60 protein-coding genes (1 of these 60 running past the window's edge) are annotated in these 57,671 nt (G+C 39.7%); 27 read left to right on the top strand and 33 right to left on the bottom strand.

From position 1 onward, the window contains the following. Positions 1-159 carry the 3' portion of a hypothetical protein gene (locus tag C9J48_RS09765; protein WP_006230013.1) on the top strand. 120 nt of this gene lie to the left of the window's left edge, so 159 of the gene's 279 nt are visible here — the last part of the coding sequence; its start codon lies beyond the left edge, outside the window; it ends in the stop codon at positions 157-159. A 2-nt stretch (positions 160-161) separates the two neighbouring features. On the opposite strand, the gene C9J48_RS09760 is transcribed toward C9J48_RS09765, so the two are convergent. After that, positions 162-1,052 (bottom strand): LysR family transcriptional regulator, encoded by an 891-nt coding sequence (locus tag C9J48_RS09760; RefSeq protein WP_006230014.1) that lies wholly within the window; start codon positions 1,050-1,052, stop codon positions 162-164. A gap of 268 nt (positions 1,053-1,320) precedes the next feature. Here C9J48_RS09760 and C9J48_RS09755 point away from each other — a divergent pair, with 268 nt between their 5' ends. Together C9J48_RS09755 and C9J48_RS09750 are read left to right on the top strand one after the other, a co-directional pair. Beyond that, on the top strand, positions 1,321-1,563 hold the full coding sequence (locus tag C9J48_RS09755; protein ID WP_006230015.1) for a hypothetical protein: 243 nt from the start codon (positions 1,321-1,323) through the stop codon (positions 1,561-1,563). Between the two features lie 94 nt (positions 1,564-1,657). Further along, positions 1,658-1,897, top strand: a complete 240-nt coding sequence (locus tag C9J48_RS09750; protein ID WP_006230016.1) for a hypothetical protein — start codon at positions 1,658-1,660, stop codon at positions 1,895-1,897. 78 nt (positions 1,898-1,975) lie between these two features. Here C9J48_RS09750 and ppiC read toward each other — a convergent pair whose 3' ends face one another. The 7 genes from ppiC to nosR all read right to left on the bottom strand — a co-directional run bounded on the left by ppiC (position 1,976) and on the right by nosR (position 10,515). Next, positions 1,976-2,254: a peptidylprolyl isomerase PpiC gene (gene ppiC / locus C9J48_RS09745; RefSeq protein ID WP_006230017.1), complete on the bottom strand. Its 279-nt coding sequence runs from the start codon at positions 2,252-2,254 to the stop codon at positions 1,976-1,978. A 189-nt stretch (positions 2,255-2,443) separates the two neighbouring features. Continuing rightward, positions 2,444-2,944 carry a nitrous oxide reductase accessory protein NosL gene (locus C9J48_RS09740; protein ID WP_006230019.1) on the bottom strand — a complete coding sequence of 167 codons (501 nt, stop codon included), beginning with the start codon at positions 2,942-2,944 and terminating at the stop codon, positions 2,444-2,446. An 89-nt stretch (positions 2,945-3,033) separates the two neighbouring features. Continuing rightward, positions 3,034-3,852 (bottom strand): ABC transporter permease subunit, encoded by an 819-nt coding sequence (locus tag C9J48_RS09735; protein ID WP_006230020.1) that lies wholly within the window; start codon positions 3,850-3,852, stop codon positions 3,034-3,036. Continuing rightward, a complete protein-coding gene (locus C9J48_RS09730) occupies positions 3,849-4,841 on the bottom strand; it encodes an ABC transporter ATP-binding protein (RefSeq protein ID WP_006230021.1) in 993 nt (330 codons plus the stop codon). The genes C9J48_RS09735 and C9J48_RS09730 overlap by 4 nt, the downstream gene beginning before the upstream one ends. Before the next feature lie 10 nt (positions 4,842-4,851). After that, complete coding sequence (locus tag C9J48_RS09725) at positions 4,852-6,171, bottom strand: nitrous oxide reductase family maturation protein NosD (RefSeq protein ID WP_006230022.1); 1,320 nt, start codon at positions 6,169-6,171, stop codon at positions 4,852-4,854. A gap of 185 nt (positions 6,172-6,356) precedes the next feature. Beyond that, positions 6,357-8,261, bottom strand: coding sequence for a TAT-dependent nitrous-oxide reductase (gene nosZ / locus C9J48_RS09720; protein WP_006230023.1), 1,905 nt, complete (start codon positions 8,259-8,261; stop codon positions 6,357-6,359). A 121-nt stretch (positions 8,262-8,382) separates the two neighbouring features. Next, positions 8,383-10,515, bottom strand: a complete 2,133-nt coding sequence (nosR, locus tag C9J48_RS09715) for a transcriptional regulator NosR (RefSeq protein WP_006230024.1) — start codon at positions 10,513-10,515, stop codon at positions 8,383-8,385. Positions 10,516-10,813: 298 nt separating this feature from the next. Between nosR and C9J48_RS09710 the strand changes: the two genes are divergently transcribed. Genes C9J48_RS09710 through C9J48_RS09700 form a run of 3 tightly spaced genes read left to right on the top strand, consistent with a single transcriptional unit; the run spans position 10,814 to position 13,147 of the window. Next, positions 10,814-11,164, top strand: a complete 351-nt coding sequence (locus C9J48_RS09710; protein WP_011220923.1) for a PepSY domain-containing protein — start codon at positions 10,814-10,816, stop codon at positions 11,162-11,164. Beyond that, on the top strand, positions 11,161-11,820 hold the full coding sequence (locus C9J48_RS09705; RefSeq protein ID WP_006230026.1) for a response regulator transcription factor: 660 nt from the start codon (positions 11,161-11,163) through the stop codon (positions 11,818-11,820). Before C9J48_RS09710 ends, C9J48_RS09705 begins: the two co-directional genes overlap by 4 nt. After that, positions 11,810-13,147 (top strand): ATP-binding protein, encoded by a 1,338-nt coding sequence (locus C9J48_RS09700; protein ID WP_006230027.1) that lies wholly within the window; start codon positions 11,810-11,812, stop codon positions 13,145-13,147. The genes C9J48_RS09705 and C9J48_RS09700 overlap by 11 nt, the downstream gene beginning before the upstream one ends. 116 nt (positions 13,148-13,263) lie before the next feature. Here the strand turns inward: C9J48_RS09700 and C9J48_RS09695 are convergent, their stop codons facing one another. Together C9J48_RS09695 and C9J48_RS09690 are read right to left on the bottom strand one after the other, a co-directional pair. Then, entirely contained in the window at positions 13,264-13,506 is a 243-nt protein-coding gene (locus tag C9J48_RS09695) for a hypothetical protein (RefSeq protein ID WP_006230028.1), read from the bottom strand. 147 nt (positions 13,507-13,653) lie between these two features. After that, positions 13,654-14,148 (bottom strand): YdiL family protein, encoded by a 495-nt coding sequence (locus tag C9J48_RS09690; RefSeq protein WP_006230029.1) that lies wholly within the window; start codon positions 14,146-14,148, stop codon positions 13,654-13,656. A gap of 607 nt (positions 14,149-14,755) precedes the next feature. Here C9J48_RS09690 and C9J48_RS09685 point away from each other — a divergent pair. Beyond that, complete coding sequence (locus tag C9J48_RS09685) at positions 14,756-16,402, top strand: ABC-ATPase domain-containing protein (protein WP_006230030.1); 1,647 nt, start codon at positions 14,756-14,758, stop codon at positions 16,400-16,402. 178 nt (positions 16,403-16,580) lie between these two features. Further along, positions 16,581-17,492, top strand: coding sequence for a bestrophin-like domain (locus tag C9J48_RS09680; protein WP_006230031.1), 912 nt, complete (start codon positions 16,581-16,583; stop codon positions 17,490-17,492). A gap of 72 nt (positions 17,493-17,564) precedes the next feature. Here the strand turns inward: C9J48_RS09680 and C9J48_RS09675 are convergent, their stop codons facing one another. The 4 genes from C9J48_RS09675 to C9J48_RS09660 form a co-directional block, all read right to left on the bottom strand. Then, a complete protein-coding gene (locus C9J48_RS09675; RefSeq protein WP_006230032.1) occupies positions 17,565-17,864 on the bottom strand; it encodes a GNAT family N-acetyltransferase in 300 nt (99 codons plus the stop codon). A gap of 180 nt (positions 17,865-18,044) precedes the next feature. Further along, positions 18,045-18,851, bottom strand: a complete 807-nt coding sequence (locus C9J48_RS09670) for a DsbA family protein (RefSeq protein WP_006230033.1) — start codon at positions 18,849-18,851, stop codon at positions 18,045-18,047. A 47-nt stretch (positions 18,852-18,898) separates the two neighbouring features. Then, on the bottom strand, positions 18,899-19,867 hold the full coding sequence (locus C9J48_RS09665; protein WP_006230034.1) for a DMT family transporter: 969 nt from the start codon (positions 19,865-19,867) through the stop codon (positions 18,899-18,901). A 451-nt stretch (positions 19,868-20,318) separates the two neighbouring features. Further along, on the bottom strand, positions 20,319-21,515 hold the full coding sequence (locus tag C9J48_RS09660; protein ID WP_006230035.1) for a patatin-like phospholipase family protein: 1,197 nt from the start codon (positions 21,513-21,515) through the stop codon (positions 20,319-20,321). Positions 21,516-22,170: 655 nt separating this feature from the next. On the opposite strand from C9J48_RS09660, the gene C9J48_RS09655 reads away from it, so the two are divergent. Continuing rightward, positions 22,171-23,295: a M14 family metallopeptidase gene (locus C9J48_RS09655; protein WP_006230036.1), complete on the top strand. Its 1,125-nt coding sequence runs from the start codon at positions 22,171-22,173 to the stop codon at positions 23,293-23,295. A gap of 176 nt (positions 23,296-23,471) precedes the next feature. On the opposite strand, the gene C9J48_RS09650 is transcribed toward C9J48_RS09655, so the two are convergent. Beyond that, complete coding sequence (locus C9J48_RS09650) at positions 23,472-23,783, bottom strand: hypothetical protein (RefSeq protein WP_006230037.1); 312 nt, start codon at positions 23,781-23,783, stop codon at positions 23,472-23,474. A gap of 377 nt (positions 23,784-24,160) precedes the next feature. On the opposite strand from C9J48_RS09650, the gene C9J48_RS09645 reads away from it, so the two are divergent. Further along, positions 24,161-24,583 carry a DUF3859 domain-containing protein gene (locus tag C9J48_RS09645; protein WP_006230038.1) on the top strand — a complete coding sequence of 141 codons (423 nt, stop codon included), beginning with the start codon at positions 24,161-24,163 and terminating at the stop codon, positions 24,581-24,583. Between the two features lie 87 nt (positions 24,584-24,670). On the opposite strand, the gene C9J48_RS09640 is transcribed toward C9J48_RS09645, so the two are convergent. Next, positions 24,671-24,973, bottom strand: coding sequence for a hypothetical protein (locus C9J48_RS09640; RefSeq protein ID WP_006230039.1), 303 nt, complete (start codon positions 24,971-24,973; stop codon positions 24,671-24,673). 179 nt (positions 24,974-25,152) lie between these two features. Between C9J48_RS09640 and C9J48_RS09635 the strand changes: the two genes are divergently transcribed. Continuing rightward, the gene (locus C9J48_RS09635; RefSeq protein ID WP_006230040.1) at positions 25,153-25,533 is read left to right on the top strand and encodes a PH domain-containing protein; all 381 of its coding nucleotides are present in this window, start codon (positions 25,153-25,155) and stop codon (positions 25,531-25,533) included. 60 nt (positions 25,534-25,593) lie between these two features. Here the strand turns inward: C9J48_RS09635 and C9J48_RS09630 are convergent, their stop codons facing one another. From C9J48_RS09630 to C9J48_RS09620, 3 genes are all read right to left on the bottom strand, one after another. Then, a complete protein-coding gene (locus C9J48_RS09630; RefSeq protein ID WP_036803085.1) occupies positions 25,594-26,166 on the bottom strand; it encodes a hypothetical protein in 573 nt (190 codons plus the stop codon). A 22-nt stretch (positions 26,167-26,188) separates the two neighbouring features. Further along, on the bottom strand, positions 26,189-26,734 hold the full coding sequence (locus C9J48_RS09625; protein WP_006230042.1) for a methyltransferase domain-containing protein: 546 nt from the start codon (positions 26,732-26,734) through the stop codon (positions 26,189-26,191). Between the two features lie 214 nt (positions 26,735-26,948). Further along, entirely contained in the window at positions 26,949-27,203 is a 255-nt protein-coding gene (locus tag C9J48_RS09620; RefSeq protein WP_006230043.1) for a hypothetical protein, read from the bottom strand. Between the two features lie 634 nt (positions 27,204-27,837). On the opposite strand from C9J48_RS09620, the gene C9J48_RS09610 reads away from it, so the two are divergent. After that, entirely contained in the window at positions 27,838-28,482 is a 645-nt protein-coding gene (locus tag C9J48_RS09610) for a 3'-5' exonuclease (RefSeq protein WP_006230045.1), read from the top strand. A 59-nt stretch (positions 28,483-28,541) separates the two neighbouring features. On the opposite strand, the gene C9J48_RS09605 is transcribed toward C9J48_RS09610, so the two are convergent. After that, complete coding sequence (locus tag C9J48_RS09605; protein WP_036803089.1) at positions 28,542-28,925, bottom strand: DoxX family membrane protein; 384 nt, start codon at positions 28,923-28,925, stop codon at positions 28,542-28,544. 243 nt (positions 28,926-29,168) lie between these two features. Between C9J48_RS09605 and C9J48_RS09600 the strand changes: the two genes are divergently transcribed. Further along, positions 29,169-30,242 carry an endonuclease/exonuclease/phosphatase family protein gene (locus C9J48_RS09600; protein WP_006230047.1) on the top strand — a complete coding sequence of 358 codons (1,074 nt, stop codon included), beginning with the start codon at positions 29,169-29,171 and terminating at the stop codon, positions 30,240-30,242. Positions 30,243-30,373: 131 nt separating this feature from the next. Here the strand turns inward: C9J48_RS09600 and C9J48_RS09595 are convergent, their stop codons facing one another. The 3 genes from C9J48_RS09595 to C9J48_RS28225 all read right to left on the bottom strand — a co-directional run bounded on the left by C9J48_RS09595 (position 30,374) and on the right by C9J48_RS28225 (position 33,305). Next, a complete protein-coding gene (locus C9J48_RS09595; RefSeq protein WP_006230048.1) occupies positions 30,374-31,276 on the bottom strand; it encodes an AraC family transcriptional regulator in 903 nt (300 codons plus the stop codon). Between the two features lie 181 nt (positions 31,277-31,457). Continuing rightward, entirely contained in the window at positions 31,458-32,852 is a 1,395-nt protein-coding gene (locus tag C9J48_RS09590; protein WP_006230049.1) for a DEAD/DEAH box helicase, read from the bottom strand. A 231-nt stretch (positions 32,853-33,083) separates the two neighbouring features. Next, entirely contained in the window at positions 33,084-33,305 is a 222-nt protein-coding gene (locus C9J48_RS28225) for a DUF2986 domain-containing protein (protein WP_242610810.1), read from the bottom strand. 439 nt (positions 33,306-33,744) lie between these two features. Between C9J48_RS28225 and C9J48_RS09580 the strand changes: the two genes are divergently transcribed. The 6 genes from C9J48_RS09580 to C9J48_RS09555 all read left to right on the top strand — a co-directional run bounded on the left by C9J48_RS09580 (position 33,745) and on the right by C9J48_RS09555 (position 40,547). Continuing rightward, positions 33,745-35,655, top strand: a complete 1,911-nt coding sequence (locus tag C9J48_RS09580; protein WP_006230051.1) for a bifunctional metallophosphatase/5'-nucleotidase — start codon at positions 33,745-33,747, stop codon at positions 35,653-35,655. A gap of 163 nt (positions 35,656-35,818) precedes the next feature. After that, entirely contained in the window at positions 35,819-36,757 is a 939-nt protein-coding gene (locus C9J48_RS09575) for a LysR family transcriptional regulator (RefSeq protein WP_006230052.1), read from the top strand. Positions 36,758-36,946: 189 nt separating this feature from the next. Next, positions 36,947-37,492 carry a porin family protein gene (locus tag C9J48_RS09570; protein WP_006230053.1) on the top strand — a complete coding sequence of 182 codons (546 nt, stop codon included), beginning with the start codon at positions 36,947-36,949 and terminating at the stop codon, positions 37,490-37,492. 66 nt (positions 37,493-37,558) lie between these two features. Then, positions 37,559-38,080 (top strand): hypothetical protein, encoded by a 522-nt coding sequence (locus tag C9J48_RS09565; RefSeq protein ID WP_006230054.1) that lies wholly within the window; start codon positions 37,559-37,561, stop codon positions 38,078-38,080. Positions 38,081-38,411: 331 nt separating this feature from the next. Beyond that, positions 38,412-39,641, top strand: a complete 1,230-nt coding sequence (gene gltS, locus C9J48_RS09560; RefSeq protein WP_373456043.1) for a sodium/glutamate symporter — start codon at positions 38,412-38,414, stop codon at positions 39,639-39,641. 288 nt (positions 39,642-39,929) lie between these two features. Next, the gene (locus C9J48_RS09555) at positions 39,930-40,547 is read left to right on the top strand and encodes a DJ-1/PfpI family protein (protein ID WP_006230057.1); all 618 of its coding nucleotides are present in this window, start codon (positions 39,930-39,932) and stop codon (positions 40,545-40,547) included. 26 nt (positions 40,548-40,573) lie between these two features. On the opposite strand, the gene C9J48_RS09550 is transcribed toward C9J48_RS09555, so the two are convergent. Further along, entirely contained in the window at positions 40,574-40,912 is a 339-nt protein-coding gene (locus C9J48_RS09550; protein WP_006230058.1) for a DUF1840 domain-containing protein, read from the bottom strand. A 37-nt stretch (positions 40,913-40,949) separates the two neighbouring features. After that, positions 40,950-41,531 (bottom strand): rhomboid family intramembrane serine protease, encoded by a 582-nt coding sequence (locus tag C9J48_RS09545; protein WP_006230059.1) that lies wholly within the window; start codon positions 41,529-41,531, stop codon positions 40,950-40,952. 280 nt (positions 41,532-41,811) lie between these two features. On the opposite strand from C9J48_RS09545, the gene C9J48_RS09540 reads away from it, so the two are divergent. Beyond that, entirely contained in the window at positions 41,812-42,216 is a 405-nt protein-coding gene (locus tag C9J48_RS09540; protein WP_308811171.1) for a DoxX family protein, read from the top strand. A 147-nt stretch (positions 42,217-42,363) separates the two neighbouring features. Here the strand turns inward: C9J48_RS09540 and C9J48_RS09535 are convergent, their stop codons facing one another. Further along, positions 42,364-42,852, bottom strand: a complete 489-nt coding sequence (locus C9J48_RS09535; protein ID WP_006230061.1) for a hypothetical protein — start codon at positions 42,850-42,852, stop codon at positions 42,364-42,366. 562 nt (positions 42,853-43,414) lie between these two features. Continuing rightward, positions 43,415-44,221 (bottom strand): crotonase/enoyl-CoA hydratase family protein, encoded by an 807-nt coding sequence (locus tag C9J48_RS09530; protein ID WP_006230062.1) that lies wholly within the window; start codon positions 44,219-44,221, stop codon positions 43,415-43,417. A 208-nt stretch (positions 44,222-44,429) separates the two neighbouring features. Between C9J48_RS09530 and C9J48_RS09525 the strand changes: the two genes are divergently transcribed. Next, entirely contained in the window at positions 44,430-45,908 is a 1,479-nt protein-coding gene (locus C9J48_RS09525; RefSeq protein ID WP_107281104.1) for a hypothetical protein, read from the top strand. Positions 45,909-45,914: 6 nt separating this feature from the next. Here C9J48_RS09525 and C9J48_RS09520 read toward each other — a convergent pair whose 3' ends face one another. After that, entirely contained in the window at positions 45,915-46,400 is a 486-nt protein-coding gene (locus tag C9J48_RS09520; protein WP_006230064.1) for a hypothetical protein, read from the bottom strand. Between the two features lie 704 nt (positions 46,401-47,104). Beyond that, positions 47,105-47,464, bottom strand: coding sequence for an ArsR/SmtB family transcription factor (locus tag C9J48_RS09510; RefSeq protein ID WP_006230066.1), 360 nt, complete (start codon positions 47,462-47,464; stop codon positions 47,105-47,107). A 152-nt stretch (positions 47,465-47,616) separates the two neighbouring features. Between C9J48_RS09510 and C9J48_RS09505 the strand changes: the two genes are divergently transcribed. Then, positions 47,617-48,150 (top strand): DUF4136 domain-containing protein, encoded by a 534-nt coding sequence (locus tag C9J48_RS09505; protein ID WP_006230068.1) that lies wholly within the window; start codon positions 47,617-47,619, stop codon positions 48,148-48,150. A 463-nt stretch (positions 48,151-48,613) separates the two neighbouring features. After that, entirely contained in the window at positions 48,614-48,787 is a 174-nt protein-coding gene (locus C9J48_RS27875; RefSeq protein WP_006230070.1) for a hypothetical protein, read from the top strand. A 144-nt stretch (positions 48,788-48,931) separates the two neighbouring features. Here C9J48_RS27875 and aroG read toward each other — a convergent pair whose 3' ends face one another. Then, entirely contained in the window at positions 48,932-49,984 is a 1,053-nt protein-coding gene (gene aroG, locus C9J48_RS09495; RefSeq protein WP_006230071.1) for a 3-deoxy-7-phosphoheptulonate synthase AroG, read from the bottom strand. Between the two features lie 444 nt (positions 49,985-50,428). Here aroG and C9J48_RS09490 point away from each other — a divergent pair, with 444 nt between their 5' ends. From C9J48_RS09490 to C9J48_RS09475, 4 genes are read left to right on the top strand one after another with little or no spacing between them, the layout of a single operon-like run. Next, entirely contained in the window at positions 50,429-51,190 is a 762-nt protein-coding gene (locus C9J48_RS09490; protein ID WP_006230072.1) for an amino acid ABC transporter ATP-binding protein, read from the top strand. Positions 51,191-51,229: 39 nt separating this feature from the next. Next, the gene (locus tag C9J48_RS09485) at positions 51,230-52,057 is read left to right on the top strand and encodes an amino acid ABC transporter permease (RefSeq protein WP_006230073.1); all 828 of its coding nucleotides are present in this window, start codon (positions 51,230-51,232) and stop codon (positions 52,055-52,057) included. A gap of 51 nt (positions 52,058-52,108) precedes the next feature. Continuing rightward, positions 52,109-52,918 (top strand): transporter substrate-binding domain-containing protein, encoded by an 810-nt coding sequence (locus C9J48_RS09480; RefSeq protein WP_006230074.1) that lies wholly within the window; start codon positions 52,109-52,111, stop codon positions 52,916-52,918. A gap of 2 nt (positions 52,919-52,920) precedes the next feature. Beyond that, complete coding sequence (locus tag C9J48_RS09475) at positions 52,921-53,868, top strand: amino acid ABC transporter permease (RefSeq protein WP_006230075.1); 948 nt, start codon at positions 52,921-52,923, stop codon at positions 53,866-53,868. Between the two features lie 102 nt (positions 53,869-53,970). Here the strand turns inward: C9J48_RS09475 and C9J48_RS09470 are convergent, their stop codons facing one another. The 3 genes from C9J48_RS09470 to C9J48_RS09460 form a co-directional block, all read right to left on the bottom strand. After that, positions 53,971-54,480 carry a hypothetical protein gene (locus tag C9J48_RS09470; protein WP_006230076.1) on the bottom strand — a complete coding sequence of 170 codons (510 nt, stop codon included), beginning with the start codon at positions 54,478-54,480 and terminating at the stop codon, positions 53,971-53,973. After that, the gene (locus C9J48_RS09465; RefSeq protein WP_006230077.1) at positions 54,477-55,634 is read right to left on the bottom strand and encodes a cytochrome-c peroxidase; all 1,158 of its coding nucleotides are present in this window, start codon (positions 55,632-55,634) and stop codon (positions 54,477-54,479) included. Before C9J48_RS09465 ends, C9J48_RS09470 begins: the two co-directional genes overlap by 4 nt. Before the next feature lie 76 nt (positions 55,635-55,710). Then, positions 55,711-57,339 (bottom strand): lytic polysaccharide monooxygenase, encoded by a 1,629-nt coding sequence (locus tag C9J48_RS09460; RefSeq protein ID WP_006230078.1) that lies wholly within the window; start codon positions 57,337-57,339, stop codon positions 55,711-55,713. Positions 57,340-57,671 lie beyond the last annotated feature (332 nt).

Here is a 57,671-nt window from a genome sequence, read left to right as displayed (position 1 = left end):
ACTATATCGCCATCACTTGCCCAAAATTACAGCGAAGAAATAATGGTTTTGTTCTGTACTCTTTCTTTGTACCTTTTTGTACTTAAGCATTACTATACTCACGTAATTGCATGGGCAGATCAGCGTACTAATAATGTTATTACTGTGAGCTTTAAATAACATTACAACATTGAGCTGAGTTTACTTCTTAACCATTTATTTGCAGGGTTATGATCATTACGTTTATGCCACACCATAAAGTGCTTTAACGGTTTTGAGATAAAAGGCAAAGATATAATCTGTAAGTTAAAATGCTTTGCATATTTTTTCGCAAGTAAACCACTCGTAATACCTACAGAGTCGCTATCTGATACCAATGCCATCATTGATATCATCGATGCACATTCACAACTTAGCTCCCTCGGAATAAGGCTTTCTTCCGTAAAATAATTAGCTTCAAGCAAGTCTGTTCGTCGCCTTTGAATCAGAACTTGTTTCTCTGCATAAAACTGTTCTCGAGTAACTGTTTTTTGAATATTCGGATGATCCTTACGGCACACCATTACTGCAACGTCATCATAAAATGCATTATATGAATAGGATGGATTTGATAAATGCCCCAAATCAATGGCTAATTCAGCTTTATGCAAACTAAGTTGATGCAATAATTCCTCTTCATTATTTGGCGTCAAATGTAATTGAATCGAGCAATTTCCCATAGTTTCATCCGCTTCTATTTTCGGTCTGACTATGTGCATCATGGCTTCATTAACATAAACAGTAAAAATGCGATGAGCTTGAATATCAAAACCAGTCACATTACCTAACGCGCTTTCTACCTTTGTAAAGGCAGGTTCAATCTCGCTTGCTAATTGAATTGCTGCATATGTCGGAGATATTCCCCGCCCTTCTCGCACAAACAGTGCCGTGCCAAGCTGAGCTTGCAACCTTTTAAGTACACCACTTACCCCCGGCTGAGTTAAACCTAATGATTCTGACGCTAAAGTGATGGAACGGAGTCGATACACTTCTAAGAATACAATCAATAAATTCAAATCTAATTTTGACTTCATTCGCAACTCAATACATAAGAAATTGTGATGTGTTAAGTAAATAATACTTTATATATCGCGAGGTGTCATTGACATAAACTACACCCATCAACATTAACAAGCCCTAAACATTCTTAATCTGTTTTCGATATTGTTAACAAACTTCAACAGGATGGATTATCTAACGTTGGAGACTCTTGCAAGGAAGTACCTTTAGCACCGCGATGGCAGAAACAACTCGTCAATCGCAGGACAAACAGTCCACGCATGAAATTGAGGTTACTACATTATGAAAAATTCAATCAAAACAACTATTGCTGCTCTTGTTTTAGCAACATCTTACAACGTTGCTGCTGCTGATGGCGACTTCACGGGTAATGTGTCGTTTGAACAACCACAGACCCATGCCACTCAAGCTAAACATTTTATTAATGATGGTACCCCTGAAAACTATAATTCGGGCATTGTTATTACCGAGAAAACATCACAGCCAACATTCGCAGAAAAGTTAGACTCTGCTCGTGATAAATAAACGCAAAAATAACCACCAATAAATGCCCTAGAAAATATAACTATAAAAGCAATAAAGAAAGTCAGTCCAATTAAGAAATCGAGGTTACTGCATTATGAAAAATTTAATTAAAACCACACTTGCTGCTATTGTTTTAGCGACATCTTATAATGTTGCAGCAGCTGACGGGGATTTCACGGGGAATGTCTCGTTTGATCAACAAGTGAATACAATTCAAACTCAACGTTTCGAAAATGATGGAACCCCTGAAAACTACAACTCAGGCATAGTTCTCCAAGAGAATAGCGCACAATTTACATTCGCAGAACAACTCAACTCTGCTCGCGATAAATAGCCTTAACGAAAGCACTATAAATGCTCTATAGCGCAATTAATCTAGACATAAAAAAAGAGCCTCAAGGGCTCTTTTTTATTAAGTGCGGTATAGCACTTTTACTATATGCCAGCCAAATTTAGTTTTTACCAAATGTGGGGTTAGCAATTCACCGGTAAAGCACACTTTATCGAACTGAGGAACCATCTGACCTTTACGGAATTCACCCAAGTCACCACCGCTTTTACCTGATGGACAGTTTGAGTACTTCTTGGCGAGCGTCTGGAACTTCGCGCCTTTCTTCAATTGCTCGATGATATCTTCTGCTTTTTCTTGGTGCTTCACTAAAATATGAAGTGCTGCTGCTGTTGAAGCCATGATTGATAACCTAATGTTACGAGTAAATAAGGGGATTAGCTATGGTATGAAGTGTGCGATAAATCACATTAAGTATCAAGTAATAGTACGCACTCTCCCCTTTTCTTATGGCAAAAGAAAACCGCTTAATCGTGAGATTAAACGGCTTTCGTATCAAACAGTGTCATCACTTCAAAAATTAATTTGCCTTTACAACACATCAATACTGATATCTTCAAAGCTATATAGCTTTCCGCCGAACTCATCAATAAAGACTTCTGCATCGGCTTTTTTTCCAAAACTGCCCAATGTTTGCCCCATTGCACCTTTTTTCTCAGAGCCGATAACATACCAGGCCTCTCGAGCATCGATAAAATACTCGTCTTCCGGACGCTGCCAAGGCGTTTTACTCATATCATGAACATAGATTTCTTTAACCTGACGTTTGTTTTCCGGTTGCAGAATAAAACTGAACAAATCACGGGTTGAGCAGAACTTACTGACCCTGTCGGATGATTTATTATAAGACTCACCTTTTGGTCCTGGGAAATTACTGATGATCATACCGCACAGGTGACATTCATCAGCCTGTGCTATGGCGACGGCCTGACGCACCATGGCTTGCTCTGCTGATTCCTGATCGGTGCAGGCAACACCCAATATAAGCAACAGGGCAATACTGATAGTCTTTAGTGGATGTAAACTACGCATTATAGTTTCCTTATTTATTCGAATTATTAAATGCTTTATTAAATTGAGTTATTTGCTCTTAAACCAGCTTGTTTATTGATTTTTTATTCTTAAAGCTTTTTCTTACTAAATACCAAGGAAGCAACCGCCAAAGGTGCCACCACCCAGCCACTCATCATCAGAAGCAAGGTTTCTTGTGAGCGGCTTTGGTCGATGGCAACAGCCAGCACGCCATTAACATCACCAGTATTCAATGCTGAAAGGTTTATTAATCGGAACAAATCTGCTGGATTGAACATCATCAGCTGTACTAGCTGTTGCTGTGATAATCCATCTTCAACGCCGACTAGAATAGCCAGCAATGCCAAATCAAAGACCAGCACAAAGAAGAACCAGATCATCAATGCAATACCTGCCGCTTTAGATTTTTCCGATACAGACAGGCTGATCACATAGGCAATTGCAATAAAGCAGAGCCCCAATAGGGTGGCGGTGAAAATAAACAGGCTAAATGCAGGTACTACATCAACAAAATCGGACTGTATCGCCAGCAAGAAAGCAGCACTGCCAAAACCAAGACAGGTGGCTAGAGTTATGATAGCTCCCTGACCTAAAAACTTACCGAATAACAGCTGACTATGGCTAATAGGATAAGTTAACAACAGCAGCAAAGTGCCAGATTCCTGTTCACCGACAAAACTGTCATAACTTAATAACAGCGCAATCAACGGGATCAGAAATACCGCGAGGCTAGACAAGCTAGCAATCGTCGATGACAAAGAGGCTACACCTAGCTGTCCAGATGCGACCGAGCCGTAATAGCTCAAGCCCAAAGACAGCACGGCAAAAATAAGCGTGATGGAAATCAGCCAACGGTTTCTGATTCCGTCTTGAAACTCTTTTATCGCGACAGCAAAAACTGGATTCATGAACTTACGGCCTCCGACCTATTAAGAGCTTCAGGTTGGTTTGATACATTTGGTATATTTGACACTTTGGATTTAGGGGTGCAGTCATCATTCAGATAATACTGGTAGAGCTGAGCCAAATTGACCGGCTCAATGTGGAGATCACTGATATGGTCATAACTGAGCAGCTTACGGATTACAGCCAGTTTATCGTTTTCCGGAACCAATAACTGATTGTCATTAACCCGCAATTCATTGAGAGCTGGATCATCCCGAAGTATGCCGTTGAGTCCCTTAATATGAATAGTTACAGGTAAGCAAGCCTGCTCGCGTAACTGTATCAAAGTCCCCATTGCTCGCGACTCGCCGCCCGACAAAATCATAGCTCTGTCTATATGCTGTTCCACGCCCGGCAAGATATGGGAGCAGAGGATAATGCTGGCACCGTTACTCTTAAGGTTGTCTACCGTTTGATAGAACTCTTTCGTAGCAATAGGATCAAGACCCACAGTGGGTTCATCAAGCAATAGTAATTTAGGCTCACCCAAAAAAGCCTGGGCCAACCCCAGTCGCTGCCGCATGCCTTTAGAGTAGGTTTTAACCTTGCGGTTCATGGCAGCGGTTAAGCCGACTTGCTCCAGTAAGGCAATGACCTGTTTTTTATTCACCGATTTTAGTCGAGAGAAATAAATCAGTACTTCCAATCCGGTAAGGTGATCGTAAAAACTGACATTTTCAGGTAAATAGCCGATATTCCGACGGCTGTGCCAGGCTTGCTTTGACAATGGATCCACGCCGAAGATCTTTACATCCCCGTGGCTAGCTTTAGTAACGCCGAGGATCAGTTTCATCATCGTCGTTTTGCCTGCCCCATTGTGACCAAACAAACCAAGCACTTCACCGGCAGTCAGTTGCAAGTTGATATTTTTTAACGCCTCAACCTGCTGATAGTGTTTGCACGTATTATGTAATGAAACAATTGGAGAGGTCGATTTTATTGAAGAAGTCATGGTTATACTGTTACCCCGCAGCCTGGTTGTTTTTAGGCATGATTTTGTCAAGAGCATGATTTTCCGGTGCAGACGGTACTGTCATTAATGGAAAGCTATCTTTTACCCCAGCAGGTTTAAGTACCGGAAATTGTTTTTGTATCCAGCGCAGCATTAGGATTGCTGGGCTATCAAGTAATACCTTAGCTTCCGGATATAGCCACACTACTTTATCGATCCCATCATTGGGTTCAAACGGAGTATCCCCTTTGCCATCGTTGTTCAGATCCCAGCCAAGGTAGTTACTCCAGAAATTTCCGATACCGTCCTGACTCCACTCCTGCTCTCGATTAGAAACATACTTCACCTGCACAGGGTTATTAATAAAGCTATTTCCAAAGATTTTGACATTTTCCGATCCCGCCGTGAGATGAATACCAATTTCAGCGGTGTCGATACTGTTGTAGCTGATGGTGTTGTAACCCGAGTTATAGATAAACAGCCCCTTTCCATCACGCCCCATGACTTTATTTTCAGGCTTAGTCCAAACATTCTTGATTCGATTATGGCTGATATTAGAATAGGTAATAAAATTCATCAAAAAACCGTAATCTTCACTATCACGGCTTTCATTACCAGATACTATCAGCTTGCGAGAACTCATTAATGCATACCCCGCCCGCGTGTTATAGGCCAGGTTGTCTAGCACTTGGTTGCTATGGGAATACATATAATGGATCCCATAACGGAGATCATGCATAGTATTGTTTTTTAAAATATTATTTTGACTAGCAATGATGTACAAACCATCACGGGTCTTGCTGACCGTATTGCCAGTGACCTCAACATATTCAACTTTTGATAGCTGAATACCATTTCCTCTGTCGGCCGAACGTAGCTTGGGGTTACCCTCAATCTCGTTACCTTCAACCTTGATATGTTTCCCGTCCTGTAACCAAATACCGAAACCGTCACCCTGCAGTTTGTTATTGCGAATGATCAGGTTGTTGGCTTGCTTGTCCGAATAGATACCGGCGTTTTGCTCTGTTAAATCACTGCCCCAATTAATGATGGTTAGACCCTCAATCAGGATATCGGAGTTTTTGATCTGCAGAGCGTGCCCCTGTCCGCCGGCATTGATGGTAGCTGTGCTATTTCCGATTAGAGTAATGGCATGACTAAGAACAAAGTTACCCAAATATTCACCCGAAGCCAATGACACAACATCGCCATCCGACACCGAATCCAGCACCACTTGCAAGTTGTCGTCAGCCATTACCTGATAGGTTTTGGCAAACGCTACAGGCTGGAGACAAAACAGCACTATTAGTGTAATTATTGGTTTAATCATCGACTGTTTTTAACTTCCCTACTACGACTCAAAAGATAAAAGCACAAAGGTGATGATGCAAAAGACCAGTACATAATAAATAAGCTACATACTGACTAAGCTATATGAAGAAAGGTAACAAAGTGCCAACTTGAATGGCACTTTGTCGGTCCTGCTAGCTGTTCAGGCTATACCGATTCAGCATATTAGGCCTCAACCAGCATACGGCCTCGCATCTCCATGTGGAGTGCGTGGCAGAACCAGTTACAGTAGTACCACTGAACCCCAGGTTTATTGGCAATAAAGGTAACGGATGACGTTGCCTGTGGACCAACTTCCATCTGAACGCCATGGTTAGTCATACAGAAACCGTGTGTAACATCTTCCACCATGTCCAGATTAGTGACAATCATGGTGACTTCATCGCCCAGTTTTACCTTGAATTCAGTGAGCCCGAAGTTAGGTGCGACCGAGGTCATATAAACACGTACCTTGTTGCCATCACGGATCACTTTACTTTGAGTCATTACATCGACGCCGTCTTTCTTTGCCATTGCCAGTGTTTCTGCAAAGATTGGATCATCACGGGTCCAGAGTTTCTGTGGCTTCACCTTGCTACGGTGAACAATTATACAGTCATGGGGTTCTGCAAACGTCGGGCCGTCATGCACCAACTTCATCTCATCGCCTGAGATATCAATTAGTTGATCATTCTCAGGACGTAGTGGACCAACAGGTAAGAAGCGGTCTTTAGAGAACTTACAGAGAGAAACAAGCCATTTACCATCTGCATCACGAGTTTCCCCTTGAGAGGTATGGTTGTGACCAGGTTGATAATGCACATCTAGCTTTTGACGGATATAGTTTACTTTCTCTCCATTGTAAGCTTTGATTGCATCTTCTACATTCCATTTTGCAATCTGACTATCAAGGAACAACGTCGTGTATGCGTTACCACGGTTATCAAAGGCGGTATGGAGAGGACCGAGACCCACTTCAGGCTCTGCGACGATAGTGTCACGAGGCTTAATTTTGTCACTGAACAGATCATCAAGCTTGTTGATTGCAATAATCGAAACTGTTGGCGATAGCTTGCCGTTAGCCACAAAATACTTACCATCTGAAGATGTATTCAGTCCGTGCGGAGATTTTGGTACAGGAATGTAACGAGTGAGTTCCGAACCTTTACGGCCATCAAGAACAGGAACATTATTGTCATTGTAAGTTTTGAATTGACCTGCTTTTAGAGCAGCTTCACAACGCGCCAGATTGAAAACAACAACGTGGTCTCGCTCTGGGGTAATCATTTCACCCAGTGTCATACCCATTTCAGAGTTGTAGCTTGTCGACGCGAAATACTTACCGTCGTAGTCGGCATCAGTGTTATCAAGGTTGCCATCAACCATTACCTGGAATGCCACTTCCATTTTCTCGGCGTCAATCACGTTAAACAGAGAACGGTAGGTACTGACATCTTCCAGTGTCGCCTTGCCATCGTTGTTCATCGGGATTTCAAATTCCCCGTTACAGATCACGTACTTGGTCTCAGGTACTTTTTGTACCCGTAATCCGTGAATCGCCTGAACATTCGGAACGGTGATCATTTTGTCGGTTTTCATTACATTACAACGAATACGAGCAACCCGACTGTTGGCTTTGTCGTTGATGAATACATATTTACCATTGTATCGACCGTCTGTCATGCTCATATGAGGGTGGTGGGAATCACCAGCCAAAACATCAACACTGTCGCCTTTGATACGTTTACTTTCGTTGGTTAAACCCCATCCGGTAGCACTATCAATGTTAAATACCGGTATGCGCATTAACTCACGCATTGATGGCAAACCCATAATACGTACTTCACCGGAATGACCACCACTCCAGAAACCATAGTATTCATCTAAATCGCCAGGATGAACAAACGGACTGTTAGCCGCTTCTGCTGCCTTGGCTTGTGCCATTGAAGCAAACATCGCAGCTGACATCGGAGCGACTGCCGCGCCAATACCGATAGCGGCAGTTTTACCAAAAAACTTACGTCGTTCTTTGTTTGGCAATGTATCTTGGTTAGGTTGCTCTATCAGATCATTGTTCTTATTATCACTCATGGTTGGCTCTCCATACCGTTATTATTGACGCAACTACGATTGTTAATATATGTAGTGTCACGTACATCAGCTACGCTGTATTCCTTCTTGCTTTTCACGTTATTTCATCACTATTTGGTACTTACTCTGTAACGACGACTGGAATATCTTGATCCTTGTTTCGGCGTTTTTTGTGTGCCAGCTTCTTAAGTGGTGGACATTTTTCTTCGTTGTAATAGGTGATCTGGCAGTCTAGACAGTAATGACATTCACGCATGTTGATCACACCATCTGGCTGAATTGCCTGGATTTCACACTCTTTCGCGCATGTCTTACAAGGCGTTCCACAGTCAGGGCGACGTTTCAACCAATTAAATAAACGCACGTTATTTGTGACCGACAGTGCGGCGCCTAATGGACATAAGTAGCGACAAAAGGTTTTTCGGTTAAAAAGATTCAACAAGATCAGGAATGCAGCCCAGGCAACAAATGGCCATTCACGATCAAACTTCAATAAGAAAGTGGTTTTAAACGGTTCAATTTCGGCAAACTGCTCAGCCATTGATAACGAATCGAGCGAAATTCCGAACAAACCTAATAAAATAAGATATTTGATAGTCCACAAACGTTCATGCACGGCATAAGGCAATTCGAATTGTGGAATTTTGAAATGGCGGGCAAGTTGATTAACCAGTTCCTGCAAGGCTCCGAACGGGCATAACCAACCACAGTAAACAGCGCGTCCCCACAATAAAATGGTCACAGCAGCAGCACACCATAAGATGAAAATAATCGGATCGAGTAAGAAAAGATCCCAGGAAAAATCGCTCATCAATGCCTGCAAAAATGTGAAGACATTCACCACAGACAACTGTCCGCCCCATGACCAGCCAATAAACACGACAGTTACCACCAAGAAGCCATGACGTAAGTTATGCATAAAGGTGGGATGGCGAACCAATACATCCTGGAAGAACAGGATCAGCAGCAAAACACTCAGCAAAGCAAGGAGTATCATGACTTCGAGCTGGCGCTCTTTCCATACTTGTTGGGTCAGTGAGAGTTCAGGCTCAGGGACAATTGCTGGCGGCGTATCGACATATTTCTCCAACATGTCGTAACTACCTTTAAAGCTGGTGAACAGGCTGTCGACCGGGCCAGTCTGGCGTCGAACCAACAATTCAAGCTGCCAACTTGATCCCGGATCAAGTTCATGATGCGCCTGCACTCGGAACACCGACATTTCTTTAAACGCTGGCGCCCCTGCAATATACAGATCCGTAATACGGTTGTGGTCTAGATCACGAAATGAAATCGCATTCTCATTTTGATGAATCTGGAGACGATCAAAGATCCCTCCCCGCACATAACCTGACCCCTTGAACGAGTAACCATTACCCAATACGACGAGTAGATGCTCGCCCGGTTTCAGTGATTGCATTAACCACTCATAATCTGCATCACCGAACAAGTTACGCCCAATCGTTGGCACATCAGCAAGCGCAAAATAGATTTCAGCAAACATACCCTGCTTTTGATCCGCAGGGATATTACCAATATGCTCAGCCTCTGTGCCTATAAAGGCTTCATCAATTTTTTCATTGGTCAGGTAGAGCTTGCGTATCGAACCATCCCCCGTTAACTGAAGCCAGTCTGCTTTTTCAAACTGATCTTGATAGATGGTCGATGGAGGCTGGATGATGGTTTGCTGCTTTTTAATAATTCCTAGTGACTGAGCCACTTTTGTTGCCGCTTTAGTAACGGCAACATTCATCACCATGACTGTAACAGTTGCGCCTGACAAGCCATCAACGGCAACATAGCCCTCGCTCTTATTACCACCAACTTTGATTCTGTCCTTCACCGATAAGCCAGTGTATTGATCAGCAAAGGCCCACAATTTCTTCTCTGGAATACCCGCTAAAATAATCGGTTCATGGTGTTCCAGCACTTTGGCAGTCAGGTAGTTACCTTGCGGATCGATAGCCACCAGCATATTAACCGGCTCACCGGAATAGGCCGGGATTTTAGCGACATCATTGGTTTCAAAAGCATAGCCGATAATGTCTTGATCTTTGTAGATCCGCCAGACAGGAATTTCCCCTTGTTTTTCAGCAATTTTTGTTGCGCTGGGAAAGTTTTTTTTGATGAGGGGGATAGGATCCTTTGGCGGACTAACAAACAATGCACTTGCTGGTGCTACCCCTCCCATAAAGAGCAAAAGGAATAAGAACGCACGAAAAATAGTTGTTCTGAATAAGCTAATCTTTTGCACCAACGAACTCCCAGATAGTACTTTCGCCTAAGTCACCAAATGAAGTATATTAAATGCAACTAACACCCAGTCATGATTGAGATCAATTAACTTACACATCATTACATCTGTACAACCAAACCGTGACATATATGACAAATGTACTATTTAAGATACAGACGCCGTATTACGCCTTCTATTAACCGTGATCACCCCAGAATCACCCAAAGTTAATATCAGCTTCAGTTTATTCAACAAAGGGCTACAGTTTAATCATCTATTCATTTTCAGTTCATGGCACTTCGATTACACTACAAATATGAAAAAATATAATAGATTTCTATACATTTTCTGTTTCCTCTTTTTATTGGCTTTTCATGTCAATGCTGCCCCGCAGCTTGAAATTGATGAAGATCACGACGAAGTAATGCATGCCGTTCAACAAGGGTTGATTCAACCTTTTTCCGCGTTACAAGAAAAGGTTGCCAAGCAACTTAATGGTCGCATTATAAAAGTAGAGTTAGACGAAGATGATGATGTATGGGTGTATGAGTTAAAACTGATTGACCCAAACAACAATATCGTAAAAGTCGAATATGAAGCCCGTACACTTACCATTATCGAAATTAAAGGTCGTGGGCTAGAAAATATCATCAAGGTGAACGAATGAAAATATTAGTAGTTGAAGACGAAATTATCCTTGGTGAGCAAATCATTGATGGTTTAGAAAGCAACGGTTGGATTGCAGAACTTTCAAGTGATGGGATTGATGCCCTATACCGTGCAACATCTGAACCTTGGGATGTTATCGTTCTCGATTTAGGCTTACCAAAACTTGACGGTTTAACGGTATTAAAAAGTATTCGAGATGAAAACGTGAATACGCCAGTTGTTATTCTAAGTGCGCGTAATGAGCTTACCCAACGTGTTGAAGGGTTAAATGCAGGGGCCGATGATTACCTCACCAAACCTTTTCAGATGGTTGAGTTAATCGCACGTTTACGTGCCCAGCTACGCCGTTCAACGGGTAATGCGTCCCCTGTTATTCAAGTCCAAGAATTAAGTTTAGATACGCGGACATCAAACGTATTGTGGCAAGGCCAAGTCGTCGATCTTACGGCGTTAGAATTTAAGGTACTGTCTTACCTTATGCATAATACTGATAAAGTGATTTCAAGAACGGAATTGGTCGAGCACATTTATAAGCAAGATTTTGATCGTGACTCTAATACGATTGAAGTCTTTATTGGTCGTATTCGCCGTAAGATCGGCAATGATGTTATCAAGACAGTTCGCGGTCTCGGATACCGTATCAATGCCAATTAACACGATTGAAAAACGACTTCCTAGCCTTCGTAGCCGTTTACTTATCGCAGCGGCTGCTTGGCTTATTGTAATTACGCTTTCTGCCGGTTATCTTGTTCCGAGTTTCATAAAAACTTACCTAGTCGGTCAAGAAGAACAACAACTCAAGCTTTATCTTGATCAACTTACAGCGCTTGTAGATGTTACCCCCGACGGTAAAATGTCATTATCAGGCAAGCTCTCCAATCCTCTCTTTGAATCGCCCTACAGCGGATTATATTGGTCGCTGACTATCAAAGACCAACAATTACGTTCTCGTTCCCTGTGGGATACCCGCATTCGAGGCAATAAAAAAGAAGGTTTTATTGGGCCTAATAAACAACCTTTAATTGTGATCAGCCGAGAGTTCTTTCTGCCAGAAACGGATGATCCCGTCAATTTATCGGTAGCGATTAATAAAGACAAACTCAATGCTACATTACAAAAACTGACACATGGTTTGTGGTTTATATTAATCATTATGGCTATCGGTATTTTAGCGTTAACGTGGTTGCAAGTTAGCTGGTCGTTATCTCCTCTAAGAAAGCTCCAACAGAACTTAAAAAAAGTACGAAATGGTGAGCTTACTGAATTAACAGGCGTTTATCCGACAGAAGTTAAACCTGTTATCGATGACCTAAATGCACTGCTATTCCATTATCAGGAACTACTAGAACGTGCCCGTAACCATTCAGGGAACCTTTCTCATGCACTTAAAACACCTATAGCCATATTAAACAATGAAGTCGCCCTGCTAAACGACGCAGATAAAACAAAGTTAACCCCTGCTTTACTGCAATTACAACAGCATATTGATTATCACTTAGGCAGAGCACGTATGGCTGGCGCTGCAAATATTCTAACGGCCAAAACAGCCCCATCATCCCGTGTCGATGCCATCTCTATGGCCATGGATAAAATTTATTCACACCGTGAAGTGATATTGGTCAACGAGTTAGACAGTAATTTGAGTATCGCGGTTGAAAAGCGAGATCTCGATGAAATAGTGGGAAACCTTATTGAAAATAGCTACAAATGGGCAAATAGTTTAATTCGCGTACATCAGCAATCTGTCGATACTGACACAGTGAGCATTGTGATTGAAGATGACGGGCCCGGTATCGCTGAAGATGAATGCAATGAAGCACTAAAGCGGGGTATTCGATTAGATGAAAGTACCCCAGGAACAGGCCTAGGGCTCAATATTGCAAATGAACTTGCGCACAGCTACCGCGGAGAATTAACTCTGAGCCGAAGTCCATTAGGTGGGCTAAAAGCAGAGATAACCTTGCCATTACCAAGAAGTTGAATACATAAAAATCTTGAACTAAAAAGCGAGCAACCTATCATTTAAGGGCCAAGCCTCTGAACGATAAAATGCTCGCTTTTTTAATATTATCAGCTTAAACGTTATTAGCTTAGCTTCTATAGTTGAGGCCAAAAAATCATATTCACAATGCGTACAATAACGCCAACCACAAAGCAACTAACCCCAAAACGATACCAACGGTATTCGTGTGCATCCATACCCACACGCTTAATAACCATTACTGCTACACCAGACCAGTCTTTCGTACGTCTAGCATAAAGAAACATACTCTTAGCGATAAATAAAACGCCAGTAACGAGCAAAATCACTTCAACAAAGCCCATCGTCGCTTGCAACATATCAATAATCCTTGTGCTTTATAAATCCATTTAAACGCTTAATGTATTGAGAATTCCGTTCCCTATTAGCTCTAAGATACTCATGTTAATGCAATCATCAATTAGACCTTAGTTGCAATGCTTTGCTTAAAACGGCTAAATGCACTCTTACTTGCTGTTAATTAATGCTTCTATACGTTTATGTTCTAGCTGCTCTGGTGTAGAGAAGCTAAACCATTTATAGATGTATTTACTCTTATCTAATGGTGTGTCTGTACTTAGTTCAACATCACCACCTTCGGCAAACAGTGAACTACAAACAGACTGATGTAGACGCCAGCACAAATGATTACTTTCAGGGTAATCAATAAGAAAAGCCTTTAATGTAGAATAAAAACGCAACGTACCAACAGCATTAAAACTACCGTCGTTTTTATCATAAAGTTCTTTAAAGGTTTCACCCAACAAGGTTTCTCGCATTTGGCAAAGGCTGTAAATTTCAGCTTGAATCTCATCAGGTATTGCTAAACTACCCGATTCCCAGCTTTGCCAAGTACTACTTGATACACCATTACCAATGACGTCAGCGGCTTCGGTTACTTCAAGCATCAAAATCTTTCGTATAGCCTGTAACTCAACATGATTCATGTTTAGCCAACTCATATCATTACCTTCACTAATTACCCTTTAAGATAAACATCATACGGTAGCTATTATACCCAAGCTACCTCAATATGCAGGATTCAGAGTGATCTCAGCGTGTTTAATTCAAGGAAAATGTGTGTAGGAATGGTATTCCCTTTCAAACATATTTGATACAGAAGTAGATACGCTGAATCACTCCCGAAGGGCGAGTTTTGTTGGGCTCTATGCGGTGTTACTTATTTTCAACGTAGAACGACTAGGTCCATAAATGAGTGCCTTGCCTAGAGCCCAGCAAATTCTCGCTGAAACGAGCACCTTGAGGTAACTTGGGTATAAACCATTGGAAATGAATCCATTTCCTTCTTAATTTTCATACCGATATTAGAAATATTTGTACATTACTTCAGAGATAAGAAGGTTTATTTCTACAGTGTAAATCGAGAGTTTTTTATCCTAATCACAATAGTATGGTAAGTGATACCCAATAAAATACTGCCGCTTGAAAGGAGAATCTAAACAAATTGAAAATAATAAGCGCAACATCCGTTAAAGTTTGAATGCTTACTGTCTGACTTTAGTGTAAAATCCAGCCCCCAGAATATATAACGCACGATACCGAGACGACATGCAATTACTCGAAGCCAAATTACACAAAATCGACCGCCATAATTACCGCAGCTATTCTAGTATGCGTGGTGAATACACTTTCGTTGACTTCGACTTTTTTATCGATACTGTTCAAGCCGACCCTTATGCGCCGGCTTCTCGTGTTCGTGCTCGCCGTAAATGGGCGCTAACTGATTTAGCATGGTTGAAAGATCAATCTCAAGATTACCAACGTGCTGCACGTGATTTTATCGCACGTCAATTTGCCGATCTTTCACAACAAGAAAATGGCATTCAAATCGATCGTCCTGGTCAGGTTATTCTCGACCGTACCGCTGTCGTTTTTGACGAAGAAGGTATTGAGTTACGTTTCCGCATTAACTTGCCTGCAGACGACCGTAAAATCATTGCTAAAAAAGCAATGAATTTAATGACGTTCACCATGCCTAAAATTATCCGTCGTTCTACGATTGCTCGTGAACTTCCGATTGAAGAAATGAAGCGTCATTGTGAAGCAGTAGAAGATCAAGTTGCTTTACGTAAGCAGCTTGAAGAAAACAACCTATTAGCGTTCGTTGCTGACGGCAGCGTATTACCTCGACTTGCTGGTAATGTTGATTTACCAATGGCTGATGCAATTCCTTTTGAATGCCCAGCAGAATTGGCTATCGAACTAGATGCACCACATAAGGGTAAAATTCGTGGTATGGGCGTACCTAAAGGTATCACCATGATTGTTGGTGGTGGTTTTCATGGTAAATCAACCCTACTCAATGCTATCGAAAGCTCTGTTTACGATCATATTCCTGGCGATGGTCGTGAATATATTGTAACCAATGAATCTGCAACAAAAATTCGTGCAGAAGATGGTCGCTGTGTACATAACGTCGATCTTTCTCCATATATTAGTAATTTACCTATGGGTAAAGATACCGCAGCATTTAGTACACAAGATGCATCGGGCTCAACATCGCAAGCATCCTGGTTACAAGAATCACTTGAAGCAGGCGCAAAAGCATTGCTTATCGATGAAGATACCTCAGCATCGAACTTCATGATCCGTGATGAGCGTATGCAGGCATTAATTTCAAAAAATGATGAGCCGATTACACCACTTGTCGATCGCATTGCACTACTTCGAGATCAACTGGATGTCTCTGTATTATTAGTTATGGGTGGTTCTGGCGATTATTTGGATGTGGCTGATACAGTTATTCAAATGCATAATTACCAAGCACTTGATGTAACAGCAAAAGCAAAAGAAGTGATTGCTACGCACCCTACTCGTCGTACACCTGAAGGGTCTGAAATTCTACCTCTTCCTCGTACACGTCAGTTAAATCGTGCTGCACTTAAAACCATGCTTGAAGACGGTAAATTCCGTATTCAGGTTAAAAACAAAACAACACTACGCTTTGGTCGTGAACTGATTGATCTGCAAGCGTTAGAGCAAATTGCAGATTCTAGCCAGCTATATACTGTCGGTTGGTTATGGTTCCAACTTGCTCAAGGCAAAGGGTGGGAAAAACAACCATCAAAAGCATTTGCCCAAATGCTGAATGATGATTGGTTCCGCACAATGCCGCATTATGGCGATTTAGCGAAGCCACGTGCTATCGATGTTATGGCGGTTTTAAACCGTATGCGTAAAGCCGATTTTAAATAATCTGCCATATTAATCAAAATACCTAAACCCGCAGTAATGCGGGTTTTTTTATCTTTTTATCCACCCTCTTTTGTTTCTCTAGATTCTAACCCTTGAATCAACCAATGCATTAATAAGCCTCTATACTTTTTAAGTTCACTTTTTACACTCTGTGAAATGGGCTTAATAAGGCTACGATATGTATAAAATGCATTTCATCGATTCTTTACCAATTTATCTTATGGCAGGATTAATTCTTGGCTCGATTTTATTGGTATTCGAATTTGGCTATCGATTAGCACGCATATTTCTAGCGGATAAATTGAATAAAGCGATCAGCCCAATGACGGGGGGATTAGGTGGATTATTGGCTTTTATTCTTGCTATAACATTCAGCATGGCTGCAGGAAAAAATGATGCCAGAAAGCAACTGGTTTTAGATGAAGCTAACGCAGTTGGTACCGCCGTATTGCGTACCGATTTTCTGCCTGAACCTTACAAAAAAGACAGTAAATTATTACTCGTTTCTTATATCAATGAAAGATTAATATCAAAAGAAGAAAAAAAGCGAGTACTTAAATCCTCACAGAGTGAAGATCGCGTTAATCTACTTATAACCAATAGTGTCATATTGCATGAAAAATTATGGCGCAATGCAGTTAGTGCGTATAACGTTGAACAAAACCAGATCATCAAGCTCTATATTGAGTCACTCAACCAAGTTATCGATATCCATACCGAACGTGTAAATAAAAGCCTTCAAAGCCGAATTCCAATTAGTATCTGGTTTAGTTTAATACTGCTCACTTTTCTAACAATGGTGCTTACAGGTGTTCAGGTTGGCTCACAAAGTGAAGCTAGAATGCTAATAGCAGCACTTCCATTTGCCCTTGCCTTCACCCTTGTTTTAACATTAATTATCGAACTCGATAGGCCTAATCGAAGTATTCTTGCTGTTAGCCAACAGCCTCTAATTGATTTACAACGTTCGCTATCGCCCAAAGCACCAACATCCGAAGTTTCCATGCTGACACCCGCTAATCACCAAGTCACCAAGTCACCAAGTCACCAAGTCACCAAGTCACCAAGTCACCAACAAAAAATACAATGAATCATCTAGACTTACTTCGCAACTGAAACTTTCAGAAGAATAACATCAATACCTACTTACTCGCCTTTTCCTTCATTGATCAGGCAACAGTAAGTGTTGCCATTCTTTATGTCGGCTCATGTAGTGGGCAACATAACTACACGTTGGAATGATTGTATAACCCTCTTGTTCTATCCCTTTTAATACAGCCTCCATCATAATGCTGGCGTATCCTTTTCCACGCAATGCATCTGGCACATGAGAATGATCTAACGTGAGCACATTATCTGAGATTTGATAACTGACTTCAGCTTGATAACCCGCTTCTAACTCAACAAAGTAAGCCTGCTTTGCACGATCATGCACAGCGTTGTAATGTTTTTCTTCACTCATATCCCTACTCCTTTTATTCCACGCGCTGCTTTATCGCTTATCTTACTTAGAAAAAAGAACGGTGAGCTATGCACGCACCGCTCTTTTTACGTTTATTTAGAATAACCTGTGTACTATAAAAAGACACTTGAGATTTATACTCATCTCTGAATATTAAGCATCAAGAGTATAATCGTAGTACTAGCTTTGATGCTTTGCTAAAGCAACCGCCGCTTGCAATGTGGCTTCTTCAACATAGCCCCCTAGCACTGTTGTATTCTGTTCATTGGCACCTTTAACTGGCATCACAACATAAGCTGGTGTACCACTAAAGCGTAGATCTTGTGCTAGTTTCATGGTTTTCACCAACTCAGGAGACCATTCTTCAAGCTGTGCCAAATCGACCGTTGCACCCGACTTTTTCACTAATGCCTGAATATTAACTTCAGTTAGTTTCTCGCCATCAAGCCCCAGCTGCATAATGCCTTGGTGGTAAATTGCAAAGCCCTTTTCACCTTGCTGCTTAAATACTTCTAAACTCACACGTGCCGCCGTGTCTGACAACTTGGATCGTTTCGCGAGAATTGGGAAGTTTTTTATCAATAACTTAGCATCACTGTTTTTTTCTAAAATGGCATCCACAATCGGTGACGATTTAATACAATACGAACACTGATAATCTAAGAATTTCACGATAGCCACATCACCATCAGCATTCCCTTCAAACGGAGTCTCTTTATCATTTAACAGGGCATTTTTCTGCTTCACCGCCTCACTGACTCGCAAAGCATTCTGCTTAGCGTCTTCTCGCGCTTTTAATTCCATACTGGCATCAATCAATACTTCAGGGTTGTTTACCAAGTATTCCATCGCAATTTTGCCAATTTCTTCTTGCTGTGCGGCAGAAAAGGAAGAAGCGGTGTTTGTCGTATTAGCAGCAAATGCAGAGGTCACGGTGGCGCCAGTCACAACGCTTGCAAGTAAAAGGGCCAGTTTTTGTTTGGTCATTCTTTTCACCATTTATGATTAATTAGCTCGTTAAAATCAACATCACCCTAAAGGTTGGAGTTAACTTTAAGGTCAAGAGCTTTTGCATCAGCACGACATGCCGAGCACATTTTTTGTTTGAAAATCAGATCTAGAGCCCAAAATGATTTATCTGTCTTAGTCACTAAAATACCAGCAAAAAGTGGCAGTAATAAGCCGATAGATAGCGGTGAGATGGGCTGCGCGGTGTTCCAAGCAGCAATCATCAACGCCACGATAGGAAACAGTAAAAAACACAACGAAGCAGTGAACGGGGTCGACAGTTCATTCAATTTAAAGTAAGCCACAATACCGCCGACACTTGCAAATACACCTAGATATAACACAGCTAACAGTGATTCAGATGAGAACGTGCTTGGCTGAGCCCCTTCCAACAATAACGAAACAATAACCAACAATATCGACGCTATGAAACATGGTACGGTGTTGTATGTAAGCACAGGAATATCTTTACAGTATTTTTGCACAAACACGTACATTAAAGCATGAATCATAACAGCAGCGCTGAGCGCACTCATACCGATTAAATAACTGGCGCCCCCAATATTCATTTCATTTTTCAAAATCACACTTAAGCTAACAACTGCCACCAGCAAGCCCGCAATTTGGTGCTTTCCCAAGTTCAAACCAAGGAATAAGGTAGAAGTCATCATCACTGCAATCGGCATATTGGCAAAGATGATCGCCGCTAAACCAGAAGAAATATATTGCTCGCCAAAAATCATAAGCGTGAAGGGAATAGCAAAATAAAAAACAGCCACGATCACCATCCAATGCCGACGCCCTTTAGGGAACATTAATGGCTGCTTATACCATCGGGTCAACGTCACAAGAATCGGTGCTGCAATCAAGAAGCGTAAGCTAGTCGCAAAAATGGGCGGAATGGAACTGACTGCCACTTCCATTGCAAACCATGTTGTCCCCCAAATTAAACACACAGAAAGAAACAACAGCGGTACGGTATATTTTGTATTCATTGACTGACTCATCCATCAAGGTCACTAAAACCATTCACTTGCTTTCTAGTCACATTTATTAATTACCTCTAATACCATTCTAGGTGGGTAGTTGGTCATAATATTGCGCAGGAAAAATCGCTGATAACTAAGCATGAATTTCAGATAACTAATTAGTCTAATTACAAAATTCATAACGACGCTATAAGTAGTTTTAACCAGTAAGAATGACCAAATACTTATGTAGGATGGTATAAATCAAGAGGTTAACTCATCCGTTGATGGTGTTTCACTCTACGACGAAAATCGTAAAGCGTTGTCTAGAAAGGTAAACTATCGTAAAGATATGAAAAATCATGCTTATATGTGAGATTACTTCAAAGGAAAAAGCGTGTGCCATGATCTAACAAACGCTTAGAAGATATTTTTAGCAAAGTAGGAGCATACCATTTCAACGTGTAACTTCGCCGCTCTACTCCACAGCATTAGAACGTAAATTTGGCGGCACTTGGTGCCAAGATTGTCTGTTTTGCATCTTTTGATAGCTATCGTCAAACAACTCACTCATGTATGCAGGGCTAATGTCATCTCCCGGTTGCTCTGATTCAAACTGCGGTTCTATATAGCTAACATTAAATTCCATACCCGTTCGCAGTGATTGCTGATAAATACGGTTTACATCCCCTAGCCCTTGGTATTTCAAAATAGTGTCTATTGAGCGAGACGCGATACCTTTCAATGTGTACTCTGTGGTTTTCCAGCGAGGTTCAAGTTCTGAATTGCGTATCACATACACTTTGTTTCTACTGTTTTGCGGCAACAATGAAAGGTCGACACCCTCTGGAAATAAAAACACTTGATTAGTTACACCACCATCAACATGCAATTCTTCAAACGATTCCAATGTTGATCCTTTCACCACTTGCACAGAGATCATCTTGGCAGGAAAGACTCCCGGAATCGATGACGAGGCAATAATAATATCTTCAAACAAGGCTTCAGCCTCTGGTGTATTCAGTGTTGCTATCTCGCCCATGTTCCAGATTACAGGTCGCTGGGCGTCAAGGTTTGTCGTGCCTATTAGTAGAATACGACCACGAGCATATTGCTTAGCAACCTTATCCAATAAAGCCGGAGTAATGGTTTCACGCACCATAGCTTCGAACTTATCGGTGTTCAGTAATGATTTAGTTGCTGCAATTTGGAAAATTGTATTTACGTCGTACAGTTCATCTGATTTCGTTTCAGTATATAGCTGCTTAAGATGCTGGTCGTAGTCTGCCCCCAAAAAGGCAAATACAGAGATGATTGCGCCAGTACTAACGCCAGTTACTGTCGCAAATTCAGGTCGATCGCCATTGTCGGTCCACGCATTTAACAATCCAGCACTATAAGCGCCGTTTGTACCACCACCCGACAATGCCAGGTGCGCCACAGCTTTGATATTCCCATTCTCATCAGTTAGGATCCCTGCATCCATTTGGCGCTGCTTTAAGGCCACCAGCTGATCTTTCGGGATTGGGTATTCACTGGTGTCTCCCCAGTAGCGTAATAATTCAGTATTTAACGGCTCATAAGAGACATGCTGTTCTTGTGACATATCTTGTCGCTCTAGCGAACTACAGGCTGAAATAAATACAATCGAAACGATAGAAACAAAGCGATACATGTAGGCCCTTATCCGCTAAATGTAGAATGTAGCTGAGCTATAAGAATCAAGCTATTGAACAGTGACTCATTAAATTAAAAGCAGATTATGGCACGACAAAATGAAACATAAATTAAATCTTATGGCCTATTCAGCTACCATACAGCGGGTAAAAATAGTTTACTCTTTTCGAACCCTACGAGTTTATCTAACCCATTAAAATATAAAGAAACATACGCCCTGACAGGTTATCATTTTGTTACGTTTTATATTTCCCCTAAGTTAAGCCTGCCTGTTTATTCCAAGAATGTTTACCAAAAAACTGTTATCTCACAACACTCTATTTATACCAAATCCATTAATTATCTGATCAGTTCAGCGAGAGTTAAAATGCTTTTAGGCAAGGAGATAAATTGAGGATCTAGTGGCTCTAAATTGAAATTTATTAACGCAGTATAAAAGTATTTTAAACTCGCCCAAAGGGAACACCACTGGAAGCCAGCTTCTGTGTCTAGCGATTTCAAAAGAGAACCACTCTTCTACCAAGCACTATCCTTGAACTCAACTCCCAGTGGTATTCTGAAAGGTCAGATAATTAATGGAATTGGTATTATTCATCATCTAAGATTGTGATAATCTCAGCCTCTTGTATTGCATAGCGAGTGAAATAACAACGATGAAAATTTTTAGTAACTTCGATGGCGGCAACATTAATGTAGTTAAAGCCGACTCACCAGAAGATATTCAACTCACTATTCCTAATGACAATCAATCTGAATATTACCAATGGTTTCACTTCCGCTTAGAAACACAAGCGCAAGAAGAACACACTGTAAAATTACTCAACCTTGCTAAATCGGCTTACCCTGAAGGCTGGCAAGGCTACGATGTTGTTGCATCTTACGATCGTGATGAATGGTTCCGTATTCCTGCCGAGTTCGATGGTGATACACTGACTTTCCGCTTCTTCCCAGAGCAAGGGTCTATGTACTTTGCTTACTTTGCACCATACACCTACGATCGCCACCAAGATCTTTTGCATCAAGCACAAGTTAACTTCAACAGCCAACTTGAAACGTTGGGCAGCACACTAGATAACAATGACATGAGCCTACTTACTATTGGTGAACCCGCTGATGATAAGAAAAAAGTATGGATAATTGCACGCCAACACCCAGGCGAAACAATGGCAGAATGGTTCATTGAAGGTTTGCTACAGCGCTTACTTGATGAAACAGATACGGTTGGTCGTGCGCTTCTCGATAAAGCCATTTTCTATGTAGTGCCAAACATGAACCCAGATGGTGGTATTCGTGGACATTTACGTACCAATGCGGCTGGTGTGAATTTAAACCGTGAATGGCAAACACCATCAATGGAAAAGAGCCCTGAAGTTTTCTTAGTACGTGAACGTATGCTTGAAACCGGTATCGATATGTTCCTCGATATTCACGGCGATGAAGCTATTCCTTATAACTTTGTTGCGGGTAGTGAAGGTATTCCATCTTATGATGAACGCCACGCCAACTTAGAGAATAAGTTTAAGCAAGCATTACTAACAATTACACCTGAGTTCCAAGATGAGCATGGCTATGACAAAGATGAGCCAGGTAAAGCAAATCTAACGGTTTGTTCTAACTGGGTTGCCGAGCAGTTTAAGTGCCTGTCTTACACTGTAGAAATGCCGTTTAAAGATCATAATGCACAGCCAGATGCACTTTACGGCTGGTCACCAGAACGTAGCCTTGCGTTTGGTCATGACATGCTAGCAGCAACCCTCGCAGTTATTGATGATGTATAAAGCGTAGCTAGCGCCTTTAGTAAAATATAGCGCTACAAACTAGTACACACTAAGCCACGCACGTTTAATTCTGCGTGGCTTTTTCTTTCTCTATCTGTCGTTCATTTATACTGAAAAAGGCGAGATACGATCCCACCTTCTATATTTATTCATGACAAGATACAGCGTAAACGATATTAACGTTTGCTGTCACTATGAAATGCATAGCGATTATATTCAGTGCCATTTTCAGTAACAGCGTTATATTTCACTGACCGAGAGCTGTTCAATGATAATGGTACAAACACACGGCCATTCTCATTGGTCATATAGGTCCCTTTCGATTGAGGAACATTTTTGACTGTCACCTCAGCGTTAGCAACCGGTGCTCCTTGCTCAGATACGGTTACCCACGCACCATTTGCTGTATCGACTACTTTCATATCCGCTAATGTGACAGTTGAAAAAACGACACACATAACGGCAACAGCTGTATTTAATAATTTCATAATAAACCTTCTTTTTATATATTTTTGAAATAAGCACTTACTTAGTCTTATTCCAACACAAAAATTTCGACCGATGAAAAATAACGACATAACAATTAGGCAAACTGTTATTACTCATTCCATTTATCTAGCTTCTGTTAAAATGATGAAATCAGTATTATTTATTTCATCAGGTATAATGCAATGTCTTTAATGAGTTCAACATTATAATAACGTAATGAAGGTAAACCATTGTTGAACAAGCGTAAAATAACGTAAATTTAAGCATTTAATAAAATAACGTTTACTATGCATGGTGATTTTTAACGATAACACTTGATAACATCACCCAACTATCCGTTATAATTCAGCCATTAGTACACATTGATGTGAAAGAAATGGCAAAAACTAAACCCATAATTAAAATCGAAACTTACGGTATTCACACCACATGGGATGCTGAATCTAAGCATTTACCTAAAGTGAAAACATTTACTACAGATATTCCGGCAGAAATCGATGTTGAGTTTGGTTTCATCGTTAACATCAAAAAAGCCCGTGGTGAAAAGATTCGCTATTGTATCTATCATCCAGACATCACCGATGGTTCTGGTGATGTGCTTGAACCTTTTGATGGTGAATTGTATGTTCGGAACAATGATTGGGATTTTTATCTAGGCGACACCATCTGGGCACCAATAGACAACAAGTTAGGTGACTGGCGTATGACGATAGAGATGAAAGGTAAAATTATCGCTGAAAAAACCTTTAACCTTTATGCTAGAGACGAAGGTCAATTTTGGAAAAAACGCGGTTTTTAAAGCCAGAACTCAATGATTCATTAAGGCGAGTTTCAGTAACTCGCCTTTAGATTTTACGGCTATATTGATACCGCTATTGTGTTTACCTCAACCTTTCTTGACCACTTTCCAACCAAGAGTAAAAAATGCCGCAGATGGAATCAATAAAATAAAACAAGCAAGTACAATTGCCGTTGTATTCGATAAACCAAGCCCCCAGCCTAACGAAAATGCTAACCCATACAGCACGTCGATAGGGTTAAAAGTAAGAGGCTCATTAGATGCCTTACTCAGCATGCTAAACAACAAGATAAAGCTAACAAATGACAATCCAGCCAAAAACAGCGCCATTAAACATTTCTTGATAAGAAGTGGTGATACAACCCATACCGATTTATTCAAATTATTCATCTTCTACACATTTAAGGCATCAAAAATGCCTTTCACAAAATAATGACATTAACCTACTCCTTTAATGATTTACTGTCATGACAGAAATGAGGCAATGACTTCAGAATGCTGATATAAATCGTTTTATAGTGTACTTGTCATGCTATTAATAACAATAACGAAAGATAAAGGATCACGTAATGGGACTATTTGACGCTATTTTAGGTAATGCTGGTGAAATGAGCATCGCAGATGCAACAGAAGAACTTTCTACCATTCTAGGACCTAACGAACACATAGAGATCGCATACAAATTAGTTCGCGATATGATTGTGTTAACCGACCAGCGCTTACTGCTTATCGACAAACAAGGCTTAACTGGGAAGAAAGTTGAATATCGCTCGATTCCTTATAAAGCGATCACCATGTATACCGTCGAGTCTACTGGTCACTTCGATTTAGATGCAGAATTAAAAGTATGGGTTTCAGGGCAGTCAGAACCTATTTCTCTTGAGTTTAACGGCAAAACTAATATTTATGCGATGCAAGGTGTACTCACGGCTAAAATCGCAGGTAAGTAGCAATAAAATAAAAGCCACTGACATTCGAATGTTAATGGCTTCTATTTAACGCGTTTAACATTATTTTACTAGTTCGTAGTTTGATTTCATTTCTTCTGGTGCAATACCGTATTCATAGTCAGCTAAATAACCGCCTTTATACACTTTCATTCCGTTATCATCCCAACTTACGGCAATAACTGCTGTTTCACCATCTTCACTGCCTAATAGCGATAGTAGTTCGTCATCAATTTTAATGGCCTTAATCGTTTTGATCCGCTTAAACGATTTAAATTCAGAAGATGTAGGTAGTACACCATATGTTTTTTGCCATGTACTTTTCGGTACTAGCCATTGGTTATAAACATCTTTAACAATCGGCTTTAGCATACTGGCGACAACGACATCATTAGTCATTTTATTACGAGTTTCTACTGTGTAACCGCCTTTACTGTCTGACACATACGTAGGGAAATCTTGACCAATTTCACTGGCTAATGGTAATCGGCCTAATGTTGCTGACTTTTTTTGGTATAACTCAGCATGATCAAACTTTTCCATAATAGTTGGAATCAGTTGGAATTCAACAGGAGCAGTGTTTGCCATCGTATTCATACTTATAGCCAAAGCAGAAATTAATAGACATTTTTTCATCATATTCATCTTTATACACCTATCAATAATTACGCTGAGCAACAACTTGAGAAATCGAACTAGTCGGTTCCCCTACTTCACCTTCAAACTGATGCAAAATATGCCAGTGACTAAAAATATCAATTAATTCGTTTTCTTTTAATAAAAAATCTGGATTTTGTGGACGACCAAATTTTCGTTGAGCTTCGTTAAATGTTTCATAAATCACAATGCCAGAAGGCTTAACACTACGTTTGAGTGAATTAAATAGCGGACGGTGTAAATAACGAAACGTAATAATAGCGCCATATTGATTGTCGATTAGATGTTCGTCACCATACTCAAGATCAACCAACCATGTTGTTGACGTAAGCTTTTCTTCCTTAATGATACGTTCAATTGTCTGTAACTTTTCTTTATCTTGATCAGCAAAAATAACAGGAAGACCTAAGCGAGCAAGATACAATCCATTTCGACCACTTCCACATGCTAGGTCGAGTATTGGCCCTTGTTTAGAAGCGATTTTTAGCTCTTTTGCATAGGTTTGAAGTAAGTTTGAATGCGCGTTATTTACCTTATAAACGTTCATTATTTCTCGCTAAGTATTCAATTCATATGCCCAAGTTACCTCAAGATGCTCGTTTCAGCGAGAATTTATTGAGCCCTTAGCTGGCGCTAATCTATGAGACAACAAATAAAAAAGTAAACCCAATAGGTTCACTTTCCATTCAACAACAGGCTCTAAACTTATAAAAATGCACATAGACCTGATTTCAGATAATGACTGCTAAACCAATTAAATACTAAGAACGACCTTTGATATCTGCTAATGTTGGCTTAAAATTAGTTTCAACAAAATCACCTGTTTTCGGGTAACTGGCCTTCGTTGTATCTCTACGCCCCTTCAGCTCTTCAACAGATGGTTGATAATTCTGATTCATTGATGAACCCTTTACATCATAAAATACAGCATGGGTTGTATTATTTCGTCCTTGGAGTTCTACCGCCTGTACAGAAAAGCTCATTATTGAAATTGTTAAAAGAGTAATTTTATTCATGACTTTCACCGCCCCTTCAATATTTACAACTCAACTATTTGTATTAAAAACATTAGAACAAGTTAATGAAAATAACAAATCCACCCATATAAATACCAACATTAAAATATAATATTAAATTCACATCAAAAACAATAAAATCATCTAAAACATAAAACAAACCAACAGCAATATTAATATTCCCATTAATATTCAAAGAGTTAAATCGACTATATAAATATAAATTAAAATAAAATAAAAAACAATGAACTTTAATACAGTGAAAACATGAGAATACAAATAGCCACAACAAAATTAAAACAACCAATATCGTTTCACAAAACAAAACATTTAAATAGAAAAACCTTATAAAACATAAGCAATCAAATCTCACATATAAGACGCCACTTTAAAGGTTGGGATTTAATTACAATAACTTAACCCCCTCCATAACATAATAATTTGCAAATCCAATGAGTAATCAAAGACCGATAAGCTAGGATGGGACGTTAAATATAGTGAGAAGTGAATAAACTTAGCCATGGTAGCCTTCCTCTCTATAATTTTAAATGCGTATGCTGAACTGAGTTATTTTATAAAAATGCTATCAAGGCTACAATGGGCGATAACATGACGTACCACAAAGGCTATAATAGTGAAAACCGCTTCGATTCAACACTCTGATAATGCAAACACCGTTATCGTCCTCGATTTCGAAACCACAGGTTTATCACCAACCCAAGGTGACCGTGCAATTGAGATCGGTGCAGTATTAATGGAAAATGGCAAAGTAGTTGATCGCTTTCAAAAATTAATGAATCCGGGCTTTAGAGTGAGCAGCTTTATCGAAGGTTATACTGGTATCACTAACAATATGCTTCGCACAGCAGCACCCTGCAATGAGGTAATGGATCAATTTACCGATTTTATCGGCGATTATAATCTTGTTGCTCACAACGCCTCATTTGATAAACGATTTCTAGATGCTGAACTAGATATAATTAAGCGGAGCTACGGCGGAGAATTTGCCTGTTCTATGCTTATTGCGCGTCGTTTATACCAAAATGCACCAAATCATAAATTGGGTAGTTTAGTTGCCTATAAAAATATTGATCACGATGGCGTATTTCACCGTGCATTAGCCGATTCAGAAATGACAGCTAAACTGTGGCTACAAATGCTTGAAGATTTGCAAAATCAATTTCATATACCTCAGCCTTCATTTGCTTTAATGCAGCAAGTATCCAAAAAAACGAAAGCGGCGGCGCCTACATTTCTACATAAAATGGCAACTACATAATAAATAACTCAGTATATGTTTGATGAGTTACCGCTCATCAAACATATACTATCAAGTCACTACTTTTCAGCTAACTTTGGCAAATTATGCCCAGCTAAAATCAATAAACCTGCAAATATCCCCATGTTCTTAATAAAGTTTTGCATTTCATGCGCTCCTTCAAGTCCATCTAAATTCCAGAAATCATGTAAATTCACGTTAATAGCCAAAACCAAGAGTGCCAACAGTATAGATACAATACCTGTATAGCGATTAACGATAAGCGCAGAGCCTGCAATAATCTGGAAAATAGCCGCCGCAGCAAGGAAAAATGGGATAAACACCATGCCATGCTTTGCCATCAAACCGACATGCATATCCCACGCGACAAATTTCATAATACCAGGCACTAAAAAATACAAACCTAACAAGACACGACCAGCGATTATCAAACCATTATTCATCATTTTATCAACCTTCATCATTCTAACTTATACCGTTGCTATCACATCATGCTCATCGGCAATGTAATGATATACGCTAATCAATGTGTAAAAGGATACGTTAAAATAATTTTGCGTGCAAACTAATTGCGCGCAATTATATAAGCGGAAAAATTGAACTTCATGAAAAGACCTTCAACTAATAACGGCACAACATGATTTCCGTTATACTGCCTACGTCAAACATCATTCGAGACGCCTAATTTGCCACAAGATAATCAGCCCGTTATAGAACAAGATGCTATAACACAAACTCTGTCTGATACGATTAAAATCGCCACGTTCAACCTTTTTAATTACCTTGAACCTCCTTTCGCCTTTTATGATTTCGAACGTATTTATACCGCTGAGCAATGGCAAAAGAAACAGAATTGGATTGCAGAATACCTTATAGAATACAAGCCAGATGTTATTGGTTTTCAAGAAGTATTTAGCCCTGAATCGCTTAAAAATTTAGTCGCAGCACAAGGTTATGCCTATTTTGAGGTGGTTGATGAAGCAGAAGTCATTGACGACTTTATTTGCCGTAGCCCTGTTGTGGCAATTGCATCACGCTACCCAATCACTCACATAGAAGCCGTTATACCAGATGAAGAGCTTGCGGTTGCTATGGGGCTGAAAAATGATTTTACATTTAGTCGTCAGCCTCTTCTCGCCACGATTGAACTCCCTCATATTGGCGAATGCGATTGCTATGTCGTGCACTTCAAGTCAAAGCGTCCGATGATAGAGCATGAAAACAGTTCCCATGACGAATCACGTACACAAACAATTATTCAAACATTAAAAGCGGAAGTAACGGGTAGTTGGGGCTCGTCGATTCAACGCGGTTCGGAAGCAGCACTGTTATTAATGAGTATAATTGAACGTCGCGAAAAAACGGGGCTGCCAATGATGCTTATGGGTGATTTTAACGATTCACTTTCAGATGGCGTATTGGCTCACCTCTTAACAAGCTCATTACGCTTCATTTCAGAATCTGAAAGCGATGTAATTTTAGCTAAATACCGATTAAAGGATGCATGGGATCTTTACCAAGCAACAGATAACTGCCCTGAAATGGCTTATCGTACACCAACCCATTATTACGGGATGAAAAAATCTATATTAGATTATATTTTATTATCTTGTGAGTTTGATGCTCAGTACCATTCTAGCCTCTTCGAAATCAGTGAGCATGACACCTACGACAGACACTTGATCAATCCCTCTTTTGAGCGTGATAGCCAAAGTACCGATCATGGCATAGTGTGTATCACACTCGCCTTGCGTGCCTAGTTACTATCTTTGACACATAAAAAAGCCAGTCAAAATATGACTGGCAAAAATAAAGCGGTTTGTCGATATTGGTGACAAACAATCGACGACATTTAGCGAAAATGTCTAAGAAGCGTTTTAGCCAATTCAGATTACACTTTCACAGCTGTATAGAAGCTTACATCCCCTACTTCTGTTTCAGGGTTATAACTATGGTAGAGTTCAAAACATGGCCTTTCATCCACATCTAAGCCTGATTCAACAACCTGCCCTAATAATTCGTCCCAATACTGACCAAAATCACTCTTCCCATTGATCTCACTCCGTATAGAAGCATAACCACCAGCAGGTAATATTTTCAATTCAATACCATTACTAACTTCTGTTCCTTCTGGTACTGAAATACAAATATCGGTTCTGCACTTATCGCGAGGTGTTAACTCTGGGTTATCATGATAGATAAAAATCATTTCTCCATCACTTAAGCCTTTTGCACCAACCCATTGACACACTTTGCCAATTGCAGTTTCATAGCCTTCGCCATAAGTACCCGTTACGCGGGTATAAGCCAGCAGACGTTCATTAATTACTTCAGTTTTCATGACTTCACTCCATTGTTGATGACATGTAAAACTATAACTTCGTTCGCCTTCTGCAGCGTGTCCTTCTTTGCTCAAGGAGTGTCCAATCTTGCTATTACGTAAAAGTAGAGATAATTCATTGAATGTTTTACAGTTTTTTATTTCAGTTGGGGTTAAACCAAAATAACTTTTAAAAGCTTTAGCTAAACTTTGAGAACTCGAAAAACCGTACTCTAGAGCAACATACGTCACGCTGTAATCATTGTGAAATAACATCTGCGCTGCATTTGTTAACTTTAAACGACGAATATAATCAGCCACAGTTTCGCTAGTCACAGCCTTAAAGATACGATGAAAATGATAAGGTGATAAATGCGCCAGTGCTGCTACGTCACTTAAATTAAGAGGTTGATTATAATTTTTTTCTAGGTAGCGAATAACGGGAAGTACTTTTGTTTTATAGTTAGTTTTCACGTCATATCCATATGTTTTATTGTTAGCATTATTCTGTAATAAGCATAACGTAAATTTATGCTTTCATTCTTAATCCTGCATCTTGAGGTAGCTTGGGTATAAAGTAAATAAAGCGGATCAAAAAAGCCCTGACCTTTCAAAGAAGATCAGGGCTTTTGTTATACTTTACGTTATTGCATACTTATCGTGTAACGCTCGCAGGGCGAGGAGCACGACGCTTTGCAGGTTTTGCTTTAGGTGCGCCAGTGCCAGCACCTGAACGATTTGACGGTTTACCCGCACTTTCATTTTGGCTTTTACCTTGACCACCAACATGACGCTTATTCTTGCCTTGTGGCTTATGGCCTTTAGCATTCTCACCAGAACGCTGACCGTCACGGTGATCTTTCTTTGGCTTCTTTGGCTTAATTGGACGCGTATCTAAACGAGACTCAGGCAGCTTATTCACCGCTTCAAAACCACTAACCTGTTCACGTGGTAATACTTGTTTAATTAAACGTTCGATAGCTGCAAGGTCTTTGTATTCATCAGCACACACTAATGAAATGGCCTGCCCTTCACAACCAGCACGACCTGTACGACCAATACGGTGAACATAATCTTCAGCAACGTGCGGTAATTCAAAGTTAACCACTTGTGGCAATTGCTCAATATCAAGGCCACGTGCAGCGATATCTGTTGCAACAAGTACTTGAATTTCGTTGCTCTTGAAGTTAGCCAATGCTTTAGTTCGTGCACCTTGGCTCTTGTTACCATGAATCGCAGCAGCTTTAATGCCACGACCTTCAAGGTGAGTCGTCAAACGGTTCGCACCGTGCTTTGTCTTCGTAAATACCAATACCTGACCCCAGTTATTTTCTTTCAATAACTTGGTTAATAGGTTCGCTTTACGGCTTTTATCTACAGGACAAATCCACTGTTTAACTGTTGGCGCCGTTGCATTACGTGGCGTGACAGAAATTTCTACCGGGTTATTAACCAAACCTTTTGCAAGCTGACGAATTTCATCAGAAAACGTTGCAGAGAAAAGTAAGTTCTGACGTTGCTTTGGCATTACTGCCAATAATTTACGGATATCACGAATAAAACCCATGTCTAACATGCGGTCTGCTTCATCTAAAACTAATACTTCTAGTTGGTCAAAACGAACTGCTCTTTGGTTATAAAGGTCAAGTAATCGACCTGGCGTTGCAACCAAAACATCAGCACCTTGACGTAATCGCATCATTTGTGGGTTAATTTTAACGCCACCAAATACCACAGCCGAGCTCAATGGAAGATTTTTAGCGTATAACGCAACACTTTCAGCGACCTGTGCCGCCAATTCACGCGTAGGCGTAAGAACAAGCGCACGCACTTGATTAGGCTTAACACGTGGACCATTAGATAAACGCTCTAAGACAGGAAGTGTGAAACCTGCTGTCTTACCAGTGCCTGTTTGGGCCGCTGCCATTACATCCTTACCTTCAATCACAGCTGGAATTGCTTGAGCCTGAATTGGCGAAGGTGTCTCGTAGCCTTGTTTAGCTACAGCTTCAAGGATTGGGGCAGATAGGCCCAGGGAGGCAAAGCTCATAAGATCATCTCTTGTCATTATTTTTCATAGTTTAGACCGTCTTGAGGACGGGGGGGCGTGTAGCCTACAGGATCTCGCGACCAAGTACCATTAATACTCAGTTTCACCGCCATGAAAGCTACTGAAAACCCATAAAAAAAGGCGTTATATAACGCCTTTTTATGGTGTTTTTGAACGTGTTCTCACATTTGAGTACATGCTCTACCTAAAATTAGGTAATGTAAAGCCTGACTATTTAGTTTCAGGCTCTTTCGCAATCTCATCTGCGTATGCGGTATCAACAACTTGCGCTTCTGCAGCAACACCGTCTGAAGCTTGTTGTGCGGCTTCTAATTCCATTTTTGCTCGATCAGCTTTAGAAATGTAACGCGGCTTATTACTTGTTTGTAATTTCGCATTAGCTTGCTTTAATCGCTTCTTTAGTATTTGGTTTACTTTTTTCTTTCTATTCATCGTATTCTGTCGGTCACATTCTAAAGGTTCATAACGAACAAATTTCAATGCGCTGATTGTATAGGCTCTTAGCCTAATAACAAGTAAGATTTCACATTCTTCTTCGAATAGGTATTTACACAAGAGCTAGTCTTATCGTTGCCTTTTTTATGAACGATCAATACATTGACTTAAAATGGTCACCCATTTAGAGAAGAAAACAATACAGACTGAATGAGAACACATCGATTTAAACGCTCAACGTTCGATTATTACTCATTATTAAACAATTATTTAGTCATTACTCTGCTTACATCACTCGCCAGTACTGCGTAACACCTCACAAAATTATGTACAGTGATTAATTGCATCACAAGTTTTGTGACAAACTTCTCGCATTCACCCTCCTTTAACGCCTACTATGCCCCCGCTTCCCAATAAATAATAATGAGAGTTCACAATGAAAAAGCATTTATTAGCCTCTGCTATTCTTTTTTCCTTAATAAGCAGCCCTGTATTTTCTGCAGATGGCGACATTACCGACGTTACGATTTTAGGTACATCTGACATTCACGGTCATTTTATGCCTTGGGATTATGCCAGCGACAAAGCGAACATGGTTGGTAGCCTGAGCCAAATCGCATCTAAGGTAAAAGACATTCGTAAAGGCAATGACAACGTCATTCTTGTTGACGCAGGCGATACGATTCAGGGTAACTTTGTCGAAACATTTAAAGATGAACCCGTTGACCCTATGATGCTGGGCTTCAATGAAATGAAGTATGATGTATGGGTACCTGGTAACCATGAATTCGATTTTGGCTTAAACGTTCTAAACCGCTCACTTACTCAATTTGAAGGTCAACCTTTGGGCGGTAATATTAAGCGAGCCGACGGCAATCCTTTTTTACCGGCACACACAGTTATTGAGCGTGATGGTATAAAAATCGGTGTTATTGGTATGGACACACCAATGACACAAGTATTTGCAGAAGGCACAAACCGCCTTGAAGGGATGACATTCACCAACCCATCTTTGGAAGTGAAAAAAGTTATTCAACAAATCAAGAACGATGTCGATGCAATAATTCTTGTTGCTCACATGGGTATTGATAACGAAAATAACATCAAAGACACAGGCGTGCGTGATATTGCTGAAGCAAACCCAGAGATTGATGCAATTGTTGCGGGTCACATGCATACACTGGTTGATAAAGCAGTAATCAACGGCGTTATTGTGACAGAACCAGATAAGTATGGTCGTGCCCTATCTCGTATTGATCTTCAATTTGAAGAACGAGACGGTGAATACACTCTAATCAATAAAGACAGCTATACCTACAAAATCAAAGGCACGCTTTCTGATGAAAAGATGGAAGAATTGTATGCGCCATACCACAAGCGTTTACGTGAAAATGCAAATCGCGTGGTGGCTGAGCTAACAGGTGTTGATCTTGTTCCTGAAAATGAAATCAAAGGTATTCCGCAAGTACATATTCAAGACACCGGTATTAGCACACTTTATCAAGAAGCAAGTATGTACTACGCACCTAAAGCGAATGTTATTGCTCTTCAAATAGATAACGATAAAGCTGAGCTCGATGTAGGTCAGATTAAAGCGAAAGATATTGCCTTTAACTACCAATACGCAGGTGGCGAAATTACGGTATACGCCATGACAGGTAAAGAATTAAAAACCTACATGGAATGGTCTGCTGGCTATTTTAACAGTGTTAAAGAAGGTGATGTAACATACAGCTTTAACCCTGAACGCCGTTCGTCTAAATACTCAACCAATGATTTCTTTGCGGGTGTAACGTATACCATCGACTTAACAAAACCAGCAGGCAAGCGCATTACTGATCTGCAGTTTGCTGATGGCCAAAAAGTCACTGACGCCACAAAAATCACTCTGGGTATGAATAGCTACCGTATGGGACACCTAACCAAAGCTGGCGGCGTTCTTGAAGGCCAAAGCTTCCCTGTTATCTTTGATACTGAAGAAGAGTATGGCGAAGATGAAGGTACAATCCGTAACCTTACAGTTCGCTACCTAACAGAAGTCAAAAAAGGGGCTTACGAAGGAAAGCCGATGAACCGCTGGCACCTAAGTGGTCTTGAAGGCTATCAAGCTGAAAGAGCGGTAATCAAAGCCCTAATCAACTCAGGAAAGATTTCAGTTCCGACAAGCAGCGATGGTCGCTACACAAACGTTGCCTCGATCAATGTTAAAGACAAAATCTTTAACAATAAAGAAGCGCTTAATGCGTACATCACAGCACAAGAACAAAAGCTTATCGCAACGACTGATGACGTTGAAAAAGCACAGATTCAACGTAATATTATTATTGCTAATGCACTAAATAAATAATATTTCACTGCATTAAATGTAAAGCCTCCGGTAATGCACTTTGCTTGGGGGCTTTTTTTCTTCACCGCTCAATCCACCGATTTTGCAACTCCGTAATACTCCCAAACAAAACTTGCCTGCTAGATCGTGTATGATGACAACATCTTGATTAGGAAGTCAGTGCATGAAAGATCTTTTCTACAGCCTCGATTTAAACTTATTACGCACCTTTTTAGTACTTTCGCAAGAACTGAATATGCGTAAAGCTTCGGAGCGCCTCTATGTCTCACAACCCGCGATTAGCCAAGCCTTACAACGGCTGCGAAACCATTTTGGTGATGAGCTATTCCTTAAATCGATCAATGGATTAAAACCCACGCCATATGCAGAGGATCTTGCAGAACGGATTACGCCCTTTTTAGATGGGCTGGCTCACGCACTCAATACCCAGGACACCTTTAATCCTTTAGAGCTAAACCGTACCATCAAAATTGCGTTACCCGCACAGGTATTATGTACGTTGTCAGGCACTTTAGTTCAGCATCTGAAAGAAGCAGCCCCAAATGCAGACCTTCATATACTCAATTGGTCAAGTACTACTCTTGAAGAAATTGCAAAAGACACCATTCATCTTGGTATCAATTATGATTACCCATCTGCACCTAAAGAAGTCAGCACCAAAAAACTTATCACGCTCGAAGGCGCTGTTATTGTACGTAAAGACCACCCAATTAAACTTTTAGAAGCTACACCGATAGACTTTTCTGGTTATGAAATTGCATCGATGCTCATTCCAGGCTGGAATGATCGCAATAGTTATAGCGCTGAAATTTTAGCAAAACTAGGCATTCCACATAAAGTCGGTTTCCGCTCAGAATTTCCCATGGCGCTAATTGACGTCATACAACATACCGACATGTACCTCCCAAATTCAACCAACTTCCCTATTCATCAATACCCCAATCTACGTATGATAAAAATCAAGATTGATGAAGGAATTCTCCCTACCTCACTCACACTCTACAGCTATACACATCAACGGAACCGAAAAAGCGAACTCAACAACTGGCTGCATACGCTTATGTTTGAACTATTAACCGCACAAAAAGCACTACACACATAAAGGTAACGTTCAAAAACCTGTAGTTTCAGATTAACCAACATTGCATTTTACTAACAATTATATCGATAATAAGTCTTGCTTATTATCGATATAATGAGTCTCTATTAGCTGTAAATAAGCGCTCGCCGTACACTCTTCGCATCAAAATAAAACACTGTATTTAAACCATTGATTAAAGAGAGTATCCGCATGAATAAATTATTACCTATCGCATCAGCGCTGCTTATTTCATCATTCGCTTCAAGTGCAATTGCCGATGATAATTACCAAGGTCACCGCGTAGGTATCGGCTATTCATGGACTCAACTTTCATCAATCAGCAATAGCGACTATCGCTTGTCAACCGACTATGGTGACGGAATCAAAATCGAATATGGCTATGATTTCAACCGTATTGTTGGTCTAAATGTTTCTTATGCCCAGAATAATGAAGACTGGTATTTCGGCAAGCTTGATGGCTCAAACTTCCAAATTGATTCTGATATTGGTTATGCATTTTTACTCAATGGTTTCGACATTAAACCTTATGGTGCAATCGGTCTTTCTCGCATAAATGAAAAATTCACATATAACTCAGGCGCTAGCGATAGCTCTTCAGAGACTTCCCTCGCATTAGGAACTGGTGTTCGTATGGGCTTCAACTTTGGTTTATACGCAGATTTACGCGCTAACATCGTACTTACTGAACATGTTGATACTGAACAATATTCCTTCACTGTCGGTTACCGCTTCTAGGTAGCAGCATAACGGACACAATTAACACCTAGCCTTTCGACTGAAACGAATAATTGTTGAGAAAAAATGAAGTCACCTGCACTGTTACTGCCTATCGCATTTTTATTGATAACAAACACTGTTCAAGCGAAAACCATTCATATCTCACCTGATATACGGCTAGGTGAACATGATGGATATGGCTTACAACTGGGTGTTAAAGACGTTATGTGGCTAGATACCGTGTTCATTAGTATCGGCAAGATCGAAGGGGAAAGTACCGGTATTTACACTGACTCATACCGTAAAGAAAAAGTGCACACCTATCGACTTGGTGGTCAATATGCTTTTGATCGTGCAAAAGTACACAAGGTGCAATTAGAACTTGGCCTGTCAAAATATTCAGGTCGTTATTACAACTACAATAACTTGTCGAAAGAGCATTATAAATCTGACGGTATCAGCTATTCGACCAGCTATGTCTATCAAGCAACAGACACCTTTGGATTACGCGCTGGTGTTGAATTCAACTTCTTTGGTCCATTTTCAACCCCACGTGTTTTTGATACCACGGTCAATGCAGCCTTAGGCTTCACCATTAGTATTTAAGGTATTTATCAAAAAAGCAGAGTTAGGGTATTCTCACTCTGCTTTTACTTTTTTGAGGGGCGAGCTAACAGCCCCTCATAATCAACCATGCCAATGACAGCACATCCAATATTCTAGTTGTATATTGATCATCTTTGACTGACATCAATTCACACTATTAAAACCCCGTAATTACTCTAGCTATGCAACGCCCCTAAATTGTCTAGACTTGGTCATATAAATCAAAGGATAAAGTTAATGGTTTGATCTCATTAAGCCTGAATACAGTTTTTACTATTAACCTTACTCAACTAGGCTCAATACTTAATATTCGTAAATTAAAGGGAAGCACATGGAAATAGTGTTTAATGACGGAGTACTTTACTTCAATTCTTTTTTTGCAGTCACTATCGGTATTTTGGTGCTATTTGTTGGGCGGAGATTGAATGCCGCTTTTAAACCACTACAAGAATTTAGTATTCCAGAACCGGTTACTGGTGGTATTCTTTTCTCTCTGCTTATTGCCCTTGTATATGTTACAACATCTATAGAGATAGAATTTAACCTTGCCGCTCGTGATGTTTTACTGGTGTACTTTTTCACCACGATTGGCATCAACGCCAGCCTTAAAGATTTACTAAAAGGCGGAAAGCCTCTTATTGTCTTGCTGGCTATTACTATTGGCTACATGATTTTACAAAACTTAACCGGTATCAGCGTTGCCAAGCTATTTGGTTTAGATTCTGCTGTTGGTTTACTTGGCGGTAGTGTTTCGTTAATAGGTGGGCATGGAACAGCAATCGCTTGGGCACCAAGAATCGGCGAGGAATTCGGGATACCAAATGCAATGGAGATCGGCATTGCAAGTGCCACCTTTGGTCTGATTCTCGCGAGCTTAATGGGGGGACCCATTGCTAAGTTCTTAATCACCTGTTATCAGCTTAAACCCAATGAAGACGAACAGCTCGATATCGGTATTTCAAATAAAGAAGACAATGAACAAATTACAGGTTTCGATTTTCTTGATGCTGTCTTTGCAATCCATATCTGTGCCATTGTCGGATTCATACTCAATGAAGCTATTTCTGAATTAGGCCTTCAATTACCATTATTTGTTACTTGCCTATTTGCTGGTATCGTTATTACTAACCTTATTCCTAAATCTTTACCTCGTATTTCAGGCACAAAATGGCCATCACGAAAGCCTGCTATTGCCCTAATTGCTGATATTTCATTGGGTACTTTCTTAGCAATGTCTTTAATGAGTATGCAATTATGGACATTGGTTGATCTCGCAGGCCCAATATTTGCCATATTAAGTGCGCAATTCATTGTTGCAGTGCTAGTGAATCTCTTTATTGTTTTCCCTGCAATGGGTAAAACCTACGATGCAGCAGTAGTCTGTTCAGGCTTCGGTGGTATCTCGCTAGGTTCAACACCAACAGCCATGGCGAATATGTCTGCTGTATCTCAACGTTATGGTAATTCACATCAAGCTTTTATTATTGTGCCTTTGGTGTGTGCGTTCTTTATCGACTTAGCTAACGCATTAATTATTCCGTACTTTCTTGCTAATTTTTAATATTTAAAAAGCAAATAGCTTAAGTGTATAAAGTGGGCTCAACGTATTCAATTCGGTTTTGATATTGAAATGGGTACGTTGAGTAAAGCATGCCCCATTACTTTGCGCATTATTACTCTCAATTCTTAATTACATTACCTTTTTCTACTTCTAATTAGCTATGCTTATGAAGATCATAACAACCATTATGACGTTATATCTTATTTGTAATACCACGACTTGAACACTCGTTCACCAAGACAACGGGCTATGAAAATTAACAATCGACGTGCTGACCTGAGGATGACTATGCCATCAAAACTTACTGTAACTACCCTATTGTTTGAACAGTTTGAGTTACTGGATGTATTTGGACCTTTAGAAATGTTTGGCTTATTGCCTGATACATATCAGCTCAAGCTAGTTTCTGAGCAAGGAGGAATCATAAGCAGTTCACAAGGCATACAAGTACTGACTGATTTCTCTTTCCAAGATACATTTTTAACCGATGTACTTATTATTCCCGGAGGAGAAGGCATTAAAAATGAAGTCAATAGCTCGAGTTTATTGGCATGGCTAAATAACACAGCACCTAACATACAGTATATCTGCTCAGTGTGTACTGGCGCCGTGATACTTGCAAACGCAGGATTATTAGAAGGTCGTAAAGCAACGACGAACAAGAAACACTATCACTGGGTTACGCAATACGGAAAAGAGATTGACTGGCAGCCTGTCGCGCGCTGGGTTCAAGATGGCGCTGTCTTTACATCATCAGGCACTGCAGCAGGCATAGATATGAGCCTTGCAGTCATTGCCGAACAGAATAGCGAAGATGTCGCAAGAAAAGTCGCTATTCACGCAGAATATTTATGGCAAAATGACCCGAATGATGACCCTTTCGCGCCTCTTCATATTGTACGTTAAGCATTTATAACGCATGGAATAATACTTTACTGCCACATAACATGACACTGCCCTTTCACTGCTGCTTTCAAGAAATCAATTAAAGGCATTGCACGCATAGAAATGCTTATTTCTGGCTCATAATCGGCATCATCCAGCTCATCTTCGTTTTTTTCTTCTAGAGTTCCTGCTTTTTTGGCTTCGATTTGCTGTTGCTTGATTGCTCGAATTGCCTGTTCTAAATTATCTAAAGCTGTTGGTACATCTTCGGTGTCAATTGCACCAGGAACGTTGTCACAGTACCCCATCATCTTGATTAGTTGCGTGGCTATATCGCCAAACATAGTGATATTACCGCTCGCTTTACAGCTAAAAGTGATCAACATAATTATTCCCCTGCCGTATTTAAGACAATCACGTATTTTAAGATGAAGTTGCTGAATCTTTTTCCCTAGCTTTATCACGTTTGGCTAACCAGTAACCAGCAATAGCCCCAGCGAAGCCACCAAATAAATGGCTTTCAAAACTCATCCATCGATGAATCGGAAATACACCCCATACCATGGACCCATAGAAAAACATCACAATAACAGCAATCGCGATAGATTTAAGGCTTCGGTACATGAACGCATAAACCAATAAATACGCCCATAAGCCATAGATAATGCCGCTTAAACCAATATGGTAACTGGCTCGTCCAAAAAACCAGACGCCAATACTACTGATCGCCCAACTTACAATAAACACCACAATTAAGCGCGACACACCCGATCGAGATACTAGTAAGCCTAATACAGAAAAAGAAAATAGATTACCTATTAAATGAGACCAAGAGCCATGTATAAACGGATAAGCGACTAAGCCAGTAAGGTGCGTAATGTGCCGAGGCAATAAACCGTAACTGTTCAGGCTACCATTCAAGAATATATTTATGATATGCACGCAAATACAGAACAAACAAATGAAGCCAATGACTTTCAATGCATCTTTATCTTGTTGGCTCAATAGAATTCTCCCCATTTAAAAAACAACAACATACCCAAACTGCATTGCTAAGTATAGCTAGCTTACGCTCATTACTCGCTACTGTACCTGAACAAACGATTAATAGGTAAGTTCAATTATTATAAACACTTAACTACTTACCAAGTGTTAACCCACCCTAAGTAACAAAATATTAGTTTCATCTAATTTCTTGAACAACTTGTCCTAATCTTTAACGTGTTCAAGATCCGAGCTCTTCTTTATCATTCACTCACTCTCGATAAACAGTTTGGACTCCCTAATGGAAAAGATGATTAATACCTTACAGCCGTACATATTACTTATTTCTCGTTTTCTGCTTGCTGCCATTTTTATCAATGCCGGTTGGGGTAAAATTGGTGGGTATGCTGGCACCCAAGCTTATATGGATTCAATGGGAGTACCGAGCGCAATGTTGCCACTGGTGATCTTACTTGAATTAGGCGGGGGCTTAGCTATTTTATTTGGCTTATTAACACGCTTTAGTGCCCTATCAATTGCAGTATTTTCTGTTATTTCAGCCTTTCTTTTTCATTACGACCCATCAAACAGTGGTCAAATGATTAACTTTATGAAGAACATCTCAATCGCTGGCGGCTTCTTAGCACTTGTTGCTATTGGTCCAGGTAAAATCAGTATCGATGCTAAGTTGAATAAACACTGGTAACGTAGAAACAGTGGTTATGAATTACAGCATGTCATTTTTCCATTTCCGCTATTGATATATGCTTCCTATACAAAGATGAAGGTCTGTAACTATCAGTCAGACCTCATCACTATTATCCTAAGTTACCTCAAGGTGAGTTGGTATAAGCTAGTGTTCTAATTTAGATAGTTTCCCCCCCACCGCGCTGAGTATTACCATGATTAGGAGTGGTAATGCGTTGGAGATACCCACAATCATCTCTTTAGCAGCGCTATTTTTATAAGCTGAACTGATTGCACCTAACTCAATATTTTGCGCCGCTAATTCAGTCATTTCCGGCATCATAGGTACTAGAAACACAAAAGCGTTGATGGTCAAAAAAGCCATGCATGCATACTGAACCTTTAGCCACAATGGCTTAGTTATATATTCTTGAGATTCAATTAGTGTGGCAACAAGCTTTAAAACCAACCCAGGAAGAATCAATATGTAAGCGCTCTCTTCTTTATAAACAGCGGTGTAATAAATTGCATATAAGTCTGTTGTTCCAAGAACATTTGAGATCACAATATGAGATAATATTCCGCCTACATACATGATGATCCCAACTAGATATATAAGACGAACAAGTTTTTGTTGAGTGTTTTTATTAAACATTATCTTACCTTTTACCAAAATTAACGATATTCCATATAACACCTATCGCATACATCTAAAGCTTGCTCTAAGTCCAACGCCGCTGATAATAAATTTTGGCTTTTACTGCTTCGTACCCTCTTATTCATTACTTCGTACGTAACTATTCGCAGACAGTTTTTCTCGGGACTGATATGTGCTGTTGGCTGGTTTCTCTAATTTACACACAAATAGATGCTCACGCAACTGTTGCGATTGCACCTTTACATTCTACTTGAACTCAACGAAAACAAATTCTTTGGAGGGGGACACTAAATTAAGCTTATTAATTCGTACCAGCCCTATCCTAGGCCGGCTCTATTACTTTATTAGAGGAATACAAATTCTTTGAGCTATAGCAGACTCCGTAGGATGTTTATCTCCTACATTCATGAGGTTAATTTTTTATTTAAAGCTTCACCTTCAAAGTTTACAGCATCAAGTTAAGTGGTATGCACAAAATTTAAATCCATGATTAATATAAAGACGTATTTAACGCCTTTTTATTTAATTCAGACTACATCGAACAAAAGTAAGAGACTCATTACCAAAAAGATTGGCGGTCTTTATATTCAATATCAGTTGAAGTGCGCTGACGCTTTACTGCAATAGAAAAGTTCCTACCCAGCAATAAACGGATCTGGCTAAACGTTTCTTTTGCTAATAATCTACGCTCGCTACTTACCCAGCATCGGTTTGTAGTGTGTTTGATTGCGGCAATAGCATCGGGGGAAGCCTGCCTAATTTTGGCGCATAAAGCTTGCGCTGCCAGCATCGGTTGTTCACTAACCTCTGTGACTACACCAAATTCTAGTGCTTGTTCTGCAGAGATAATATCACCGGTTAAGGTTAGCTTTAATGCGACATCTTTCGATACTACTTCACGTAGCGCCAATAAGCCGCCCATATCAGGCACTAATCCCCATCGTACCTCCATTATCGACAATTCAGTACTAGGGGCGACTATACGAATATCAGCCCCCATAACAATTTGAAGGCCGCCACCGTAACAACGCCCTTCAATAACAGCAATGACAGGTACGGGAATCATCCGCCAATTGCGAGACACGCGTTGTGCTAAATTCGCATTGCCGGGTAAAAGCTTGGCTAATAAGTTCAATACCTTCGATTTATCAGTAACAATACTCTTGATATCAATTCCACTGCTAAATGTACCGCCATTTCCAGTCAAAATAACGGCTCGAATATCTTTTCGTTTGCGCAGCTGTTTACTTATCGTATCTAATTCATCGAACATTTCTTTATCGATCGCATTCAACTTTTCAGGTCGATTTAAAGCGACAGTAACAACTCCCTTGTGCTCTGTTACGTCCAACTTATTCCACGTCATGACGGCAATCCTTATCTGGTCAGTCCAGTAAAACTTAACACAGATTCAACAAAATCGTTAATTTGATAGGTATTTTTCTGAAAAACACTGACAGAGCTATTTTTCGCAAGTGTAAAATTTAGTGTGATCGTTCAAATTTTATATAAACAGATATCAATTTTGCTATATAGCGCCACACAAGCAGAGAAACCAGTTGCATAGAGGTTGATTGTTAGTACACTCATCGGCAAGTTTTAAAGTTGAAACGAAAAAAATACTCATGAGATTCTCATATAAGTTTGCCTTACTATCTACCATCTATATGCTGGTTTCTTGTAACTCAGAAAGTCATCTTGATTTATCATCTTTTGATATAGACAGCTCTGCAAAAAAAACAGATGTAATTTACGGCTTTATTATTACAAATGATCATAACCCCTTGGATGTGCCAGAAACATTTCTTAAAATTCAATCATTGTCTGCTAAGTTGATCAATCAGCACTGGTTAGAGAACCCTAACTTTATGATTCAAGTAACTGATTTAAAAGTGCTTCTTAAATCAACTAACATCGTTGAAGCCAATACCTATATAACCGCTTTAGAAATAGCACAAAACCGCTACCTGAAAAATATGATCGCCGTTCGATCACAAGCTCGTTTAATGCAACGAGATTTCGATAACACTTTAAATAATTATGACCAAACTATTCAGGCCCTGACTCATGAGCTTACACTACTTGAAACACCCGAAAAAACGTATCGAAACAATATTGATAATTTAGTTCATGATATAAAGTATGCCACAGATAAATACAGTAAATTAAGCAATGAATTCAACAAATCATTAACTAAAATTATCAATGAAGACATAGAAGACACTTCCGATTTATATGATTTGAAATTTAGTTTTGTAGAAGGTCCTCATACTTTGTGCAGTCGCTATAAAGGTATGAATGAACTACTTAACAAAGTATTAGAAAATTGTGTTTATATCAATAAAGAAGAAATACTATCCGGATTTAATAAAGAAGATCGTACCGACGTCTCAAACATCATTAATAACTATGCACCTCAACTTTGGCATCAAATGACATCATTAAATGGTTTCTTTGATACAAGTAATAACGTCCAATACTTTGAAGATAGTTTACGCCAACGCCTTTCAACAGTACGAAAAGATCTACGAGATAAACAAAACATTCAAAACCGTGATATTGCTATGCTTGTTGAGAATTATCAAACGCAAATCTCTTTGCTAGAAAATCAGCGCCAAAATATTCTCGATAATCCATTACTGACACATGATCAAAAAATCGATATAAATCAAACTAGTTTTGTTCAAAACTTCCAAAGATTACAAACGGATATGAAGAACCCAATTAAACCGTTTGCACAAAAGTTCCATGATCCTAACTTATCAAATACCTTTATTCAGGCTTATGTTAAAAAAACAATTCAATGTTACCCTTCTGAATTAATGTTCACTGTTTCTCATACTGGCGCTTTTAGTCTACCTTTTAGCTATAAAACTCAAGAGCTGCTGTTTGATTTTCATCACAATCAACAGTATCTCGCTTTTCAAGGCATACTCACAACATCGTTCCCTGTAGTAATTAAAGCAGGCGATTCAAATGTAATATTGCGCCGTGGAAAATCACTGACAGAAAAGCTAGATGGTAGGTTACGTGAACAGTGGAGTAAAGTTTAGCGAGTCCTAGCGTTCATACCCCAACATTTCTGATGCCGCAATCCACTCCGATGCAATCGATGACGATATCGGTTCGAGGGTATGAATAATAGTCGTGTTGTAACCACCGGTACAGGTTGTTTGGTTCTGCTCTATTGTTGCACTGAATAGAGCTCGCTGGCTCTGCCTATCAGTACACCAACTCCCCTTCATATCGCCACCTTTGAGTTCGCATACTTCATTGATGAGTAATTGATAATCATCAACAGAACCTTTTTCTTCGTCTAAACACCAGAAGCGCTCATAGGCAATATAACCATCACGTGGATGATAAACTTTACCGGGTATTGCAGCAGTAAAGTCTAAGATACCGCCACGGGTCGCTTTTACATATTCCTCTGAAATGGTTGATATATCAACATTTCGTTTTGCTATAGGTTTTGAATACAAGTCGCTAATACACGCAGTTGTCATTATGCTCGACAGCACTATCAATAAATGCGAACCGTTCATAATACCTCTCTTCACTGTATCGATAACAACAACACTATCAAATCAATATGTTGGTATTAAAACCAAACATAATGCATCCAATAATTAATTGTTATAAGCATAGATTCAAAGCACGATGTTAGCTAAATATAAGGGGAATAGGTTTAGATAAAACTTACCAATATGCAGAGATATTCTAAATATATTTTTGATTTTAATGATATTTAGTTGTTAATAATAAAAAACAGTCACAAAATCACTATAGGGTAATATCTAAATATCCATACATAAACAGGAGTGTTTGTCCTTTATTTTATTTAGACTAAGCTAATTAGTGCTGACGATAACAATTATAATTTTAAAATCTTAAAAATAAGACATTCAAATTTACGCTCAATAGCTTTAATAAGATCAAGTTCACTGCATTACTATTAATGAGCATAGATGGTAAATAAAACACTGATTGCTGATACTAAAGATGTTTTTGAGGCTTTTCTCGATAACGGTTTACACAGGGAGTATGCCATCTACTGTCAATTCCCGCACTATAGTCAAAAGCTTTACGATTTTGAGCTGAACGAAGCTAAATACATTGAATTTAACGATGGGTATCGATGTGGAAACCAATAGCCCAACGCTTTATACTCAAGATTCTCGTTTCAGCGAGAATCCTGCATCTTGAGGTGGCTTAGGTATATAGGTATAAGATATGTGAGTTAGATAATTTATAGGTAGCTGAGTAATGCACCAAATTCATCAAGTTTTACTCTATTTAGAGTGAAACATGTTCTAGGTGGTTTAGGTTCAGCAATAACGAAACCAGCTTCCCGTAAAATGCGTAAATGCTCTGAAACCGTCGACTGAGCTAAGCCAAGTTCACCAACTAGGTCACTATTAAGGCAACCTTGCTGACGAGCTAATATACGCAAAATTCTAACTCGTGCCGGGTGAGATATCGCTTTAGCAGCCGTTGCAATCGCTTGTTCTTTTGCTTCATCAATGACGATGTCATTTAAAACAGTGATACAGCCTGCATCTTCACAGGTCAATTCTTCTTGCTTTGATGCCTGCTTTTCTTTATTCATCAGAGTACTTCATCTACAAATCGTCGATTAACGATAATATGTATTAACTTAATATGAGTCAATGATAAAAAGGAATCAGACTGACCTTGAACTTCAACGTTAAAATCAAAAAGCATGGCTATACTGTAATCAGACACCTTAAGGATCATTCTATGCCACGCTTTATTAAGATGTTCATTGGTATCCCATTTTTTAGCTTACTTCTTGTAGGATGTAGCTCTGATGTCTCAACCGATTTTAAAGAAAATGTAAATTACAGCCAATTTCATACTTACGAATTTGCAGAAAATACGAATAAAACAGCAACAAGCCTAGATGCAGCACGTGTTAAAGATGCTTTAAATTACCAATTAACAAATAAAGGGCTAGAATTGGGCGCAGATAAAAAAACAGATCTAACGGTTAAATATTATATACAAGCAGAATCAGAGTTACAGTCTTACGGGACGAGTGTTGGTTTTGGTTACGGTGCTAGCAACGTCGGTGTAGGGTTCAGATCACCAACACGATATAAAGAAACTAGATATGGTAAATTAATTGTAGAATTAATCCAAAACACATCAAATCAGGTTATATGGCGTTCAACTTCTCAACGTAAATTGACGGATGAAATGACACCTCAGTCACGAATAACTTTTATTGATGAGCAGATTAGTGAAATGTTTAAAACGTACCCGCCACAGTAACCTTCAGTTTACGTTACTCCACTGCTAACCACTGGCAATATTCGTTGTTTAAACATTACAATTGATATTTGTTAATAAGGCTATCCGCTTACTCCGTATATTCACCATCGGCCACATATGTGATACCCCTCCCAATAATAACTGGTCTGATGTGCGTTAATACGCCTATGGATTTATATGCAAAGGGAGCAGTGCAACATGTTATTTAATAGGTTTTGTCCTTCGTGTAAAGCAAGTGTTAATCTAAAACAATTACATAGAACATTTGTAGAAAGATATATGACAAGAAAGCTTTGGGAGAAATATGAGTGCTGTAATTGCGGCGCTGAGGTATTTGCACATTGCAATAAAGCGCAAGACTTAGAACTTATTACTGCAGGTAAACAAGTTTCGACTGAATAAAATGAATATACTGCTTTTGATAGAATAAGTAACTATCCAATTAATTAGAAGTAGAGAGTTAATGATGGCAGCAGAAATTACTCCCACAGATCGACAAATACTTATCAAAGATATTTTAGAAGAGTGTGATCATCGCTTAAAGGATGCAGGTTTTGAAATAGCTGACCTTTTACCTGAAGGGAAAAGATTGCTTTTCAGCTCTGTATATAAACAGTTAATCAATGAGCACAAGTAAAGCTAAGGATATACTCTTCGCTTTTCAATAACATTTAACCGTTCAAGGTTATTTATGCATAAGTGCGGAAGAATAATTAGATTTTTAAAGACATAAAAAAACCCAGTAACTTAACTGGGCTATCTATTATTTCAAAGAGTCAGCTTATGCTTCGCGACGCTTAGCAACATCACGGGCTAATTGACGCAGTACTGTTTCTGTATCTGCCCAGCCAATACATGCATCGGTAATACTTTGACCATAGGTTGGCTCTGTGCCTTCTACGATATCTTGACGCCCCTCAACAAGGTGGCTTTCAACCATAACACCAAAGATATCTTTGTTACCGCTAGCAACTTGCTGACCGACATCTTCAGAAACAATAATCTGACGTTCAAACTTCTTCGAACTATTAGCATGACTGAAATCAATCATCACTTTCTTACGCTGACCAGCATTACCCAGCTGTGATGTCACCGCATTAACGTGTTCTGAGCTGTAATTAGGCTCTTTACCGCCACGAAGAATGATATGACAGTCTTCATTACCCAAAGTAGAAACAATGGCTGAATGACCATACTTAGTCACTGATAAAAAGTGGTGAGGTGCACTTGCAGATCCGATAGCATCGGTCGCGATCTTAATATTGCCATCTGTGCCGTTTTTAAACCCAACAGGGCAAGATAGACCTGAAGATAGCTCACGGTGAACCTGTGATTCTGTAGTACGCGCACCAATTGCGCCCCAGCTGATCAAATCACCCATGTATTGTGGGGTAATCATATCAAGGAACTCACCCGCTGTTGGTAAGCCCATATCGGTCAAATCAAGTAGCAACTTACGGCCAATACGTAAACCATCATTTAACTTAAAGCTATTGTCCATATACGGGTCGTTAATTAACCCTTTCCAACCTACTGTGGTGCGTGGTTTTTCAAAGTAAACACGCATTACGATTTCAAGGTCACCTTTTAATTCTTCACGTAATACTTTCAGCTTTTTACCGTATTCGATAGCAGCTTCAGTATCATGAATTGAACAAGGCCCTACAACAACCAACAAACGATCATCTTCATCGTTCAGAATGTTGTGAATCGATTTACGTGACTGATATACAGTTTCAGCCGCCAGTTCGGTGGCTGGAAATCTTTCCAATACAGCAACTGGTGGTAAAAGTTCTTTGATCTCGCTAATGCGTACGTCATCTGTTTTTTGCATTGTTTCTCATCTTCCCGCGTTACAACACTATGATAAGTATCGGTCAATACCCATAGTGTTTTCATACTCCAATAAACATTAAACTAACTTATCGCCTTCACTCCGCATGTGCAAACGCTATTTGAAATAAAATTACACATTTTTTTTGTATTAAGACCGAATTAGACCAAATCTGCTTACAAAACCTCATAATACTGCTAACAAGCAGTTCGAATATCAACCAAAGATCTCAATCATAAAATGTAAGCAAACCCTTGCGACGCCTTCTTGAAGCTCCATTAAATCGATTTTTAAAGCAATGGAAGAATACATTCCAATATTTAGCTCGAAATCATAGTGGCTTATATTTTTTCCTGTTTATTCAGTATTTACGATCGATTTCTTTGAAAAAAACGTCTTAAAGCAATAACATGGTGTCAACATTCAACATTATTGAGATCTCCCTTGTTAACTGAAGAGTCTGAAACCTTAAGAGATGATCCCATTATTTCTTTTTTACACGTTGATAAGTGGTATGGCGATTTTCACGCCTTGAAAGACATAAACTTAACGATTAACCGTGGTGAACGTTTAGTCATTTGTGGCCCATCTGGCTCTGGTAAATCAACACTCATTCGCTGTATAAATGGTCTGGAGAAATATAATTCAGGTCAATTGAATGTTGCAGATCAATCTCTTGATGGTAAACATTTAAAAGCTATTCGTGGCAAAGTCGGTATGGTTTTTCAACACTTTAATCTTTTCCCGCATATGACCGTGCTAGAAAACTTAATGCTCGCTCCACGTCGAACATTAAAAATGTCGAAAATTGAAGCAGAAAAGTTAGCTCGTGATTATCTAGAACGAGTACATATCAGTCACCAAGCTGATAAATACCCAGCACAACTGTCTGGTGGGCAACAGCAACGTGTCGCGATTGCCCGTTCGTTATGCATGAAACCCGACATTCTGCTGTTTGACGAGCCCACCTCTGCGCTTGACCCCGAAATGATAAGGGAAGTGTTAGATGTTATGAAAGAGCTTGTTAATGAAGGGATTACTATGGTATGTGTGACTCATGAAATGGGGTTTGCACGTCAAGTAGCTGATCGTGTGGTATTCATGGATGAAGGCGAAATAGTTGAAATTGCGCCACCAGCAACTTTATTTGATAACCCCAAACAACAACGAACCAAGCAGTTCTTAGAACAGATACTAAGTTACTAACTCGTTAGCCGATTCTCTATACTAGATATTATTTATTTGATGTTAAATAAGACGTTCTCTACAGCAACACCCTCAGTAAGCTATAGGATTCTAAAGCCTGTACTCTCTGGTTTATTACAAATAGCATTAGTGACACTTGGTTTAATATGGCTATTAAACGCTGGCGCTGAAGCGATGAACTATCGCTGGCAGTGGTATCGCATTCCACAATATCTCTGGTTTATCGAAGATGGCGAATGGTTTCCTGCTGAATTGCTCGAAGGCTTATTCGTTACCTTAAAGATATCAACTGTTAGTCTTATTTTTACCTTGATCATTGGGCTGGTAACGGCACTATTACGCTTATCTGGCTCAATAGTAGGACGAGGTTTAGCACGAGGTTATATTGAACTGATCCGCAATACACCATTGCTCGTACAAATTTACCTCTTGTACTTTGTCTTTGGTCCTGTATTGGGACTAGAGCGATTTACCACAGCAGTTTTAGCCCTTTCGCTATTTCAAGGTGCTTATACTGCCGAAATTTTTCGGGCTGGCTTAAATAACATTCCCAAAGGACAATTTGAAGCTTGTAGTAGTTTAGGATTATCAGCAATAGACGGGTATCGTTTCGTTATATTGCCGCAGATGATCCGTCGAATATTGCCACCACTCACAAATGAAACAGTCTCTTTAGTAAAAAACTCCTCAATTGTCAGCATCATGGCTATCTTTGATTTAACAACGGAAGGTCGTAATATTGTTGCTGATACCGCAATGCCATTTGAAGTTTGGTTTACCGTTGCTGGCATTTATTTATGCGTTACTTTAATGCTATCAGGGTTTGCGGCTTGGTTAGAACATAAAATGAACGTACCAACACAATAAGAATATATCCGAGCACACGATGTAGCATCGTATTTAAAGGAGAAAGGAAGCATGAAAAAATTACTCGCCGCTTGTCTTGCGGTAATAACATTAATGATGGGCACAAACGCTCTTGCTGCAGAAAAAAGTACACTCATTGATATAAAGGAGCGCGGTACATTACGTGTGGGGCTTTCAACATTCGTTCCTTGGGCCATGCGTGATAAACAAGGTGAACTTGTCGGTTTTGAAGTTGATGTTGCTCGCCGCCTTGCTAAAGATGCAGGCTTAAAAGTTGAGTTCATCCCTACTGCATGGGATGGTATTATTCCAGCCCTACTTGCAGGTAAGTTTGATGTGATCATCGGGGGCTTATCAATTACACCACAACGCAATATGAGCGTTTTGTTTACTGCACCTTATGCACACTCAGGTGTACAGCTAGCGGCAAATAAAGAAAAGTCTGCAGACAAGTTAACGATTGCCGATTATAACAAGCGCAGTGTTACCCTTTCTGTTCGCCGCGGTGCTTTCACAGTCGAAACAGCAAAAAAATACTTCCCAAAAGCTAAGCTTCGTCAGTTTGATGATGATGCACAAGCATTCCAAGAAGTACTTAATGGCAACGCACACGCTGTTCTTGCATCATCACCTAAGCCTGAGCAAATGGCGATTCAGTATAATGAAAAGCTCTTTATTCCATTAACCGACCGTTTAAGCCGTGGTTCTGAAGCATTTGCCATTCGTCATGGTGAATTTGATCTACTTAATTTCTTCAACAACTGGATTTTACTTCGTACCGAAGATGGCTGGTTAAAAGAGCGTCACGATTACTGGTTCACAACACTTGATTGGCAAAACCAGATATCTGAGGGACAATAACTTTGTCGCAAAGCAACATTAAAAATACATTAAAAAAAAGCACGTCGGAGAGTAATTCCCCGGCGCTGCTGCCTTTCATTTTAAGAATTAAACTCAATAAACTTGATTGGATTTTACTTGCTACTATTAGCGTATTTATTGGTTGGATTTACATTCAATCTTCTGCTGGCATTCATTACCAGTGGCGCTGGCATAAAGCCATAGAACTGATATTCTCGGCAGGCAAACCAGGTGAGCTTCCCTACTTCTTTCAAGGATTTGTGACCACTATTCGCCTAAGTTTATGGGGAATGATCTTTGCGGGTTTACTCGGTTTATTTCTAGGCCTTGCTCGTCGTTCGTCATTAATGATTTTACGTCTACCTGCACAAGCTTATATTCAACTTGTTCGGAATATTCCACCGCTTGTTTTTGTTTTTATTTTTTACTTTTTCATTTCAAGTCAGTTGGTTCCTGCTATTGGGCTTGCTGATACACTGCGCCACCATGCGGGCGATATTAATGGCTTACAGCACTTCTTATTTGGTTCGTCAAAATTATGGGAGAACCTATTTTCAGGCGTACTCTGTGTTGGCTTGATTTCTGCCGCTTACATTGCTGAAATTATACGTTCAGGGCTTGATGCGATAGCGAAAGGACAGTGGGAGGCTGCCGACTCTTTAGGGCTTTCACGTTGGAGCCGCTTTCGTGATGTGATATTTCCACAAGCTTTTGCGGGCATAGTGCCACCGTTAGCGGGTCAGTTTATCTCGTTGGTGAAAGACTCTTCGATCATCTCACTCATCTCTATTCAAGAAATGACCTTTGTTGGTAGTGAAATGGCTAATTCATCGGGGCTGATCTTCGAGATTTGGCTACTAGTGGGGGTTGGATACCTGGTGTTATGTTTGGGGCTATCACTATTATTTAGTCGTTTAGAAAAACGCAGTCAACGACATCTAGCCAGGTAAAGTACGAGAATACTTCACCGTTGACCCCAAGAAAAAGACAACGGCTCGCAATGTGAGCCGTTGAATTAACTAACAACCAGATAGTCGAGCAAATCTCCCCCACTATCTAGCGATTTCCTTAATGATCGACAACTCCACATTTTGATTGGGTTTTCCCGTCAGTTTTAACGTATAACTGCCCCATTCATGCGTATTAAAGTGGGTGATCCATTTATCTTGACCAAAACAGTGTTGGTTTTCAATCAATGAACCCGTTACATCGCCACCCGGAATTTCAAGCTTAATATCTTTGTTGTGAAACATAATTAGCTTTTCATTCCATTTAGTAATAGCAAGTTGTAAGTAGCCTTCCCCCTGCTGGTTTAATGTTAATTGATAACCTAAAGTCTTTTCGACAGTGATCTCTTGCTGTGCCGCTTCATCTTCCGTAGAGGCAAGATAATCCAATTTAATCAATTCCTGATTGCACGCTAAAACATATTCTTGCTTGAAGTAGGCGTTTCGACTATCTAGTACTGAGATACGTTTATCTGCCGTTTCTTGTGCAGATACAGTAAACACCATCATACTTAATGCCAGTATCCATACTATTAATGATAAATTGATTTTCATTGCTCTATACCTTCATTAGACAGTGCCATCGACGCGTTTGGTTTTTTATAAAAAAATGGGGGCAAACATCCCTTTGCATCAGGTTTATTTTTCAATGGGATAAGAGAACAAAATGGCGATTGATGACCACTCGAAAAAGCCGTCTCTGGTACTGCCAATGCCGATAAAAAAGAAAGTAACTGTTGCTTTTGCTCTGCAGTCATCGAAAAGCCCTGGATTCTTTGATCTTTGTTTGGGTGCAGGCGACCATCACCAGTATTAGGACCAAACGTAGTCTGTCTACCACCAGCAGAATAAGTATCAATCACCGTTCCTAGATGCCTAAAACTACCATCATGCCCCCAAGGACCAGTGTTAGTTACATTAATTAATGACGGTATACGGAACTTGCCATTATCACTTTTATTACCTGTAAATTTTTCCAGTCCAGTTTCTTTTCTTGGATAAGAGTATTCCTCTTCGCTGATAGGTAACCCGTATAGACCAGTATTCGCAAAAGGTTCTCCCCCTGTAGGTTGATTTAGCAATTCGCCACCATGACATTGGCTGCACTTTAAGCGCTCACTGTTAAATAGGCGCATTCCCTTTTTTTGTTGTGCATCTAATGCTTGAAGATCTCCATCACGGTAGCGTTGGTAAGCGGTATCAGTCGATTGTATTGTATTCACATATGCACTGAGAGCAGTAAGCACTCGACCAGTCGTCACCTTTTCATTTCCAAAAGATTGTTCGAATAATGGTCCATATATTTCTTTGCTTTTATTTAGCCTTTCAAGCAATAGTGTCTCTGTCATTCCCATTTCTTTAGGCTGCTGAGAAAATAAAGGCAGCATGATCGTTTCCTCTAGATCATTAAGCCCAATACTTCTCTGCATATATAACGGGTATTTTCCAACATTCAATAATGATGGTGTATTTAAGGTGCTCACTCGGTCATTAATATCAATAGTTCGACTAAAAGTATTCGTCCAGCCATGATCTGACGAATGACATAGGCCACAGCTTCGGTTACCAAATTTAGACAACCTTACATCATTAAATAAATAGCGCCCTAACTCGACTTGGCTGGTTAATTGCTCGGCATAGGCTGGCGTACTTATATAAAATACGATAATTGACAGCGATACTAATCGCCTGTTTTTTACTATTTTCATATTTAGTATATTTACTCAGAATAAATAAAAACAGCACAGATCGAAATCTGCACCGCCCTTACTCATCATATATGGTTTATTTGATGCTCACGCTACAGGTACCATCCGAAGCAACAATAACTTCAATATTTCCTGTCAGCGGTAACGAACCACAATTAACATAACTAACACCATTATTGATCGCGGCACCAAATGTTGTGCTTTCGCCCTCTTCAACTTCCCAACCTGGAATATTGAAGATACCGCCATCTGGCTGAACAGTTAATTGTGAACCAGGTTGAACCCACTCACCCCAGATACCAGACTGTAGAGCACTCATTAAAGGTTGGCTGTGGTTATTAACCCAAGTTACTTGCGTGTCAGTTGGCTCAGGAACATCTTCGTTTTGAACCACAAAAGTAAAGATGTTTTCTTCACGGTTATCATATTCATCGGTTACTGTTACTTTCACGCTATAGCTCGCAGCTTCCGTAAGAGTAAAGGCCTTAGCTGGTTGTTCACCAACTGTACCACTAACCATTTGCGGAGCACCTGACTTTTGAGTGATCTCGGTTAGTAGTGCTTCATAAGTATACTGGCCATCATCTCCTTCATCTATTTGAAGATTAATAGGTAAAACTAACTGACCACCACTCATCACGTATTCATCTTCAAGACCATCCCATGAAAACTGGAAATCATCCTGTTCGGGATTAATAACTTCAACTAAATGAGAAAGACCTTCTTCTTTAAAGTAGATATAGTTGTGATCTGCATAATCCGAAAGAATAACTTCGTCATCACTATTTTTTACACCTACTTTCATGTATTCAGTAGCAGAAGGGTTATTATTAATCTCTTTGGCTAAATCTAACTTCCAAACGGATGCCGATGTATTGTGATTATCAATATCAACAGAAGGTGTATATTTTTCAGTACCTTCCATCATGATGCGTACTTTAACCGTATCACCGACATTTAAATCACCTTTATCATCGGCAAATTTTTCTTCATGCACCCATTCACTACCAGGACCAGGATCCCCCCCATCAACATACACATTCATACAGCTATAAAATGCTTCATTACTGTCCCACTCATCTTGTGGCGGTGATCCTAGCACTTCATGATCTGGCTGATTTGGGTTTGTACGTTGCCAAATATTATAAACAATACGTTTACCTGTTTTATCCTCTGGCCATTGTACTTTATATTTTTGATCGCCCCGTTCAAGTAATTGACCTTTATAATCAATTGTATCAATGCGCTCTAAATCCCCCCAAGTCAGGGTTTGTGTGTCTGGATCAAAACCATTCCTGGTTACAAATACATCCATGTACCATGTTTTATGCTCAGCTGTAACATAGTATGAAAATTCAACTTCACCATTTTCATCCGGTGCAATTGTAGTTGTATATCGGTCTGAACTAGGAACATCTAATACACTATATTCGCCACCCTTTGAGGCGGAACATAGCTGATTATCAAAAACCACAGCTTGATGATTATTCGCAGCACTTCCCTGGTTAATACCATTTTTATTTACTGAAGCCGTTTCAGAACAAAGCTCATCCGATGTTGTTTGTCCTGTTGAACAGGCCTGAGCGTAATCTGGTGGAGAAGTCATATATCCATGTGCATGTACTGTAGTAGAGCTTAATACAGCTGCAGCAGCGGATAATGACAACAGTAAAGGAGCATAAGATGATTTTTTAAAGGTACTCATTATATTCACTAGCCTTTTTTCAGATGTAATGGAACATATAAATCAAATAAAAGCATGACTAACTCGCAATTAATTGACCATACAAATGAATTATTATTAATTTAAGGTTATGACCATAATAACTTCAGAACTATAATTATTCGGCGCATACCAAATGCCATGATTTATTAAAACACTTAGTTACCTAATAAATAATTACGAAGAATTATTGCCACGCTATTATATTTATTAAACGAGCAAAAAATCGCAATCTAGTTGGAAGTTATATTGGTACAACATCACAATATTTAACTTTCATAACAATGAAAATGCAAATTAAAGAAGCATTAATT

This window comes from Photobacterium profundum (assembly GCF_003026285.1).
Classification (GTDB): Bacteria; Pseudomonadota; Gammaproteobacteria; order Enterobacterales; family Vibrionaceae; genus Photobacterium; species Photobacterium profundum.
Note: the sequence above shows the minus strand (reverse complement) of the source record. Positions and strands in the feature narration are given on the sequence as shown.

Coding starts and splice junctions, on each gene's coding strand:
- C9J48_RS09680 (WP_006230031.1), top strand. CDS start 16,581: ATGTATAAAATGCATTTCATCGATTCTTTACCAATTTATCTTATGGCA.
- C9J48_RS09740 (WP_006230019.1), bottom strand. CDS start 2,944: ATGCGTAGTTTACATCCACTAAAGACTATCAGTATTGCCCTGTTGCTT.
- C9J48_RS09620 (WP_006230043.1), bottom strand. CDS start 27,203: ATGAATAAAATTACTCTTTTAACAATTTCAATAATGAGCTTTTCTGTA.
- C9J48_RS09675 (WP_006230032.1), bottom strand. CDS start 17,864: ATGAGTGAAGAAAAACATTACAACGCTGTGCATGATCGTGCAAAGCAG.
- C9J48_RS09485 (WP_006230073.1), top strand. CDS start 51,230: ATGTTAAATAAGACGTTCTCTACAGCAACACCCTCAGTAAGCTATAGG.
- C9J48_RS09580 (WP_006230051.1), top strand. CDS start 33,745: ATGAAAAAGCATTTATTAGCCTCTGCTATTCTTTTTTCCTTAATAAGC.
- C9J48_RS09710 (WP_011220923.1), top strand. CDS start 10,814: ATGAAAAAATATAATAGATTTCTATACATTTTCTGTTTCCTCTTTTTA.
- C9J48_RS09480 (WP_006230074.1), top strand. CDS start 52,109: ATGAAAAAATTACTCGCCGCTTGTCTTGCGGTAATAACATTAATGATG.
- ppiC (WP_006230017.1), bottom strand. CDS start 2,254: ATGGCTTCAACAGCAGCAGCACTTCATATTTTAGTGAAGCACCAAGAA.
- aroG (WP_006230071.1), bottom strand. CDS start 49,984: ATGCAAAAAACAGATGACGTACGCATTAGCGAGATCAAAGAACTTTTA.
- C9J48_RS09535 (WP_006230061.1), bottom strand. CDS start 42,852: ATGTTTAATAAAAACACTCAACAAAAACTTGTTCGTCTTATATATCTA.
- C9J48_RS09505 (WP_006230068.1), top strand. CDS start 47,617: ATGCCACGCTTTATTAAGATGTTCATTGGTATCCCATTTTTTAGCTTA.
- C9J48_RS09650 (WP_006230037.1), bottom strand. CDS start 23,783: ATGAAATTATTAAATACAGCTGTTGCCGTTATGTGTGTCGTTTTTTCA.
- C9J48_RS09605 (WP_036803089.1), bottom strand. CDS start 28,925: ATGAATAATGGTTTGATAATCGCTGGTCGTGTCTTGTTAGGTTTGTAT.
- C9J48_RS09735 (WP_006230020.1), bottom strand. CDS start 3,852: ATGAATCCAGTTTTTGCTGTCGCGATAAAAGAGTTTCAAGACGGAATC.
- C9J48_RS09750 (WP_006230016.1), top strand. CDS start 1,658: ATGAAAAATTTAATTAAAACCACACTTGCTGCTATTGTTTTAGCGACA.
- gltS (WP_373456043.1), top strand. CDS start 38,412: ATGGAAATAGTGTTTAATGACGGAGTACTTTACTTCAATTCTTTTTTT.
- C9J48_RS09470 (WP_006230076.1), bottom strand. CDS start 54,480: ATGAAAATCAATTTATCATTAATAGTATGGATACTGGCATTAAGTATG.
- C9J48_RS09590 (WP_006230049.1), bottom strand. CDS start 32,852: ATGAGCTTTGCCTCCCTGGGCCTATCTGCCCCAATCCTTGAAGCTGTA.
- C9J48_RS09575 (WP_006230052.1), top strand. CDS start 35,819: ATGAAAGATCTTTTCTACAGCCTCGATTTAAACTTATTACGCACCTTT.
- C9J48_RS09755 (WP_006230015.1), top strand. CDS start 1,321: ATGAAAAATTCAATCAAAACAACTATTGCTGCTCTTGTTTTAGCAACA.
- C9J48_RS09670 (WP_006230033.1), bottom strand. CDS start 18,851: ATGACCAAACAAAAACTGGCCCTTTTACTTGCAAGCGTTGTGACTGGC.
- C9J48_RS09510 (WP_006230066.1), bottom strand. CDS start 47,464: ATGAATAAAGAAAAGCAGGCATCAAAGCAAGAAGAATTGACCTGTGAA.
- C9J48_RS09640 (WP_006230039.1), bottom strand. CDS start 24,973: ATGAATAATTTGAATAAATCGGTATGGGTTGTATCACCACTTCTTATC.
- C9J48_RS09690 (WP_006230029.1), bottom strand. CDS start 14,148: ATGAGTTGGCTAAACATGAATCATGTTGAGTTACAGGCTATACGAAAG.
- C9J48_RS09625 (WP_006230042.1), bottom strand. CDS start 26,734: ATGAACGTTTATAAGGTAAATAACGCGCATTCAAACTTACTTCAAACC.
- C9J48_RS09555 (WP_006230057.1), top strand. CDS start 39,930: ATGCCATCAAAACTTACTGTAACTACCCTATTGTTTGAACAGTTTGAG.
- C9J48_RS28225 (WP_242610810.1), bottom strand. CDS start 33,305: ATGAATAGAAAGAAAAAAGTAAACCAAATACTAAAGAAGCGATTAAAG.
- C9J48_RS09550 (WP_006230058.1), bottom strand. CDS start 40,912: ATGTTGATCACTTTTAGCTGTAAAGCGAGCGGTAATATCACTATGTTT.
- C9J48_RS09460 (WP_006230078.1), bottom strand. CDS start 57,339: ATGAGTACCTTTAAAAAATCATCTTATGCTCCTTTACTGTTGTCATTA.
- C9J48_RS09645 (WP_006230038.1), top strand. CDS start 24,161: ATGGCAAAAACTAAACCCATAATTAAAATCGAAACTTACGGTATTCAC.
- C9J48_RS09685 (WP_006230030.1), top strand. CDS start 14,756: ATGCAATTACTCGAAGCCAAATTACACAAAATCGACCGCCATAATTAC.
- C9J48_RS09695 (WP_006230028.1), bottom strand. CDS start 13,506: ATGTTGCAAGCGACGATGGGCTTTGTTGAAGTGATTTTGCTCGTTACT.
- C9J48_RS09730 (WP_006230021.1), bottom strand. CDS start 4,841: ATGACTTCTTCAATAAAATCGACCTCTCCAATTGTTTCATTACATAAT.
- C9J48_RS09665 (WP_006230034.1), bottom strand. CDS start 19,867: ATGAATACAAAATATACCGTACCGCTGTTGTTTCTTTCTGTGTGTTTA.
- C9J48_RS09540 (WP_308811171.1), top strand. CDS start 41,812: ATGGAAAAGATGATTAATACCTTACAGCCGTACATATTACTTATTTCT.
- C9J48_RS09530 (WP_006230062.1), bottom strand. CDS start 44,221: ATGACGTGGAATAAGTTGGACGTAACAGAGCACAAGGGAGTTGTTACT.
- C9J48_RS09570 (WP_006230053.1), top strand. CDS start 36,947: ATGAATAAATTATTACCTATCGCATCAGCGCTGCTTATTTCATCATTC.
- C9J48_RS09700 (WP_006230027.1), top strand. CDS start 11,810: ATGCCAATTAACACGATTGAAAAACGACTTCCTAGCCTTCGTAGCCGT.
- C9J48_RS09630 (WP_036803085.1), bottom strand. CDS start 26,166: ATGAAAAAATGTCTATTAATTTCTGCTTTGGCTATAAGTATGAATACG.
- C9J48_RS09465 (WP_006230077.1), bottom strand. CDS start 55,634: ATGAAAATAGTAAAAAACAGGCGATTAGTATCGCTGTCAATTATCGTA.
- C9J48_RS09760 (WP_006230014.1), bottom strand. CDS start 1,052: ATGAAGTCAAAATTAGATTTGAATTTATTGATTGTATTCTTAGAAGTG.
- C9J48_RS09655 (WP_006230036.1), top strand. CDS start 22,171: ATGAAAATTTTTAGTAACTTCGATGGCGGCAACATTAATGTAGTTAAA.
- C9J48_RS09565 (WP_006230054.1), top strand. CDS start 37,559: ATGAAGTCACCTGCACTGTTACTGCCTATCGCATTTTTATTGATAACA.
- C9J48_RS09705 (WP_006230026.1), top strand. CDS start 11,161: ATGAAAATATTAGTAGTTGAAGACGAAATTATCCTTGGTGAGCAAATC.
- C9J48_RS09725 (WP_006230022.1), bottom strand. CDS start 6,171: ATGATTAAACCAATAATTACACTAATAGTGCTGTTTTGTCTCCAGCCT.
- C9J48_RS09520 (WP_006230064.1), bottom strand. CDS start 46,400: ATGAACGGTTCGCATTTATTGATAGTGCTGTCGAGCATAATGACAACT.
- C9J48_RS09635 (WP_006230040.1), top strand. CDS start 25,153: ATGGGACTATTTGACGCTATTTTAGGTAATGCTGGTGAAATGAGCATC.
- nosZ (WP_006230023.1), bottom strand. CDS start 8,261: ATGAGTGATAATAAGAACAATGATCTGATAGAGCAACCTAACCAAGAT.
- C9J48_RS27875 (WP_006230070.1), top strand. CDS start 48,614: ATGATGGCAGCAGAAATTACTCCCACAGATCGACAAATACTTATCAAA.
- C9J48_RS09660 (WP_006230035.1), bottom strand. CDS start 21,515: ATGTATCGCTTTGTTTCTATCGTTTCGATTGTATTTATTTCAGCCTGT.